General features: G+C 43.9%; 50 protein-coding genes and 1 other RNA gene (2 of these 51 cut by a window edge). 14 read left to right on the forward strand and 37 right to left on the reverse strand.

Features of this window, described 5'->3' with window-relative positions; all coding sequences use genetic code 11:
• Positions 1-2089, reverse strand: partial view of a preprotein translocase subunit SecA gene (secA, locus tag MHO82_RS14980; protein ID WP_239184837.1) — the 5' portion only. It extends 638 nt beyond the left edge of the window; only the first 2089 of its 2727 coding nucleotides appear in the window; the start codon lies at positions 2087-2089; its stop codon lies beyond the left edge, outside the window.
• 462 nt (positions 2090-2551) lie between these two features.
• Here secA and MHO82_RS14985 point away from each other — a divergent pair, with 462 nt between their 5' ends.
• Complete coding sequence (locus MHO82_RS14985) at positions 2552-3028, forward strand: DciA family protein (RefSeq protein WP_239184839.1); 477 nt, start codon at positions 2552-2554, stop codon at positions 3026-3028.
• A 56-nt stretch (positions 3029-3084) separates the two neighbouring features.
• Here MHO82_RS14985 and lpxC read toward each other — a convergent pair whose 3' ends face one another.
• From lpxC to rsmI, 16 genes are all read right to left on the reverse strand, one after another.
• Complete coding sequence (gene lpxC, locus MHO82_RS14990; RefSeq protein ID WP_239184841.1) at positions 3085-4002, reverse strand: UDP-3-O-acyl-N-acetylglucosamine deacetylase; 918 nt, start codon at positions 4000-4002, stop codon at positions 3085-3087.
• A 108-nt stretch (positions 4003-4110) separates the two neighbouring features.
• Positions 4111-5328, reverse strand: coding sequence for a cell division protein FtsZ (gene ftsZ / locus MHO82_RS14995; protein ID WP_239184843.1), 1218 nt, complete (start codon positions 5326-5328; stop codon positions 4111-4113).
• A 33-nt stretch (positions 5329-5361) separates the two neighbouring features.
• On the reverse strand, positions 5362-6621 hold the full coding sequence (gene ftsA, locus MHO82_RS15000) for a cell division protein FtsA (protein ID WP_239184845.1): 1260 nt from the start codon (positions 6619-6621) through the stop codon (positions 5362-5364).
• Positions 6614-7390 (reverse strand): cell division protein FtsQ/DivIB, encoded by a 777-nt coding sequence (locus tag MHO82_RS15005; protein WP_239184847.1) that lies wholly within the window; start codon positions 7388-7390, stop codon positions 6614-6616. The genes ftsA and MHO82_RS15005 overlap by 8 nt, the downstream gene beginning before the upstream one ends.
• 234 nt (positions 7391-7624) lie before the next feature.
• Complete coding sequence (gene murC / locus MHO82_RS15010) at positions 7625-9085, reverse strand: UDP-N-acetylmuramate--L-alanine ligase (protein ID WP_239184849.1); 1461 nt, start codon at positions 9083-9085, stop codon at positions 7625-7627.
• 12 nt (positions 9086-9097) lie between these two features.
• Positions 9098-10180 (reverse strand): undecaprenyldiphospho-muramoylpentapeptide beta-N-acetylglucosaminyltransferase, encoded by a 1083-nt coding sequence (murG, locus tag MHO82_RS15015; protein WP_239184851.1) that lies wholly within the window; start codon positions 10178-10180, stop codon positions 9098-9100.
• On the reverse strand, positions 10155-11366 hold the full coding sequence (gene ftsW, locus MHO82_RS15020) for a cell division protein FtsW (RefSeq protein ID WP_239184853.1): 1212 nt from the start codon (positions 11364-11366) through the stop codon (positions 10155-10157). The genes murG and ftsW overlap by 26 nt, the downstream gene beginning before the upstream one ends.
• Positions 11363-12694: a UDP-N-acetylmuramoyl-L-alanine--D-glutamate ligase gene (murD, locus tag MHO82_RS15025; RefSeq protein ID WP_239184855.1), complete on the reverse strand. Its 1332-nt coding sequence runs from the start codon at positions 12692-12694 to the stop codon at positions 11363-11365. Before murD ends, ftsW begins: the two co-directional genes overlap by 4 nt.
• Positions 12695-12696: 2 nt before the next feature.
• Positions 12697-13779 carry a phospho-N-acetylmuramoyl-pentapeptide-transferase gene (gene mraY, locus MHO82_RS15030; protein WP_239184857.1) on the reverse strand — a complete coding sequence of 361 codons (1083 nt, stop codon included), beginning with the start codon at positions 13777-13779 and terminating at the stop codon, positions 12697-12699.
• Entirely contained in the window at positions 13779-15137 is a 1359-nt protein-coding gene (murF, locus tag MHO82_RS15035) for a UDP-N-acetylmuramoyl-tripeptide--D-alanyl-D-alanine ligase (protein ID WP_239184859.1), read from the reverse strand. Before murF ends, mraY begins: the two co-directional genes overlap by 1 nt.
• Complete coding sequence (murE, locus tag MHO82_RS15040) at positions 15134-16633, reverse strand: UDP-N-acetylmuramoyl-L-alanyl-D-glutamate--2,6-diaminopimelate ligase (protein WP_239184861.1); 1500 nt, start codon at positions 16631-16633, stop codon at positions 15134-15136. Before murE ends, murF begins: the two co-directional genes overlap by 4 nt.
• Complete coding sequence (locus tag MHO82_RS15045) at positions 16620-18389, reverse strand: penicillin-binding transpeptidase domain-containing protein (RefSeq protein ID WP_239184863.1); 1770 nt, start codon at positions 18387-18389, stop codon at positions 16620-16622. Before MHO82_RS15045 ends, murE begins: the two co-directional genes overlap by 14 nt.
• A complete protein-coding gene (gene ftsL / locus MHO82_RS15050; RefSeq protein WP_239184865.1) occupies positions 18386-18712 on the reverse strand; it encodes a cell division protein FtsL in 327 nt (108 codons plus the stop codon). Before ftsL ends, MHO82_RS15045 begins: the two co-directional genes overlap by 4 nt.
• Entirely contained in the window at positions 18709-19659 is a 951-nt protein-coding gene (rsmH, locus tag MHO82_RS15055; RefSeq protein ID WP_239184867.1) for a 16S rRNA (cytosine(1402)-N(4))-methyltransferase RsmH, read from the reverse strand. The genes ftsL and rsmH overlap by 4 nt, the downstream gene beginning before the upstream one ends.
• 287 nt (positions 19660-19946) lie before the next feature.
• Positions 19947-20337: RNase P RNA component class A (rnpB, locus tag MHO82_RS15060), an RNA gene on the reverse strand.
• Between the two features lie 87 nt (positions 20338-20424).
• On the reverse strand, positions 20425-21288 hold the full coding sequence (gene rsmI / locus MHO82_RS15065) for a 16S rRNA (cytidine(1402)-2'-O)-methyltransferase (RefSeq protein ID WP_239184869.1): 864 nt from the start codon (positions 21286-21288) through the stop codon (positions 20425-20427).
• Positions 21289-21349: 61 nt separating this feature from the next.
• Here rsmI and MHO82_RS15070 point away from each other — a divergent pair, with 61 nt between their 5' ends.
• Genes MHO82_RS15070 through MHO82_RS15085 form a run of 4 tightly spaced genes read left to right on the forward strand, consistent with a single transcriptional unit; the run spans position 21350 to position 24679 of the window.
• Entirely contained in the window at positions 21350-23161 is a 1812-nt protein-coding gene (locus MHO82_RS15070; RefSeq protein ID WP_239184871.1) for a penicillin-binding protein activator, read from the forward strand.
• Complete coding sequence (locus MHO82_RS15075; RefSeq protein ID WP_239184873.1) at positions 23136-23516, forward strand: YraN family protein; 381 nt, start codon at positions 23136-23138, stop codon at positions 23514-23516. The genes MHO82_RS15070 and MHO82_RS15075 overlap by 26 nt, the downstream gene beginning before the upstream one ends.
• Positions 23517-23519: 3 nt before the next feature.
• Positions 23520-24113, forward strand: coding sequence for a phosphoheptose isomerase (locus tag MHO82_RS15080; RefSeq protein ID WP_239184875.1), 594 nt, complete (start codon positions 23520-23522; stop codon positions 24111-24113).
• A complete protein-coding gene (locus tag MHO82_RS15085) occupies positions 24113-24679 on the forward strand; it encodes a BON domain-containing protein (RefSeq protein ID WP_239184877.1) in 567 nt (188 codons plus the stop codon). Before MHO82_RS15080 ends, MHO82_RS15085 begins: the two co-directional genes overlap by 1 nt.
• A gap of 55 nt (positions 24680-24734) precedes the next feature.
• Here MHO82_RS15085 and sspB read toward each other — a convergent pair whose 3' ends face one another.
• The 8 genes from sspB to zapE form a co-directional block, all read right to left on the reverse strand.
• Positions 24735-25235, reverse strand: coding sequence for a ClpXP protease specificity-enhancing factor (sspB, locus tag MHO82_RS15090; protein WP_239184879.1), 501 nt, complete (start codon positions 25233-25235; stop codon positions 24735-24737).
• Positions 25235-25873 carry a stringent starvation protein SspA gene (gene sspA, locus MHO82_RS15095; RefSeq protein ID WP_239184881.1) on the reverse strand — a complete coding sequence of 213 codons (639 nt, stop codon included), beginning with the start codon at positions 25871-25873 and terminating at the stop codon, positions 25235-25237. The genes sspB and sspA overlap by 1 nt, the downstream gene beginning before the upstream one ends.
• Before the next feature lie 86 nt (positions 25874-25959).
• Positions 25960-26697 (reverse strand): cytochrome c1, encoded by a 738-nt coding sequence (locus MHO82_RS15100; RefSeq protein WP_239184883.1) that lies wholly within the window; start codon positions 26695-26697, stop codon positions 25960-25962.
• Complete coding sequence (locus MHO82_RS15105; protein ID WP_239184885.1) at positions 26694-27959, reverse strand: cytochrome bc complex cytochrome b subunit; 1266 nt, start codon at positions 27957-27959, stop codon at positions 26694-26696. Before MHO82_RS15105 ends, MHO82_RS15100 begins: the two co-directional genes overlap by 4 nt.
• Positions 27959-28549: a ubiquinol-cytochrome c reductase iron-sulfur subunit gene (petA, locus tag MHO82_RS15110; protein WP_239184887.1), complete on the reverse strand. Its 591-nt coding sequence runs from the start codon at positions 28547-28549 to the stop codon at positions 27959-27961. The genes MHO82_RS15105 and petA overlap by 1 nt, the downstream gene beginning before the upstream one ends.
• Positions 28550-28884: 335 nt before the next feature.
• A complete protein-coding gene (gene rpsI / locus MHO82_RS15115; protein WP_239184889.1) occupies positions 28885-29277 on the reverse strand; it encodes a 30S ribosomal protein S9 in 393 nt (130 codons plus the stop codon).
• Positions 29278-29292: 15 nt separating this feature from the next.
• A complete protein-coding gene (rplM, locus tag MHO82_RS15120) occupies positions 29293-29721 on the reverse strand; it encodes a 50S ribosomal protein L13 (RefSeq protein ID WP_239184891.1) in 429 nt (142 codons plus the stop codon).
• 255 nt (positions 29722-29976) lie between these two features.
• Positions 29977-31092: a cell division protein ZapE gene (gene zapE / locus MHO82_RS15125; RefSeq protein WP_239184893.1), complete on the reverse strand. Its 1116-nt coding sequence runs from the start codon at positions 31090-31092 to the stop codon at positions 29977-29979.
• A 124-nt stretch (positions 31093-31216) separates the two neighbouring features.
• On the opposite strand from zapE, the gene zapG reads away from it, so the two are divergent.
• The 3 genes from zapG to degS all read left to right on the forward strand — a co-directional run bounded on the left by zapG (position 31217) and on the right by degS (position 34305).
• Positions 31217-31660, forward strand: coding sequence for a Z-ring associated protein ZapG (zapG, locus tag MHO82_RS15130; protein WP_239184895.1), 444 nt, complete (start codon positions 31217-31219; stop codon positions 31658-31660).
• A gap of 75 nt (positions 31661-31735) precedes the next feature.
• A complete protein-coding gene (locus MHO82_RS15135; protein ID WP_239184959.1) occupies positions 31736-33103 on the forward strand; it encodes a Do family serine endopeptidase in 1368 nt (455 codons plus the stop codon).
• Positions 33104-33240: 137 nt separating this feature from the next.
• On the forward strand, positions 33241-34305 hold the full coding sequence (gene degS / locus MHO82_RS15140; protein ID WP_239184897.1) for an outer membrane-stress sensor serine endopeptidase DegS: 1065 nt from the start codon (positions 33241-33243) through the stop codon (positions 34303-34305).
• A gap of 70 nt (positions 34306-34375) precedes the next feature.
• Here the strand turns inward: degS and parC are convergent, their stop codons facing one another.
• From parC to nudF, 6 genes are all read right to left on the reverse strand, one after another.
• Complete coding sequence (gene parC, locus MHO82_RS15145; protein ID WP_239184899.1) at positions 34376-36640, reverse strand: DNA topoisomerase IV subunit A; 2265 nt, start codon at positions 36638-36640, stop codon at positions 34376-34378.
• A 108-nt stretch (positions 36641-36748) separates the two neighbouring features.
• Positions 36749-38629, reverse strand: a complete 1881-nt coding sequence (gene parE, locus MHO82_RS15150; RefSeq protein ID WP_239184901.1) for a DNA topoisomerase IV subunit B — start codon at positions 38627-38629, stop codon at positions 36749-36751.
• A 91-nt stretch (positions 38630-38720) separates the two neighbouring features.
• Complete coding sequence (yqiA, locus tag MHO82_RS15155; RefSeq protein WP_239184903.1) at positions 38721-39308, reverse strand: esterase YqiA; 588 nt, start codon at positions 39306-39308, stop codon at positions 38721-38723.
• Positions 39309-39310: 2 nt separating this feature from the next.
• The gene (gene cpdA / locus MHO82_RS15160) at positions 39311-40135 is read right to left on the reverse strand and encodes a 3',5'-cyclic-AMP phosphodiesterase (protein WP_239184906.1); all 825 of its coding nucleotides are present in this window, start codon (positions 40133-40135) and stop codon (positions 39311-39313) included.
• A gap of 43 nt (positions 40136-40178) precedes the next feature.
• Entirely contained in the window at positions 40179-40604 is a 426-nt protein-coding gene (locus MHO82_RS15165; RefSeq protein WP_239184908.1) for a DUF1249 family protein, read from the reverse strand.
• Positions 40594-41244 carry an ADP-ribose diphosphatase gene (nudF, locus tag MHO82_RS15170; protein WP_239184910.1) on the reverse strand — a complete coding sequence of 217 codons (651 nt, stop codon included), beginning with the start codon at positions 41242-41244 and terminating at the stop codon, positions 40594-40596. Before nudF ends, MHO82_RS15165 begins: the two co-directional genes overlap by 11 nt.
• A 226-nt stretch (positions 41245-41470) precedes the next feature.
• Here nudF and tolC point away from each other — a divergent pair, with 226 nt between their 5' ends.
• Positions 41471-42781, forward strand: coding sequence for an outer membrane channel protein TolC (tolC, locus tag MHO82_RS15175; RefSeq protein WP_239184913.1), 1311 nt, complete (start codon positions 41471-41473; stop codon positions 42779-42781).
• Positions 42782-42858: 77 nt separating this feature from the next.
• On the opposite strand, the gene hldE is transcribed toward tolC, so the two are convergent.
• From hldE to MHO82_RS15190, 3 genes are all read right to left on the reverse strand, one after another.
• Positions 42859-44289, reverse strand: coding sequence for a bifunctional D-glycero-beta-D-manno-heptose-7-phosphate kinase/D-glycero-beta-D-manno-heptose 1-phosphate adenylyltransferase HldE (hldE, locus tag MHO82_RS15180; RefSeq protein WP_239184915.1), 1431 nt, complete (start codon positions 44287-44289; stop codon positions 42859-42861).
• 176 nt (positions 44290-44465) lie between these two features.
• Positions 44466-47321, reverse strand: coding sequence for a bifunctional [glutamate--ammonia ligase]-adenylyl-L-tyrosine phosphorylase/[glutamate--ammonia-ligase] adenylyltransferase (gene glnE, locus MHO82_RS15185; protein WP_239184917.1), 2856 nt, complete (start codon positions 47319-47321; stop codon positions 44466-44468).
• Positions 47322-47444: 123 nt separating this feature from the next.
• Positions 47445-49046 (reverse strand): methyl-accepting chemotaxis protein, encoded by a 1602-nt coding sequence (locus MHO82_RS15190; RefSeq protein WP_239184919.1) that lies wholly within the window; start codon positions 49044-49046, stop codon positions 47445-47447.
• 105 nt (positions 49047-49151) lie between these two features.
• Here MHO82_RS15190 and MHO82_RS15195 point away from each other — a divergent pair, with 105 nt between their 5' ends.
• Positions 49152-49940: a potassium channel family protein gene (locus MHO82_RS15195; RefSeq protein WP_239184921.1), complete on the forward strand. Its 789-nt coding sequence runs from the start codon at positions 49152-49154 to the stop codon at positions 49938-49940.
• Positions 49941-49975: 35 nt separating this feature from the next.
• Here MHO82_RS15195 and MHO82_RS15200 read toward each other — a convergent pair whose 3' ends face one another.
• A complete protein-coding gene (locus MHO82_RS15200) occupies positions 49976-51490 on the reverse strand; it encodes an inorganic triphosphatase (protein ID WP_239184923.1) in 1515 nt (504 codons plus the stop codon).
• A 201-nt stretch (positions 51491-51691) separates the two neighbouring features.
• On the opposite strand from MHO82_RS15200, the gene MHO82_RS15205 reads away from it, so the two are divergent.
• The 3 genes from MHO82_RS15205 to MHO82_RS15215 all read left to right on the forward strand — a co-directional run bounded on the left by MHO82_RS15205 (position 51692) and on the right by MHO82_RS15215 (position 54411).
• Positions 51692-52372: a TIGR00153 family protein gene (locus MHO82_RS15205; protein ID WP_239184926.1), complete on the forward strand. Its 681-nt coding sequence runs from the start codon at positions 51692-51694 to the stop codon at positions 52370-52372.
• Positions 52373-52408: 36 nt separating this feature from the next.
• Positions 52409-53677 (forward strand): inorganic phosphate transporter, encoded by a 1269-nt coding sequence (locus MHO82_RS15210; RefSeq protein ID WP_239184928.1) that lies wholly within the window; start codon positions 52409-52411, stop codon positions 53675-53677.
• 119 nt (positions 53678-53796) lie between these two features.
• A complete protein-coding gene (locus MHO82_RS15215) occupies positions 53797-54411 on the forward strand; it encodes a TIGR04211 family SH3 domain-containing protein (RefSeq protein ID WP_239184931.1) in 615 nt (204 codons plus the stop codon).
• A 106-nt stretch (positions 54412-54517) separates the two neighbouring features.
• On the opposite strand, the gene MHO82_RS15220 is transcribed toward MHO82_RS15215, so the two are convergent.
• Together MHO82_RS15220 and MHO82_RS15225 are read right to left on the reverse strand one after the other, a co-directional pair.
• Positions 54518-55351, reverse strand: coding sequence for a general secretion pathway protein GspB (locus MHO82_RS15220; protein WP_239184933.1), 834 nt, complete (start codon positions 55349-55351; stop codon positions 54518-54520).
• A complete protein-coding gene (locus MHO82_RS15225; protein WP_239184935.1) occupies positions 55351-56982 on the reverse strand; it encodes an AAA family ATPase in 1632 nt (543 codons plus the stop codon). The genes MHO82_RS15220 and MHO82_RS15225 overlap by 1 nt, the downstream gene beginning before the upstream one ends.
• A gap of 152 nt (positions 56983-57134) precedes the next feature.
• Between MHO82_RS15225 and MHO82_RS15230 the strand changes: the two genes are divergently transcribed.
• A protein-coding gene (locus MHO82_RS15230; RefSeq protein WP_239184937.1) for a multifunctional CCA addition/repair protein crosses the window boundary here: on the forward strand, positions 57135-57671 show its 5' end (the start). The gene runs 687 nt beyond the window's last position; the window shows 537 of its 1224 coding nt (coding positions 1-537); its start codon is at positions 57135-57137; the stop codon falls past the right edge of the window.

The raw sequence follows: 57671 nt of genomic DNA on the forward strand, positions 1-57671 counted from the left end.
GAGATTGAGGAGGGATATATTGGTCTAGGATATCTTCAAGCACATCTTGACGGTTAAGTTCTATCATTTCGCTGATATCGTCAACGTTCATAAGCTCATCACGCAGCTCATAAACCACTTTACGCTGATCGTTCGCTACATCATCGTATTCCAATAGCTGCTTACGAATATCAAAGTTACGGCCTTCTACTTTACGCTGAGCATTTTCAATCGCCTTAGTTACCCAAGGGTGCTCAATCGCTTCGCCTTCTTCCATACCTAACTTTTTCATCATGTTAGATACGCGGTCTGAAGCAAAAATGCGCATTAAGGCATCTTCCATCGACAGATAGAAACGCGATGAACCAGCATCACCCTGACGACCAGAACGACCACGAAGCTGGTTATCAATACGACGGGACTCATGACGCTCAGTACCAATAATATGCAAACCACCTGCGGCAAGCACTTTATCGTGAACTTCTTTCCAATCTGCTTTGATCTTAGTGATTTGATCTTCTGTTGGGTTATCTAGTTTAGCAACTTCATTTTGCCAGCTACCACCCAACACAATATCAGTACCACGACCTGCCATGTTTGTCGCAATAGTTACCGCACCTGGCGTACCAGCTTGAGCAACAATTTCAGCTTCTTTTTCATGGAATTTCGCATTAAGAACATTATGCTTAATACCCGCTTTCTTTAAAGCTTGCGAAAGCAGTTCAGACTTTTCAATTGAAACGGTACCAACTAGGCTTGGTTGCCCTTTCGCGGAACGCTCTTTAATGTCGTCGATGATGGCAGCAAATTTTTCTCGCTCCGTCATGTAAACCAAATCACCCATATCATCACGGATCATTGGTTTGTTCGTCGGCATTACCACTGTTTCAAGGTTATAAATAGACTGGAATTCAAATGCTTCTGTATCAGCTGTACCTGTCATGCCTGACAGTTTTTCATACAAACGGAAGAAGTTCTGGAAGGTAATTGATGCTAGCGTCTGATTCTCATTTTGAATCTTAACGCCTTCTTTTGCCTCTACCGCTTGGTGTAAACCTTCAGACCAGCGACGGCCAGGCATAGTACGGCCAGTATGCTCATCGACAATGATAACTTCATCATCTTTAACAATGTAGTCAACGTCTTTTTCAAACAGTACGTGTGCACGTAGAGCAGCATTAATGTGGTGCAGCAAGCTAATGTTAGCAGGAGAATACAACGTATCTTCTTGCTCCATTAAACCTTCGTCTTTTAATAACTGCTCAACAAACTCCTGACCAGTTTCTGTTAGCAGGGTTTGCTTCGCTTTTTCATCAACAGTGTAGTGCCCGTCACCACGGAACTCTTCACTGTCTTCCTGCTCTTGCTGCTGTAAGTGCGGGATCAAGGTGTTGATCTTCGTATACAGCTCTGAACTATCTTCAGCTGGACCAGAAATAATCAGTGGCGTACGAGCCTCATCAATTAAGATGGAATCCACCTCATCGACCACTGCGAAATAACGCTCACGTTGAACACGATCTTCAGCACGGAAAGCCATGTTGTCACGAAGGTAATCAAAGCCAAATTCATTATTTGTTCCGTAAAGAATATCCGCTTGATAGGCTTCTTTTTTCTCTTGAGGTGGCATATTCGGCACATTAACGCCAACCGTCATATCTAAGAATTCAAACAGCGCACGGTTCGTTTCAGCATCACGCTTTGCCAAGTAATCGTTCACTGTAACAATATGAACGCCTTTGCCAGTTAAACCATTAAGGTAAGCAGGTAGGGTTGCTGTTAATGTTTTACCCTCACCAGTACGCATTTCTGCAATCTGGCCATTATTCAATACCATGCCACCGATAAGCTGCACATCAAAATGACGCATACCATAAATACGCTTAGAGGCTTCTCGGACGGTAGCAAATGCTTCAGGTAATAAAGAGTCTAGTGACTCCCCTTGCTCTAGACGACCACGAAACTCTGCTGTTTTCGCTTTCAACTCTTCGTCTTGTAGAGATTCAAATTGAGGTTCAAGTTTATTGATCTGATCAACAACTTTACGTAGTTTGCGCAATGTACGATCATTACGGCTACCAATTACTTTAGTCAGTAGTTTCGATAACATGGTACTGTTATTTCTCTCTTCATTTGATCATTTACGATCAAAGTGTAAATGCTTAACTGCCGTTAATATTAATCGTATTTTTCTCGATTAAAATCATTGAGATTCAATATGATTGGTATCAACGTCAATTTCTTTATCTGTACAATATCAAACTTAGCGACAGTCTATAAATATATCTATCGTTTATCTTGAGTACATGGGGACAGAATCGTAAAAATTCAAGTTTAAATCACTGTTTAAACACCATTCACACTCATTAAGTGATTCTTATTTCGTGGTAAACTATACTTTATAATACTTATGAGCAATAAGTTAACGCTCCTTTTACTCGAATAGCCTACCGCGGCAACTCTATAATAAGCGATAAATAGCATCAGTCCCATTCCAATCAAAGATACTTTGATTTCAGTTATGAAATTTCAGACAAGGGCAGCATTTATCAAGGTACTAAGGCATCCATAAATGAGAGATCACCGACCAACACTCACCGAGGATTTACTGGCAGATAGCCGCTTTAAAGAGTTACAGGAAAAAGCAGCCTCTTTGGCTAAATTGAATAAAATCTTAAGCGATGTTCTGTCTGGAGATTCTTCACGTCATTGCCGAGTGGCAAATCATCGCCAAGGCTCGCTTGTTATTGAAACATCCAGCTCTGCTTGGAAAATGAGAATTAACTACGAGAGGCAACAAATTATATCGGCTTTCAGATTAAATGGATTACCTGGGGTGGCCACTATCGAAATAGTAATTAACCCTGGATTATTTCAACAACATAATCCAATAAAGCAAAAAGCACAGGCGTTTACAGATAAACCACCGATTACACCAGTGGCCGCCGAATATTTAAAAGCTACCGCAGAAATGGCACCGCCAAAATTAAAAGATCGCCTAGAGAAAATCGCAGCTCTTGCACACAAAAATAAGCAGCTAACTAACTAAATCGACGGGTACAAAAAAGCCAAGCATCACGCTTGGCTTTTTACAAAGAATCTTATTTAAGCTAAAACCATACCTGGCTGAGCAAATGTCACTGGAGACGACTGTTCATCTTCAAATGTGCTCCATTCCCAAGCTTCTTGATCAGCTAACACCGCACGCAATAGCTGATTGTTTAATGCATGCCCGGATTTATAAGCACGTAGCTCACCAAGAATACTATGGCCGCACATGTACAGATCGCCTACCGCATCAAGTACTTTATGTTTCACAAATTCATCATGAAAACGTAAGCCATCTTCATTAAGAATACGGTATTCATCTAGTACTATTGCACAATCAAAGCTACCACCTAAACATAGGTTTTGAGATTGTAAGTACTCGATATCACGCATAAAACCAAAAGTACGAGCGCGAGAAATATCTTTAATAAACGACTGACTAGAGAAGTCTAAAACGATGTTTTGCTCATCAGATTCAATAGCTGGATGGTTAAAATCAATCGTAAAATCTAAACGGAAACCATTATGAGGAACCAATTCAGCCCACTTATCACCATCTTCAATGCGTACAGGTTTCTTAATGCGTAAGAAACGCTTTGGCATATTTAAAGTTTCAATGCCTGCTGATTGTAATAAATAGACAAACGGACTTGCGCTGCCATCCATAATCGGGATCTCTGGTGCATCAACCTCGATAATAATGTTATCGATTCCCATACCTGCAAGTGCAGCATTTAAGTGCTCAACGGTAGAAATACGTATCCCATCATCATTAACTAAAGCCGTACATAGCATAGTATCGCGAACAGTACTTGGGTCTGCTGGAAAATCAACAGCTGGATCTAGATCAACTCGGCGATAAATAATACCAGTATTTGCCGCGGCTGGGCGCAAAGTAAGTGTAACTTTACGTCCAGAGTGAAGACCCACTCCAGTCGCTTTAACTATACTTTTCAATGTGCGCTGTCTGATCATCTGCTCATCTCAACTGTTAATTTATGCGAATCCGAACCAGCTCGACTTCGAACTGGCCGGACATCCTATCATGCAAAGACGCCTAACCCAAGAGAAGACGTTGATTATTTAGTCAGCTTGGCGACGTAAAAACGCTGGAATGTCTAAATAATCTTCTTTTTGCTCTGCAGGCTTCTTCACTGCTGTACTTTGACCTGATGTTGCTGCTTCACTAGAAACAGAAGAAGAAACGGCAGGTTGTACCTTTTTCTCTTGCAACGGCTGTGCCTGTTTTTCAACAGGAGCTGCCGCAACTTGCTGAGTGGCTGCTGGCTGAGCTGCTGGCTGAGCTGCCTTACTACCTGTCACTAATGTAATATCAGGCTTCTTCTCATTACCAATGCCTGTTGCCACAACAGTGACACGCAACTCGTCAGTCATATCAGGGTCAAGAGAAGTACCAATCACAACGGTTGCATTATCTGAAGCAAAGGCTTTAACGGTATTACCTACAGTCTCAAACTCATCAAGACGCATATCCATACCAGCTGTAATGTTTACCAATACGCCACGAGCACCCGCCAAGTCAATATCTTCTAATAACGGGCTTGAAATCGCCATTTCAGCAGCTTCTTCTGCACGCTCTTCACCCGTTGAAACACCGCTACCCATCATAGCGTGTCCCATTTCGGACATAACGGTTCGAACATCGGCAAAGTCGACGTTGATCATACCAGGGCGTGTAATAAGTTCAGCAATACCCTGAACCGCATTGCGAAGAACATCATTAGCTTTTGCAAACGCTTCTAGCAATGTGATGCCACGGCCTAATACTTTCAGCAATTTTTCATTCGGAATCGTAATTAATGAATCAACATGCTTAGAAAGCTCATCAATTCCTTGTTCCGCAAAAGCCATACGTTTACGGCCTTCAAAGCTAAATGGCTTAGTTACAACAGCAACGGTCAAGACACCAAGTTCTTTTGCCACTTCCGCAATAATTGGAGCGGCACCAGTACCAGTACCACCACCCATACCTGCTGCGATAAATACCATATCGGCACCAGTGAGAACATCTTTAATTGCATCTCGATCTTCAAGAGCTGCATCACGTCCTACTTGAGGGTTTGCACCGGCACCAAGACCTTTTGTGATCTCTCCACCAATTTGAATAACAGTACTGACGTTTGTTTTACGAAGAGCCTGCGCATCAGTATTCACACTGATGAACTCAACACCTTCGATTGATTCGCGTACCATATGCTCGACAGCGTTACCGCCGCCGCCACCAACACCAACGACCTTAATTACTGCATCGTCAGACATTTCCATCATCGGTTCAAACATGTGTTCTCTCCGTTTCTTCCTGTTCGCATCAGGTTAAAACTCTTTTTGTATCCAACTACGCATTTTATTAAAAAAGCCAGAGACAGTTGCTCGTTTTTGAACTTGCTCACCGTCATCATGTAGTTGGCTTTCTTTTCCATAATGTAAAAGCCCAACAGCTGTCGCATGATAAGGTTCTTTTACGTAATCTGTTAGTCCACTGACTTCTAGCGGCTTACCGACTCTCACTTGAGTTTGAAAAACACGCTCAGCACATTCAGTTAAACCATCCATCTGAGCAGCACCACCCGTTAAGACGATTCCCGCTGCCAAATGATGCTTAGTGCCACTTATTCGTAATTGCTCTTGTGTCGCAACAATTTTTTGGTGCACTAAGCCTAATAATTCTGAGTATCTAGGTTCAATCACTTCAGCTAATGTTTGACGCTGTAAGCTACGGGATGGTCTACCACCTACACTTGGTACATTGACCGTATCATCTTTGCTGACAAGCTCACTTAACGCACAACCATGTTTAACTTTGATTTCTTCCGCATCACCAGGGGGCGTACCAAAAGCATATGCAATATCACTAGTCACTGCATTTCCCGCATAAGGAACAACCTCTGCGTGGCGTAACGCTCCACCGGTCCAGATAGCAATATCCATGGTACCTGCGCCGATATCTACCACACAAACACCAAGCTCACGTTCGTCTTCAGTGATCACCGCATTACTGGCGGCTAAACCTGAAAAAATAATATGCTCAACTTTTAAGCCACATCGTTCAACAGCTTTAACAATATTACGAGCCATGTCGTTATGGCAAGTGATCAAATGAACGCTGGCTTCCATTCGCACCCCTGAAAGGCCCAATGGATTTTTGATTCCTTCTTGATAATCAATAGCAAACTCTTGCGGTATTACATGAAGAATTCGTTGTTCATCACCAATTTTGACCGATTTAGCCGTATGGATCACACTGTCCATATCATCTTGAGAAACTTCTTCATCGCTAATCGGGCCCATACCTTTTTCTATCATACTGGAAATATGCTTCCCAGATAATGATATATATACCGAGGTAATTTGACATTCAGCCATTAATTCAGCTTGATCAACTGCACGCTGAACAGATTTTACAACGGACTCTAAGTCATTTACGCCGCCTTTATCCATACCGCGAGCAGGGCAACTTCCCATACCAATAACATTAACTTGGCCATCAGGAAGAATTTCGCCAACTAAAGCAGATACTTTAGCGGTGCCGATATCAAGGCCAACAATAATTTTATCTTCTGCTGCCTTACTCATTTACACTCTCTTGCGCTATGTTTTGATCTGATTTCCATCCTACCGCAGCGCCAGTATCATATCGAAGATCAATATAATCTATTGGTCTATCGACGGTATCTAAACGCTGATATAACTCGATAAAACGAACTAACCGCTCTTCTCTTGCATCTCGTCCTAACTTTAGACGAACCCCATTACTTAACGTCATTTGCCAAGCTTGACGTTCACTCAGAGCAAGGCTTTCAATTTCGAGCTCTAAAGATGCTATTTGTTCTTGTGCTTGCCGCCAAAATGCTAACACCTCTTGGCTACTGCCTTCTGGACCATATAACGCCACTTTATTTTCAAGTAAATCAGAAACCTTAGCGTTAAAAACATCACCTGAAGGCGTTAAAAGGGCTTCATCATTCCAAATCGCCGAAGCGCTATGCTCAACAACAAAAATCTTTACCGTATCAGGCCACTGCTTTCTCACTGATACTTGAGCAATCCAAGGAGAAGACAACAGCGCAGCCTGAAGCTGATCGACATCTTGTGTCATGAATGTACCGACCGAATCTAATGTAAGTAAAGCGTCCCTAACATCATGGCTCGATACATGAATTAGCTCCCCTTGAATAATCAATTTAGACAAGGGCAGCCGTTGTTCATCGGTCATCCAGCTTATTGTGGCCCACATTAACCACACCGTTAATGTGACAACAGTAAGTAAGAAAACATAGCCCGGTAATGCTTTCTTTATTTTTTCAGGTTCAATATTGGATACAAAATTTACCGCTTTATTCATCTTACCCAACGTATAACTGCACTTACTGCCACTTTAATTACCTAAATAAACATTAATTAAGTAATCATTCGACATTTGAGCAAGCATAAAGTTGACCGATTATACTGGTCAGAAGGCCAGTATCCAACCATTGTTCTCATATTAGTTATCAAGGGTGAGATCTACACCAAACTCGACCCCACTATGGACACATTTAACAATATTTTAAGACAACAAAACCTTTACTAAGGAAGATTAATGTTGCTTCATCGCTTCAATATTCAGTTCAAAGCCCGCAAGCTGCTTGGCAATTTTACCTATATCACCAGCGCCTTGTGTTAAAACCAAATCGCCATCTTGGATAACATTTGCCAACACAGACGGTAAATCAGCTATTGCTGGAACAAAAATTGGATCTAACTTACCACGACTACGGATAGTACGGCAAAGCGCACGGCCATCAGCTCCTGCAATTGGTGCCTCACCAGCTGAGTACACATCAAGCATAATCAACACATCTACGTTATCGAGAACGTGCGCAAAGTCATCATACAAATCACGTGTGCGACTATAACGATGAGGCTGAAATATCATCACCAACCGATTATCTTCCCATCCAGATCGAGCTGCTTGGATGGTTACATCAACTTCCGTTGGGTGATGACCATAATCATCAACCAGCATGACACTACCATTACCAGTATCAAACTTTCCTAAGTGCTCAAAACGACGACCAGTGCCTTCAAAACACGCCAGTGCACGTAAAATAGCATCATCACTTACGTCTTCTTCTGAAGCGACAGCAATGGCAGCAGCAGCATTTAGTGCATTATGTTTACCTGGGGTATTCAACGTAATCATCAAGTCCGCTTTATTTTTACGCTCAACCGTAAATTGACCTTGATGGCCTGTTTGTGAATAATCCACAATCCGGACATCAGCATCTTCAGAAAAACCATAAGTGATCACTTGGCGACTCACCTGAGGAATTAACTCACGTACAACAGGATCATCAACACACATTACTGCTTGACCGTAAAATGGTAAGTTATGTAGAAAATCAATGAAAGTCTGCTTGAGCGTTTCAAAATCTCCACCATAAGTATCCATATGATCAGCTTCAATGTTAGTAACAATACTCACCATAGGCTGAAGATGTAAAAAAGAAGCGTCACTTTCATCGGCTTCGGCAATAAGGAAGCGGCTAGAACCTAAACGAGCATTGGTTCCCGCACTTTTAACCAAACCACCATTGACAAAAGTTGGATCCAATCCGGCTTCTGAATAAATTTGAGTGACCAAAGCTGTCGTTGTGGTTTTACCGTGTGTTCCTGCCACCGCAATGCCGTGCCGGTAACGCATTAACTCAGCTAGCATCTCTGCTCGGCGAACCACCGGAATACGCTTTTCTTTTGCCGCTACAATTTCCGGGTTGTTTTGATCGATCGCTGTTGATACCACCACTACACTGGCTTTATCAATATTACTGGCTTGGTGACCAAAATGAATATCAGCCCCTTTAGCACTTAACCGTTCTGTTACCGCATTTTCGGCTAAATCAGAACCACTAATATGGTAGCCTTCATTCAGTAATACTTCGGCAATGCCGCACATTCCAGCACCACCAATACCAACAAAGTGAATGCACTCAACTCGGCGCATCTCAGGCACCATAGTTCTAATTTTTGCGAGTTGTTGATTGTCTAGTTTAGTCATCACTTTGTTCCATTAATTCTTTACTACAAGCGATTTTATCGCCTCGGCAACTCTAACATCGGCATCAATAACCGCAGCATTGCGTGCATTTTTAGCCATAGTAAGTAGTTGCTCACGATCTAAGTTCAACAGTGTATCAGCCAATAGCTGTGGGGTTAAATCCTGTTGCTCAATCATTTTAGCCGCTTCACACTGCACAAGATGATCAGCATTTAGTGCCTGCTGGCGATCTTTATGCATAAATGGAATAAAAATCGCGCCAACACCTGCTGCTGAAATTTCCGATACCGTCAGAGCGCCTGAACGGCACACGACAATATCAGCCCAGGCATATGCGGCTGCCACATCATCAATGAACTCAGTGACTTTAACACCCTTTATGCTCTTATTGGCATAATCTTGCTCAACTTTTTGTTGGTTATTTTTACCCGCTTGATGCCAAATAGCCACTTTACGCCCCAATAACGAGGCACTCTCAGGTAACGTGGCGTTTAAAATTTGGGCTCCTTGGCTGCCTCCCATCACAAGAATACGGAGTTCATCTTGTTGTTCATGATTAAAGCGCACTTCAGGATCGGCTAACTGACACACATCAGAACGTACTGGATTTCCAACAACCTCTGCATGAGGAAAAGCGCCAGGGAATGCCTGCATAACACGTTTGGCCAATTTAGATAACCACTGATTGGTTAACCCTGCTACTGCATTTTGCTCATGAAGTACCACTGGAATATTGGATAGCCAGGCAGCAACACCACCAGGACCACTCACATACCCCCCCATTCCCAAAACAACATCTGGCTGCCATGCTGAGATATGTTTTTTAGCTTGAAGTATGGCGCGTACAATTTGAAAAGGTGCAGCCACTAATTTTACTAAACCTTGCCCACGTAATCCTTTAACACGAATAAAATCGATTTCAATACCATGCTTGGGCACAAGATCCGCTTCCATTCGATCAGGAGTCCCTAACCAGCGAATTTCCCACCCCTGTTGTTGTAACTGTTTGGCAACAGCAAGCCCAGGGAATACATGTCCCCCAGTACCACCGGCCATTACTAATAATCGTTTATTCTTCTGATTCTGATGATTCATCACAACTCCGTTGATCATGGTGTAATTCAAACAAACGACGCTCATGATCAATACGTAACAATATAGCTACGGCCACTGACATAATAATCAAACTGGAACCACCGTAGCTGATTAAAGGTAACGTCAAACCTTTCGTCGGAACCATTCCAGAGGCAGCACCAACATTTACTAAAGTTTGAAAAGCAAACCACACACCAATGCCTGATGCTAAAAAACCACCAAACAATTGCTCTTTATCTAAACACTTTTGGCCGATAATTAATGCTTTAAACACCAAGCAAAAAATCATCAGCAAAATAAGGCTAACCCCAACCAACCCAAGCTCTTCCGCAATAACAGCAAAAACAAAGTCAGTATGAGCTTCTGGCAAGTAGGCCAACTTCTGAATCGAGTTACCCAGCCCTTGTCCAAACCACTCACCACGTCCAAAGGCCATTAACGACTGTGTTAACTGGTAACCATTACCAAATGGGTCCTGCCAAGGATCAAGAAACGCGGTGATTCGTCGCATTCGATATGGTTCAGCAATGATCAAAATAAGCACACCGCCACCGCCAGCAATCACCAACGCAATAAACTGCCACAACTTTGCACCAGCAATAAACAACATGCCAACCGTTGTGACAAACATAACAATAATAGATCCGAGATCTGGCTGAGCGATTAAGAAAAAAGCAAGCAAAAGAAAAACCACCAGCGGTTTTACAAAACCAATGAATGTTTCTCTCACTTCACCATGACGGCGAACCAGAAAGCCCGCTAAAAAGATGAACAGAGACAGCTTGGCCACCTCTGCGGGCTGCAAATTAAAAATACCAAGCGGCAACCAGCGAGTAGCACCGTTTACAGATTTACCTATCACTAGCACAGCCATTAACAGTACCAATGAGATCAATAACAAGTGCGAACTGTATTTTAACCACACCTCTAACTTGATCTGTAAAACAACTGCCGCTGCACTAATGGCTAAAACAATAAAAAATAAGTGTCTCAGCGCAAAGTGAAAAGGCTGATCCGTTAAGCGGCTACTAATTGGAAACGAGGCTGAGGACACCATCACAAGTCCCGTTAGCAGCAACCCCAATGACAACCAAATAAGCTGCCGATCGAACAACACTTGCGGAGAAGGCGACGTCAACCAGTCTCTTGTTTTGGACTCTAACGATCTAGCAGCTCTTACGATCACTGTACTTTCTCACCCGAGTAAAATTGCGCTAAACGAGTGAACTCTTCACCACGGGCCATAAAGTTTTTAAACTGATCAAAGCTCGCACAAGCTGGAGAAAGCATCACCATATCACCCGATTTTAATGTCGGTGTAATAGCAGCAATTGCCTCTTCCATTGAATTCCAACGAACAGATGTTTCATGCAAAGACATAAACGCATCACCATCCGCACCATAGCAATGAAGGTGAACGTTTAATGGCGCAAGCACCGCAGCTAACTCTGAGAAATCGGCACCTTTACCATCACCACCTACCAAGAGGTGTAAAGTACCATCAAGCACGAGTCCAGATAACGCCGCCATCGTACTGGCCACATTGGTTGCTTTTGAGTCGTTAACCCAACGAATTCCATCATTATCAGCGACAACTTGACATCGATGTGTCAGCCCAGTGTAAGACTTAATAGCCTCCAGCACTCGGGCCTGCTCGACCCCAGCAGCATCCGTTAATGCTAAAGCAGCTAAACAATTCGCAATATTATGTCGACCAACGACACCAATTTCCTGGCAAGGTAATACAGGTTTCCCATGTACTGAAAGCCACTCAGAGCCATCGTGCAGCATCACACCATATTGCTGCTCATCAAAGCCAAAACTCACTAGTTCTGAAGTATGTGCAGGGTGTGTTGCTGGATCATCACGATTAACAATGCACACTTCAGCGTGTTCAAAAATACGTAACTTAGCTTCTCGGTAATCAGACATGCCTTGATATCGATCCATATGATCTTCAGACAAATTCAAAAATGCCGCCGCTTTTAATTTCAAAGATGCTGTGGTTTCCAATTGAAAACTGGATAACTCAAGAACATAAAGTTCTGCATCTTGCTCTAAAAGATCCAAAGCGGCATAACCAATATTTCCACCGACAGCAACATTGACGCCTGCAGATGCAGCCATTTCGCCGACTAAGCTAGTCACCGTGCTTTTTCCATTTGAGCCTGTAATAGCAACAACGGGAGCAGCAACTGACCACGCAAACAGTTCAATGTCCCCGACAATGGGAATACCCGCTTTCGCCACCGCCTGAAGCTCTTTCGTCGCCAATGCAATACCTGGGTTCGCAACGACCAAATCAGCGCTTAGTAGCCACTCCAGATTCCAGCCACCAGAGTGAACCGGAATAGAAGCAGGCAGCTTGTCTAGACTAGGAGGAGCAACGCGAGTATCAATAACCTTAATACCCAACTCTTGAGGCTGACGTAGCAAGTGATTAACAACAGATAACCCTGTCATTCCTAGCCCAACGACAACAATATTTTTTACTCCGTCCAAGCCTAATTTCATTTTTAACGTACCTTCAGTGTTGCTAGAGCGATAAGAACTAAAACCATAGAGATGATCCAAAAGCGCACAATAACACGAGGCTCTGGCCACCCTTTTAATTCGTAGTGATGGTGAATTGGTGCCATACGGAAAATACGCTGGCCACGCAATTTATACGAACCAACTTGTAAAATAACGGACACGGTTTCCATCACAAAAACACCACCCATGATCACAAGCAGCAATTCTTGACGAACTAATACGGCAATCGTACCCAATGCACCACCTAGCGCTAATGAACCTACATCGCCCATAAATACTTGCGCAGGATATGTGTTAAACCATAAGAAGCCTAAACCCGCACCGACAATCGCAGTACAGACAATCACAAGTTCACTGCTTTCTGGAATGTAAGGAATATGCAAGTAAGCAGCAAAATTAACGTTACCTGTTGCCCAAGCAATAAACGCAAAGCCTGCTGCTACCAGTACCGTTGGCATAATTGCCAAACCATCAAGGCCATCCGTTAAGTTAACAGCATTACTTGTTCCCACAATTACAAAGTAAGTGAGTAGGATATAAAACAGCCCTAGTTGCGGCATGATGTCTTTGAAAAATGGCACCACAAGTTGAGTCGCTGCGGTGTCTTTCCCGTAAGCGTACAGCGCAAATGCCACACCAAGCGCAATGGTTGATTGCCAGAAAAACTTCCAACGAGCAACTAAACCATCCGTGTTCTTACGCACAACTTTACGGTAGTCATCAATGAAACCAACGGCCCCGTAACCCAACAATACCGTTAGCACCGCCCAAACATAAGGGTTAGACAGATCTGCCCACAAAAGCACGGTGATCGCAATGGCAGCTAAAATCATGATCCCGCCCATTGTCGGGGTGCCACGTTTACTAAAGTGGGATTCTGGGCCGTCATTACGCACAACTTGACCAATCTGCATTTTCTGCAAATACGCGATCAGACGTGGCCCCATCCATAATGAAATGGCAAGCGCCGTTAAAACGCTGATGATGGCGCGAAAAGATAAGTATTCAAACAAACGAAAAAAAGGATAAAACTGCTGTAAATAATCAGCTAGCCAAATAATCATTATTGGCTCTCCTTAAGAGCAGAAACCACTTCACTCATGCGCGCACTATTGGCACCTTTCACTAACACAGTAACCTCGTTGTTCTGTTGTAAATTTAATTGTTCATTTAAGTAGCTAATGAGAGCTTCTCGTGTCTCAAAATGCTGACCTTGGCATAATTCGCTGACTACCTTGGTATCATCACCAAATGTAATCACCTGTTCTAAGCCAAAACTGGCAGCGTGCTCACCAATTTGACGATGTAACGCCCCACTTTCTTCGCCAAGCTCAGCCATATAGCCTAAAACTAGCCAACGCTGGCCCTCAAAACTGCTTAACACTTCAGTAGCCGCTTTTACCGCAGGAACACTGGCATTGTACGAATCATCAATGACTTTTAAGCCCTCACGAACTTCCAACACTTCCACACGGCCTTTCACATTCTGTAAGCTTTCAAGACCCAATTTGATGTCTTGTAAATTCATACCAGAAGAGAGCGCCAATGCTGCAGCGGCAAGTGCATTGGCCACATTGTGCTTTCCGACCAAAGGCAAATGAACCTCGATATTGCCCTGTGGTGAATGCAGAATAAATTGAGCATTACCTTGAGAAGAGAGTTCAATATGAGACGCAAAGAAATCAGCTTGCGAATCCGTTAATGCAAACGTCCACAGCGCTTTGTCGCTCAACAACGAGCGCCACAGCCCTAAATCATTGCTATCAAGGTTAACAATGGCCGTTCCACCCGATTTCAACCCTTCAAATATCTCACCCTTAGCTTTAGCGACTCCTGCTAATGAACCAAACCCTTCAAGGTGTGCTGCTGCAATATTGTTAATCAACGCCACGTGAGGTTGGGCCAATTGGGTCGTGTAAGAGATTTCATTTTGATGATTGGCCCCAAGCTCAATCACTGCAAAGTCATCTTCAGGCGTTGAACGTAATAACGTAAGAGGAACACCAATTTCGTTGTTAAAGTTACCAGCGGTTGCCAATACCTGACCTTTTTGAGCCAAAATATTTGCCACCATTTCTTTAACCGTGGTTTTCCCACAGCTACCAGTTAAAGCCATAGTGAAGGTATCGCACTGCTGATGCACCCAAGCACTCAACTGGCCGAGAGCCAACTGAGTATCTTTTACCACTAACTGAGGAATATCCAGTGGAAGTGGCTTGTTGACCAATAACGCACTCGCGCCTTTTTCAACCGCATCCGCGCAGAAGTTATGGGCATCAAAGCGCTCTCCTACCAAAGCCACAAACAAGCAACCCGGCTCAATGGTGCGAGTATCAGTCGACACCAAATGAATATCCGCTTCCGAACCGATTAATTCAGCTTCTAACACTTCGATGAGCTGACTTAGTTTCACTGAGATCATGATTGTGCCTCTAATAACTGCAATGCGGATTCACGATCGGAATAATGGATCGTTTCTGTTGCCAGTACTTGATAGTCTTCATGACCTTTACCAGCCAATAAAATAATATCGTTAGGGTGAGCTTCCGATAATGCTAACTGACACGCTTTAAAGCGATTATGCTCAACTCGAACCACTTCCTTGTTTTGTACCCCAGTCAACATATCTTTAATTATCAACTCAGGGTTTTCACTGCGCGGGTTATCGTCGGTAAAAATCACTTCATCCGATAAACGTTCCGCGATTTCTGCCATCATTGGCCGTTTGCCAGTGTCTCTATCACCACCGCAGCCCACAATGCACCACAACTTACCTTGGCAGTGCACCTGAAGAGCAGATAACGCTTTTTCTAACGCATCTGGGGTATGGGCGTAATCCACCACAATCTTAGCTTTAGGCTTATTGGTATTAGAGGCTTGGAACAATTCCATACGCCCTATTACCGCCGTCAACTTCGGCGCTGTACTGACTAACCCCTCTAAGGAATAACCATTAACTAATAACGCAGCCATCGCCAACAACACATTGCTGGCGTTAAACGCTCCAATCAAAGGGGCTACGAACTGAGCTTTACCCCAACTTGAGTCAATAGCCAACTCAATGCCCTGTTCAGAGTATCGAACAGACTCTGCCCATAACTTTTGACCCGTGTGTTGAGTGATATTTTGTTTATCAATGGCCACAGCCACTGCTTCTGGCATGTCTGATAACCAAGTCTGCCCCACACCATCATCAGCATTTACCACAGCAGCTTGGCAATCATGATGAGTAAACAGCATTTTTTTAGCCAATGCGTAATTGGCCATATCACCATGGTAATCGAGATGATCGCGACTTAAGTTAGTAAAGATGCCGACGGCAAAGGAAAGCGCTTTAATACGCCCTTGCACTAAACCATGGGAAGAGATTTCTAAGGCGGCTAGCTGAGCATGTTGCTGCTCTAATTCACTCAACGTTTGCTGAATTTCAATAGCACTGCCTGTCGTGTTTAAAGCGGGTTTCAAATCATGAAGCAAACCATTACCGGTTGTTCCCATGACGGCAGAAGTGGTCCCCAGCAACTCAGCCCATTGAGCGATAATCTGAGAAATAGTGGTTTTACCATTTGTTCCTGTAATACCAAACAGCTTCATCTCTCTTTGTTCTGCACCATAAAAGCGGCCTGCTAATTCAGAAAGCTTGCTTGCAAGATCATCAAGATAAAGAACAGGCGCTTGACCACATACAGCCAGTTTCCCATGAGGGTGCTGTTCATCGGCATCGGCCAAAACGGCATTAGCACCAGACTGAATTGCCCCTTCAATAAACTGGCGACCATCTAAAGCATGGCCTTTTACTGCCACAAACAAAGAACCAGCCCGAACTTGTCGGCTGTCTAAAGTGATATGAGTAAAACGGGTAGGATTAGCAAGAGCAAACCATGGAGAAACCAGCTCTCCAAGATTAAGAGTCGCCATTGTTATCGCCTCTTAAGTTAACAACGTCCACTTGTTGAAGGGACTTTTCATCTGGCGCTACATTTAAAATTTGCAACGCACCCTTTAGTACTTCAGAAAATACCGGAGCAGCCACTTGACCACCGTAATACTGATCGCCTTGTGGCTCATTAATAACAACCACCAGCGCAATACGAGGATCACTTACAGGGGCAACCCCCGCAGTAATCGCAATATACTCATCACTGTAACCACCCGCACTGGCTTTACGTGAAGTACCTGTTTTGGCAGCCACCCGATAACCCGGCACGGCCGCACGTGTTGCTGAGCCACCTTTTTGAGTAACCGTTTCCATCATCTCTAATACCGCTCTGGCATTTTCAGGTTCAGTAACAGGTTGGCCTGGGATGTCGGCTTCTGTTTTTAAGATAGAAAGAGGACGATACAGCCCCATCGCCCCTAATGTTGAATAAGCATGGGCAAGTTGAATTGGCGTCACCGACAAACCATAACCAAACGATAATGTTGCGATCTCGAACTGAGACCAACGGCGGCGATCAGGAAAAATACCTGTTGCTTCACCAATTAGGTTCAGGCCAGATAACTCACCAAGCCCAACAGAGTTGTACAACCCCAGCAAAGCTTGCAACGGCATATCTAACGCCAGTTTTGCAACACCAATATTACTGGATTTTTTCAAAATTGTAGTCAGATCGGCCTTACCGACACGGCTAACATCACGCACTCGGCTACCACCAATACGCATGATGCCGTTGCCCGTATCAATCACGGTGTCTTTATCCGCAACACCGTTTTCCAAAGCAGCTAACACCACTAGCGGTTTCACTGTTGAACCCGGCTCCATAGCGTCCGTGATAATTCGGTTACGCATTCTGAAGCTTTGTAGCTGCTCGCGGTTATTCGGGTTATAGGAAGGCGCATTCACCATCGCCAATACTTCGCCAGTATGAATATCAATCATCACTACCGAACCTGATGCCGCACGATAATCTGCGACAGCTTGTTTGATGGCTCGATAAGAAATAGCCTGTAAACGCTGATCAATACTTAACGTTAAAGGTTGACCTGGTTCACGCTCTTCTAACGAAATATTTTCAACCACACGACCATAACGATCTTTACGTACTGTCCTGCGGCCAGGTTCTCCCGTTAACCAGCCATCGTAGCTACGTTCAATACCTTCAAGGCCATGACCATCAATCCCCGTAACACCAATAACATGGGCGCTTACTTCACCTGATGGATAATAACGGCGAGATTCATCTTTTAAGCCAATACCAGATAACTTTAGCTTTTTGATGTAAGCCGCCATCGCGGGGCTCACTTGACGCTGTAAGTACACAAAACGACGGTTTCTATTTCGCTCTATTTTGGTGATAAGATCTTTACGGTTAAGCCCGAGAACATCCGCAAGGGCATGCCAACGCGCAGGCTCTACAATACCGCCATTTTTATAAATGGTAACAGGATCAGCCCATACCGCCTGTACGGGCACACTGACAGCAAGCTGCTCATCATTACGATCAGAGACAATACCACGAGCTGAAGGCATAGCTTTAACGCGAATAGAGCGAGAATCACCTTCACGAATCAAACGATCAGGCTCGATCACTTGAATGTAGGCAGAACGACCAATTAGAGCCACTAAAGCCAATGTAATAAAGACAAATACAACGCGAAAGCGCCATCCAATTAATGCTGGAGGCGCCTTTGTTAACCGCTTATTACTGGGTGGTGATTTTTTGAAAAACTTCATGGCAGTTTGATGATCACTTCTTTATCTGGCTCAGGTCGTTTCATCTCTAATTCTTCCATCGCCAAACGCTGTACTCGACTGTGTTCAGCTAACGCATTTTCTTCTAAGATTAAATTTCGCCATTCACCATCCAGCAGATCTTTTTCCAACAATAAATTTTCTCGCTGATCAATCATCTGACGCGTATTGTGAGTCACAAGAACCACCCCAATTGCGCTAATAAAAATGAATATCAGCAAAATAAACTGCCACCGGCCAATGGAAAAAAGATCCAGACCGATAGTACGAGCTAAATTGCTTTCAGGTGAAGGTTGTTGGCTCATAGACGGGCAGCAACTCGCAAGACAGAGCTACGTGAGCGCGTATTGACTTCGACCTCTTGTGTAGAAGGCTTTAATGCTTTGCCGATGGTCTTCATTTTAGCGCTGCCTAGTTCTTTAATTTGAGCTTCAGTCAACGGTAAACCATGAGGTACTTCAGGGCCTTTGCTCTGTTTTCTCATGAAGCGCTTCACCATGCGATCTTCTAAAGAATGAAAGCTGATCACCGACAAACGGCCTTCAGGCGCTAAAACATCAAGGGCACCATGAAGTGCTGTATCAATTTCTTCTAATTCGCTGTTGATGTAAATTCGAAACGCTTGGAAAGCACGTGTCGCTGGGTGTTTTTTCTCTTTAAAGCTTTTTGGTGCCGCTTCTGAAATGAGTTTGGCCAGCTGGCTAGTGCGCGTAAGTGGTTCGTTTTCTTCATTATCACGATAAGCAACAATTGCCTTAGCAATGCGGCGGGCGTGTTTATCTTCGCCAAACTCACGAATAACCCAAGTAATATCATCAAGCTCTGCTTCTTCTAACCACTTAGAAACAGGCATGCCTGACGTTGGATCCATACGCATGTCTAGTGGACCGTCTTTCATAAAGCTAAAACCACGCTCAGCATCATCAAGCTGTGGTGAAGAAACCCCTAAATCCAGTAAAACACCATCAATTTTTCCAACTAAGTCTAACTCTTCAACATAACTGGCAATACCAGAAAATGGGCCATGTATGATGGTAAAGCGCGGGTCTGTGATTTTTTTCGCTTCTTCGATGGCTTGAGGATCGCGATCAATGCTGTATAAACGGCCATTTTCTCCTAGCTGAGACAAGATCGTTCGAGTATGTCCGCCACGGCCAAACGTACCGTCAATGTAGATACCATCAGGTTTAATAGCTAAGCCATCAATAGATTCGTGAAGTAAAACGGAAACGTGCTGGAATTGTTCAGACATAGTGATTATTTATCGCCATAAAAGCTTAATTAGGAGAATACATTGAATCTTTCCTCATTAGGTTCGGGTAAAACTCAATCAGAGGCAAATATTCAGTAAACCTTACATTCTACCTGATTGAGGGAAACTGGCTAGACCAAAGAGATAGATAATGGCAATCGTATTATTAAGTAGTTTGAAATAAGAAGAAAAAGAGAAGCAGTAGAAGGAGTCAATTCTTATAAAAAAGACAAAGCCCATCGTAAAACAGCCATATGGCAACTTTACGATGGGCTTTATCTATATGTAGGTGGAATTGGCCTATAAGCCGGGTTCTGTCCCGCTTGCGCGGTGGTAGCCATTCGTCTAGGCCAGTAATCGCTCACTGGCTCAAGCAACCTACCCGCTCCCTAACGCGAGTAACGCTATGTGGAAGCCTATTTGGTCTTGCTCCGGGTGGAGTTTACCTTGCCACGAACTATTACTAGCCGTGCGGTGCGCTCTTACCGCACCCTTTCACCCTTACCTGTGCACTACTTCGAAAAGCAGGCCATCGGCGGTTTCCTCTCTGCTGCACTTGTCGTAGGCTTGCGCCTCCCAGGCGTTACCTGGCACCCTACTCTATGGAGCCCGGACTTTCCTCCCCTCCGTCAGTCTCCCAAGGGACATCAACGAAGCAGCGACTACCTGGCCAACTCCGGCGACGGATTGTATAGGAGCCCATAACAAGTTACCAGTAAAAAGTCACAACAAGTGAAAAATAACGGCAAACAGAGCCAATACGCCTTACTCTAAGTGCTCTAAGCCCCATTTATAGAGCGCATTTTTCTTTAGACCATAGATTTCTGCAGCTAATGCTGCCGCTTTTTTCAAAGGCAATTCTTTTACTAAGATACCTAACGTACGCGTTGCATCCAGCGGCAAAGAGTCTTTTTCATCACTACGATAACCATGAATCAGTAGAACCATTTCACCACGAATACGGTTACTGTCTTCCTTTAGCCACTCAATCAGTTCACCCAATGGCGCACCATGAATTGTTTCATAAGTCTTCGTTAACTCACGAGCCAAAACAACTTCACGCTCCGCACCTAATACTACCAGCATATCTTCAAGTGAATCTGTAATACGATGCGGCGACTCATAAAAGATGCAAGTACGCTCAGCTTGAGCAATTTCTTCAAACTTATCACGACGACCTTTGCTTTTTGGAGGAAGAAAGCCTTCAAAACTAAACCGGTCAGACGGAAGACCAGCAGCACTTAATGCCGTGATCACTGCACATGCACCAGGCAATGGCACCACTTTCACTCCCGCTTGGCGACAACGATTAACAAGGTGATAACCTGGATCGCTGATCAGTGGTGTGCCAGCATCAGACACTAACGCAATACTTTGACCCTGCTGCAATTTTTCAATTAGGAAGTCTGCTTTTTGCTGTTCATTATGATCATGCAAAGCAAATGTGCGTGTAGAAATAGAAAAATGAGACAATAAACGTCCTGTATGTCTGGTATCTTCTGCAGCAATCAAATCGACTTGCCCTAAAACCTCTAAAGCTCTTTGGGTAATATCCCCCAAATTACCAATTGGAGTAGGCACTATGTACAAAGTTGCGACATCTACCACGGATGTATTGCTATCACTCATTTGTTTACGATCTCTTCAGCGATTAGTATAGGAGGTAACTTCATAACCTTGAACAGAACTCATGGCCAAGATTACCCATAAGCGAAAGAGTGTAACACGTCTTCTAGCCCCTGTAGCCCTTGCTATCGGGTTGGCTGCGTGTTCAGGAACACCAAACCAACAATTGAGCGCCGATATTACGGCACCTGCGACCGCCAGTTCGGCTGATTATATTCTTCAAGCAGAGAATCAAGAAGGAGCGCTAAAAAACGACTGGCTGATTTTAGCGTTAAAAGCCTCCATCAATGAAAATAATATCTCACAAGCCGATTTAATTTTACGACGCCTTGCCAACCAAAACTTATCTCCAGTACAAATGGCAGAGTGGCAACTCGCACGTGCAGAATTGCGCCATAAAAATCAACAAACAGGCTTAGCACTGCAAGGACTTAACTTCCAGCCTTGGTGGAAGTTAGCTGATGCCCAGTGGCAACACTATCATCAATTACGTGCCACACTGTTTTCTTTAGCCAACGACGAACTGAATGCCAGCCGCGAGTTAATCGAGCTCGCCAAATACAGCCAAGACCCTTCAGCTCAATGGCAACAGGTATGGCAAAAAATCACGGTATACAGTCAGTACGAATTACAATCTTTAAAGTTTGATGAGGAAGAAGACGTTTTACGAGGTTGGAGCCAGCTGGCGATTTATATAAAAACCCTTCAAAATCGTCCAAGTAATCTAAAAAAAGCTTTAGAAAACTGGCTAGCGACTAACCCCAACCATCCGGCGGCCACTTATACGCCATCAGTCATTACCGAAATTCTCGCGTTAGAGATTGTTCGCCCCGATAATGTTGCTTTGCTACTGCCGCTTTCTGGTAAATATGCACCTCAAGGCAGCCGAGTTCGAGACGGCTTCATCAATGCGATGCTTAGTGATGAAAACCGCAACGAAGCAACGAACTTAAAAGTCATTGATACCAACAGCCAATCAATGGAGCAAATCACTGCCCAGCTAGCCAATAACCACATTGAATTTGTGATCGGCCCACTAACAAAAAGTAACATTGAGAAGTTCCAAGCCGTCAACCATAATAACCTACCGCAGCTGGCCTTAAATATTCCAGAGCAAAGAAGTAGCACTGCTAATGCATGCTATTTTGCACTTTCCCCTGAGCAAGAAGCTCAGCAAGCGGCACAGCATTTATTTGCTAATGGCCATCAATACCCACTGGTTTTAGCGCCAAGTGGGAAATTTGGTATGCGAGTCGTAGAGGCTTTTAACCAGCAATGGAAGCAACTCACTAATCAAGCGCCCGAAAACCACTTCTTTGGTTCTAAATCTCAGCTTCAGCAGCAAGTCAATGATGTATTTGGCCTAAAAGACAGCCAGAACCGCATTGCTCAAATGAAGCAAATTCTTAACATTGAGTTAGAAACGCAAGCACGTAGCCGACGTGATATTGATGCGGTTTACATGATTGCTAACCGCTCGGAGCTCACGCTGCTTAAACCTTTTATTGAGGTTGCTATTAATCCAGATGCAAACCCTCCGAAGTTGTTCGCCAGCTCACGCAGCAACAATGGCAGCAGCAAACAGCTTAGTGAAATTAAGGGTATCGAATTCAGTGACATTCCACTTCTAACCGATGAGAACCATAGCTTTATGGTTAAATTTGAAACCTTATGGCCAAAAAGCAGTAATGGCCAAGTTCGCTTACATGCTTTAGGAATGGATGCATACCAGCTCATCACAGAGCTACCACAAATGAAAGCAGTGGAAAGCTATAGCACTCCAGGAAAGACAGGCGTCTTAAGCATCAATAAAGAATGTGTCATTCAGCGTCAGATCAGTTGGGCTACCCATGGCTTGGCTAAAACGCAACAATAGCACCAAAGTTCAAGGTGCTCACTACGAGCAAGTGGCTAAGCATTTTTTACTTAGCCACTCACTAACGTATGTCACCTGCAACTTTTCTTGTAAAATGGGCGAAATTGATCTCATTATGCAAGATAACGACACTCTGGTATTTGTAGAAGTAAAATACCGTCGCCACCGACAATACGGTGCAGCAGAAGAAATGGTGAATTACGCCAAACAAAAAAGGTTAATGAAAACGGCCTTTTATTGGCTGAAAAAACATAACTACGCCATTGATAACACCTCATTTAGATTTGATGTTATTGCTATTCATGAACAAGGTAATGACATTAATTGGATAAAAAACGCAATTGTTGAAGGGTAACCAATGCTAGAGAGCATTAGAGAAAGTTTTACAGAAAGTATTCAAATCCAAATTGCAGCGGCAGAAGCCTTACCAGATGCTATTACTCATGCCGCTCAAGCCATGGTGACAAGCCTACTGAATGGCAATAAAATTTTATGCTGCGGTAATGGCGGTTCAGCATCTAACTCTCAGCAATTTGTCTCCTGTCTTGTCAATCGCTTTGAAACAGAGCGACCAAGCCTACCGGCAATGGCTCTAACAGCAGAAACCACCACACTAACAGCAGTCGCCAATGACTATCACTACGATGAAATCTTTTCCAAGCAAGTACGAGCCTTTGGCCAAGCTGGTGATATTTTATTGGCAATTTCGACCAGCGGTAACAGTAAAAATATCATTAAAGCGATGGAGGCTGCCGTTTCACGTGACATGACTATCGTTGCACTAACAGGGAAAGATGGCGGCGAAATGGCAGGATTACTCGGTGAGTCAGATGTCGAAATTCGTATTCCTTCACAACGTACCGCTCGCATACAAGAAGTACATTTAGTGACATTACACTGTTTATGCGATCTTATTGATCAGGTTTTATTCCCACAGCATGAGGAATACTGATGAAACTGATTAAGATCCTATTGGTTGCGAGCTTGATCAGTTTACAAGGTTGTGCAGGTCTATTTGTAGCCGGGGCCGCAACAACGGCTGCTGTGGCTACCGATCCTCGTAGCACTCAAGAGCAGTGGCAAGACACACAATTAGAGCTAGAAGTCACAGGCATCGGAAATAAAGCCCCTTTTCCTGGTAAAGCACGTGTGTCGGCCATCGTGTATCAAGGAAAAGTACTTCTGGTTGGCCAAGCTGTTGACGAACAAACCAAAAGCCAGCTAGAACAGCAAGTGCGTTCATTAAACAATGTTAAAGTGCTGCACAATCAGATCAGGGTTCGCGAGCTCTTAACTCTATCAAACATAAGCAATGACAGCTGGATCACCACCAAAGTAAAGTCCGCACTTTTAACCAATAAAGAGCTCAATGGTGTAAAAGTGAAAGTCAACACAGAAGACAGCGAAGTTTTTCTCAGTGGATATGTAACTCGGGAATCTGCCGATATCGCAACAGATGTCGCACGTAATATATCAGGAGTAAAACAAGTGATTAGGGCGTTTGAATACGCTGAATAAAGTACACTAGCCACTATTCATTTATAAAAAAGCAGCGATGGTTCGCTGCTTTTTTCTATACCAAACGTAGCGTTGGGCGACCTGTTGGTCTTGGTGGCTCATTATCTGGATCTGGTTCAGACACAGATTCTGAAACCTCTGCTTCAGTCTCAACGACACTGCTTAAATGAGTCTGAGGCGCTTCTTCTGGAATGCTCTCATCCTGCTCTTCAATATGTTCTTCTAAGTAAGCATCTTCTGGCTCAAACACTGTGCCTGCACCGTTTTCACGGGCATAAATAGCTTGAACTGCATACATAGGAACAATAATCGCGTGTGGTCTACCACTAAAGCGAGCATTAAAGGTAATCGCTTCATTACCTAGCTCTAAATTACCAACAGCATGTGGAACGATGTTCAACACAATTTGGCCATCTTGCACAAACTCCATTGGAACTCGTACACCAGGCATCGTAGCATCAACAACTAGATGAGGGGTTAGCTCATTATCAACTAACCACTCATAAAATGCCCGCACCAAATAAGGACGACGCGGAGCCATTTTTTCCATATCCATTATCGACCAGCCAAACGCATCTCACGCTCAACTTCAGTCAAAGAGGCTAGGAATGAATCACGCTCAAATACGCGGTTCATGTATAGCTTCAACTCTTTTGAGCCAGGACCTGTTAACTCAATACCCATTGACGGTAGACGCCACAATAGAGGTGCTAAGTAGCAATCAACAACGCTGAATTCTTCACTCATGAAGTAAGGGTACTCAGCAAATACTGGTGCTAGGCTTAATAGATCATCACGAAGTTGGCGGCGAGCTGCATCAGCTTCATCCGTCGAGCCTTTTGTGATCTTTTTCGCTAATGAATACCAGTTATTCTCTACACGGTACATCATCAAACGACTATTACCACGAGCAACTGGGTATACTGGCATCAATGGTGGGTGAGGGAAACGCTCATCCAAGTATTCCATGATGATGTTTGAGTTATATAGTGCTAACTCACGATCGACCAGAGTTGGAACGGTTTTGTAAGGATTTAGTTCAGCCAGTTCAGAAGGTAAATTGGCCGGATCGACTAATTCAATTTCAACACTTACACCTTTCTCGGCTAGAACGATACGAACTTGATGACTATACATATCAGACGCGTCTGAGAACAAAGTCATCACCGAGCGTTTATTGGCAGCAACAGCCATTAAGCCCTCCAGTATATAAACGGATATAAAAACAATGGAGGCGATTTGCCCCCATTGCATACTATTAACGAGTTAGATTACCACGATTAGTGGACATCACGCCAATACTCTTTCTTCAATAGAATAGTCATAATCAGCAAGATAACCAAGAAACCCATCACCCACCAACCTAGTTGATGACGCTCAAGTTTCACCGGATCACCCGAGTATTCTAAGAAGTTAACTAAGTCACGTACTGCAGCATCGTATTCACTCGTACTTAACTCACCAGAACCGTCAGATTCAATGCCAACAAAAACTTCTTGCTCAACACCGTCGATAGGTCGAGTTTCGTACACTTTACGAGGGATGCCCTGAAGCTCTTCAAGAACATGCGGCATACCAACGCTTGGGAATACAACATTATTTACGCCAAACGGACGACTTGGATCCGCATAGAAAGAACGTAAGTAAGTATATAGCCAGTCAGTACCACGAACACGAGCAACCAACGTTAGATCTGGTGGTGGAGCACCGAACCAAGCAGCAGCTTGATCACTAGGAATAGCACTCACCATTAGCTCACCGATCTTTGTTTCAGGATCAAAAATCAGGTTCTCTTTCATGAGCTCTGGTGGAATACCTAAATCTGTTGCAACACGCTCATAACGCTGATATTGCGTTGAGTGACAAGCAAAACAATAGTTCATAAACAACTTCGCGCCGTTTTGAAGCGAAGCTTTATCACTGAGGTCATTATTTGCTTTATCTAGAGGTACGTTACTACCCGCTGCCATTGCAAGAGATGGCAATAAAGCAAAAAGTACTAAGATCCACTTTTTCATTTAAATGTCACCCTTTCTGGTAGCGGCTTCGTTGCCTCGTTTTTACTGTAGAAGTACAACAGAACGAAGAACATGAAATACATCAAGCTAAAGATTTGAGCCAGTAATGTGTAGGTTGGTGTCGCTGGTAACGCACCTAAAATACCTAGCGCAATGAAGCTGATAGTGAACTGCACAATGTTAAATAGGTGAATCTTACTACGGTAACGGTATGAACGAACTTTACAACGATCTAACCAAGGAAGTAAGAATAGCACGACAATTGACGCCCCCATTGCCACAACACCCAATAACTTATCTGGAACCGCACGTAAGATCGCGTAGAACGGTGTGAAATACCATACAGGAGCAATATGCTCAGGTGTTTTCAGCGGGTTCGCAGCTTCAAAGTTAGGTGGCTCAAGGAAGTAACCGCCCATCTCAGGGTTAAAGAACAGTACGTAGCAGAATAAGATCAAGAAACCAGCCACACCTACTAAATCTTTTACCGTACCGTATGGATGGAAAGGAATCGAATCAATGATGTCGTACTTCTTCGAGTAGTACTCATGGAATGGGAATTGAGTCTTGTAGCCTTCGCCTTTAGTACCTTTAGGCAACTTAGTTTCGATACCGTCTGGGTTATTTGAGCCCACTTCATGCAGCGCTAGAATGTGCAATACAATCAGCAGCAACAGCACGATAGGCAGAGCAATAACGTGTAGAGCAAAGAAACGGTTCAACGTTGCGCCCGAGATAACGTAGTCACCACGAATCCACAGCGTTAAATCATCACCAACAACCGGAATAGCACCAAACAGTGAAATAATTACCTGTGCACCCCAGTAAGACATTTGTCCCCATGGTAGTAGGTAACCCATGAATGCTTCAGCCATCAACACAAGGAAGATTAACATACCAAATAGCCACAATAGCTCACGAGGCTTTTGGTATGAGCCGTAGATCAAACCACGGAACATGTGCAGATAGATCACCACAAAGAAGGCAGAAGCCCCTGTGGAATGCATATAACGTAATAACCAGCCGTATTCCACATCACGCATGATGTATTCAACAGATGCAAAAGCGCCTTCACCAGATGGAACATAGTTCATGGTTAACCAAATACCAGTCAGTAGTTGGTTAACAAGTACTAGCATGGCTAACGAGCCAAACAGATACCAAAAGTTAAAGTTTTTTGGCATTGGGTATTCAGAAAGGTGCTTTTTGTAAGCATTCATCGCCGGCAGGCGTTTTTCAATCCAGCCGAGTAACGCGTCCATTATGCGTCTCCTTCATCTTTACCGACAAGAACCTTCGTGTCGCTTAAGAACATGTGTGGTGGCACCACTAAGTTCAATGGTGCAGGTACGCCTTGGAATACTCGACCAGCCATATCAAACTTAGAACCATGACACGGACAGAAAAAGCCAGAGCTAACACCTTGAACTTGTTCACTAAAACTGTCAGGTAAATACGTAGGTGAACAACCAAGGTGAGTACAGATACCCACGGCTAAAAATATTTCAGGCTTAACAGAACGATATTTATTCTGGGCATATTCAGGCTGCTGCGCTTCCCCTGATGCAGGGTCACGTAACTGACTGTCTAATTGGCCCAGTTCATTTAAAATTGCTTGGCTACGGCGGACGACCCAAACTGGTTTACCACGCCACTCGACGCGAACCATTTGGCCTTCTTCTAACTTACTGATATCAACTTCAACAGGTGCCCCGGCAGCCTTTGCTTTGGCGCTCGGGTTCCAAGATTTAATAAAAGGCACGGCTACAGCCACTGCACCCAGCCCTCCAACAACTGAAGTCGTTGCGGTCAGGAAGCGGCGTCGGCCATTACTCACTGGCGCATTGCTCATCCAACATTCTCCCATTTGCTCTCGCGTAGATTTTTTATTATGTCCTAAGCGTCTCAGAGCTACGGCTAACTTTCAACGGTTTGATTTTTAACAGAAAATAGTTTTACTTATTAGACTGTCATTTTTTAACCGTTAAATGATAAAGAAAACCCTACTTTTTGACAAGATAAAGCTACGTTTTTGCAACAAATGTGAACTGTGTTGGTTTTTTGAAAGAGAGGGGGGATAATTTGAAGTTTTCTACAATAAAAACAGTGATTTTAAGCAATAAAAAAGTCCGGCAGAACCGGACTTTTGTGCCACAATATGAACCAGTGAGACACTGGTGCGTAAAATTAACGCTTAGAGAATTGTGGACGACGACGTGCTTTACGTAGACCAACTTTCTTACGTTCAACGCAACGAGCGTCACGAGTAACGTAGCCAGCTGCACGTAGAACAGGACGTAGAGACTCATCGTATTCCATAAGAGCGCGTGTGATACCGTGACGGATCGCACCAGCTTGACCAGAAATACCACCACCTTTAACAGTGATGTGTAGGTCTAGTTTCTCAGTCATTTCAACTAGCTCAAGAGGTTGGTTAACAACCATGCGAGCAGTTTCACGACCGAAGTAAACGTCAAGGCTACGCTTGTTGATTACGATGTTACCAGTACCCGGCTTAATAAAAACACGAGCTGCTGAGCTTTTACGGCGACCAGTGCCGTAGTATTGATTCTCTGCCATTGCCATAATCCCCAATTAGATGTCTAGTACTTGTGGTTGTTGAGCAACATGGTTGTGCTCAGCGCCCGCGTAAACTTTAAGCTTACGGTACATTGCACGGCCTAGAGGACCACGTGGTAACATGCCTTTAACCGCTAATTCGATAACCATTTCTGGTTTACGTTGAATCAGTTTCTCGAAAGAAATTGATTTTAGGCCACCTGGGAACTCAGTGTGACGGTAGTAAGTTTTACCAGCCGCTTTGTTACCAGTTACAGTAACTTTATCAGCATTGACAACGATGATGTAATCACCAGTATCAACGTGAGGAGTGTATTCAGGCTTATGTTTGCCACGTAGGCGAGATGCAATTTCAGTTGCGATACGGCCAAGAGTTTTACCTTCAGCGTCCACAACATACCAGTCACGTTTTACAGTCTCTGGTTTAGCAACGAAAGTTTTCATGCTAAGTATTATCCGTTAAATAAAATTTACACTTTAGGAGCAGGTTATGCTCCCACTGTTTAGAGCCCAGTCATCACCCCTTCGAGTGGTTGGCACTCTCGGCGTTGTGCCGTCACAGTAACGGTGGGTCGCAGGATTATAGTGAAGGGTGTGGAAAAAATCACCTCTTTTTTGAAAAAAAACGTGATTTATCTCACTTAGAGTTAAAAAGAAAGAAATGGCTCTATTTTCTTATGTCATTTCTTTCAAAATCGACTATGGTAAATGTTCTTTTGCTAAATAATCGTGGCTTTGCATTTCAATCAAGCGGGACTGGCAACGCTTAAATTCAAACTCTAGTCGCCCATCTGTATATAGCTCTTCTAAAGCCACTTCAGCCGAAATAATCAACTTTACATTACGCTCATAAAACTCATCTACCATCGCAATAAAGCGACGTGCAGCGTCATCAATTTGGCTATTCATTTGCCTTACTTCTGACACTAACACCGTATGGTAGATTTTTGACATTTCAATATAATCACTTTGACTTCGAGCGGTTTCGCATAGCTCTGAAAAACTAAAATGCACAATACCATCAGCTTCGTGGCGAGTTTGCATTTGTCGGTGATTAATTTCGATAGCTTGATACTCTGTTCTTGGCTCTACAGACAATTTTTCAAAGTAGGATTCAATGTTTTTCTCTGCCACCGCATCCAGAGGGTAATGATAAATCTCGGCTTGCTCTAAAGTTCGTAAACGATAGTCCACCCCACTATCAACATTCACCACATCACAATACTTTTCAATTAACGCAATGGCAGGAAGAAAGCGAGCACGTTGTAAACCATTACGATACAGCTCAGGTGGTGGGATATTCGATGTGGCAACCAATGTGATCCCTCTTGCAAATAACGCCTCAAGCAACGTCGCTAAAATCATTGCATCAGTAATATCGGATACAAAGAATTCATCAAAGCAAATAATGTCCGTTTCTTGTTTGAAGCGATCCGCCACGATCTCCAAGGGATCCGACTGTTGATCCAAACTCGTCAGCTCATCATGCACCCGGTGCATGAAACGATGGAAATGGATCCGCATCTTTCGTGTTGTTGGCAAGGCTTCATAAAACGTATCCACTAAATACGTTTTACCTCGCCCAACCCCACCCCAAAAATAGAGCCCTTGTACAGGCTCAAGCTTCACAGATGCTGACTTTTTCTTAAAGAAGCTGGATAAGAAGCCTTTTTTATTCACTTCTTTTGGAGCCGCCTTCGGCGCTTGCATACGCTGATAAAGATCATCTAAATGATCCACCGCCTGCTCTTGAGCTTTATCGTGATGAAAGTCTACTTTCTGCAGATCTTGTTGATATTTTTCTTTTGGCGTCATGCCGTGTAACACCTTTTGTTTTGTCCGTTATGAAAAGCCATAGTACCATGCAGAGTGTAGAGCATGTATATTGTAAGTACTGGGAAACATTTCTCAGATCATATTTTAACCATAAGGAGTCAGTATGGCTTGGACTTATAGTTTAGTATTCTTAGTTGTTGGCATTGGGGTGGGCATTCTCATTTCCCGTTTAATGAACCCTCAAGTAAAACAGCAGAAAAACCTTCAACAAGAGTTGGATAAATCCAAATATGAACTAGAGCAATACCGCCAAGAGTTGGTTGATCATTTTGCTTCTAGTGCTTCTTTGCTTGATTCATTAGCAAAAGACTACAGTAAGTTATATCAACACATGGCAAAAACTTCCTCAGAATTAATGCCTAACTTGCCAGAGCAAGACAACCCATTTGCAGGGCGAATTACTAACTTAACTGAGGTAACAAAATCAACGGATGACAATACTCAACCCAAAGATTACGCAAATGGTGCAACTGGACTGCTAAAAGATGAACCATCTGCGGCACCAGAACCCGAAGAAGAAAAAGTCGCAGAACCAAAAGCGAGCTAACCAATATTTGAATTGAACTTTGCCTAAGGTTCTTTTGTCATACACTGTGATTCAAAACACTGGAGTCCATGAATGATGAAAAAACCTTTACTTGCTTTAACTGCGTTAACTTTAGGTATAAGTTCAATCATTACCCCTGTCACTGCAACGGCAGCGCTTCCTTTATCGGTTGAAGGGCAACAATTGCCTAGCCTTGCTCCTATGTTGGAACAAGTTACCCCTGCCGTTGTCAGTATCGCCGTCGAAGGCAAACAAGTATCTAAACAACAATTACCTGAAAACTTCCGCTTCTTTTTTGGCCCTGACTTCCCATCAGAGCAAATAAAAGAGAGACCATTTCGTGGCTTAGGCTCTGGTGTGGTCGTTGATGCGAAAAAAGGCTATATCGTCACAAACCACCACGTTATTAATGACGCAGACAAAATTCGCGTTCAACTGCACGACGGCCGTGAGTACGACGCAGAATTAATCGGCAGTGACAAGATGTCCGACATTGCCCTACTAAAATTAGAAGACGCTAAAAATCTGACTGAGATCAAACTGGCAGATTCTGACGCACTTCGTGTCGGCGACTTCACTGTAGCGATTGGTAACCCATTTGGTCTTGGGCAGACTGTCACATCAGGGATCATCTCTGCACTGGGGCGCAGTGGCTTAAACATCGAAAACTTTGAAAACTTCATCCAAACCGATGCAGCAATTAACAGCGGCAACTCAGGTGGTGCTCTAATTAACCTCAAGGGTGAGCTGATTGGTATTAATACCGCTATTTTAGGCCCCAATGGCGGCAATGTAGGTATCGGCTTTGCCATTCCTGCCAACATGGTGAAAAACTTATCGGATCAAATTTTAGAATTTGGTCAAGTCAAACGCGGCATTTTAGGTGTTCAAGGCGGCGAGTTAACTTCCGAGCTAGCTGAAGCTTTCGGTTATAAAACAAACCATGGTGCCTTTGTCAGCCAAGTCATTCCAGACAGTGCAGCTTCAGAAGCAGGCCTACAAGCCGGTGATATTATTATCTCTGTGAACGGCAAAAAAATCCGTACTTTTGGTGAACTACGGGCAAAAATTGCCACACTTGGCGCAGGTAAAAAAGTCGATATCAGCGTAATACGTGACGGTAGTGAAAAAGACTTTACGGTGACTCTACGTGAAGCCAAAGAAAATAAAACCAAAGCAGAATCATTACATGCTGGCCTTGCTGGTGCAGAGCTGACCAACAGCACTGACAGTGATCATGTCGCTGGTGTAAAAGTTTCGGAAGTTACCAAAGGCTCAACAGCCCAACGCTACGGGTTGAAAAAAGGTGATATTATCATTGGCTTAAACCGAACTAGAGTGAAAAATTTAGGCCAACTACGTACCTTACTAGAAGACAAACCTAATGTATTAGCTCTTAACATTCAGCGTGGCGAACAATCACTTTACCTTGTTATCCGCTAATTTATCGAACTCTAGATACGCATTCACAGGAAGGCATCTCTCGCCTTCCTGCTTCTTTGCTATTTTTTCCTCAGGTTCAATGCTATTCTCTTTCCTCAACAATTAATGACCTACATAGCATACGATTTGAGGTAGAAATGCTGGCATTTTTATTACGTTCAGTTGTATTGGGCATAGTAACCGCCGCCATTTTACTTGCCGCACTACCCGAACTCCGTACCAAAATAATACCGACAGAGTCTCTCTCTTCCCCTGTGGTGACCAAAGGCTCCCAGCTCTCTTTTACCTATGCAGTGCGCAGAGCTGCACCTGCTGTGGTCAATATTTACAGCAGACAGTACAGCAGTAGTGACCGCTTAAAGCTCAATACAGAGGTACTCGGCTCAGGGGTTATTGTCAGTGAGAAAGGCTACATTATTACTAATTACCATGTTGTTGCTGAAGCCGATCAAGTCATCGCCGCCTTACAAGATGGTCGTTTATTTAATGCTCAACTGGTTGGTAAAGATAAACGCACCGATATCGCCGTGCTCAAAATTCAAGAAGGCAATCTTCCTGTTATTCCTCTCAATAGTAATTACGACGCTGAGATTGGCGATGTCGTGCTTGCTATTGGTAACCCCTACAATATCGGCCAAACAACAACATTTGGTATTATTTCAGCCACAGGACGGGCTGGAGTCAGCGGATATGGTCCTCAAAGCTTTATTCAAACCGATGCTGCAATCAACCGAGGTAACTCCGGCGGCGCGTTAGTCAATACGCGTGGTGAGCTTGTTGGTATCAATACCGCTTCTTTCCAACAAACAACTGACTTAGAAACCTACGGTATCTCCTTTGCTATCCCCTACGCTCTTGCTGACAAAATTATGAGAAAGCTCATTTCCGATGGTCGAGTTATTCGGGGCTATATCGGTATCGATGGTCGTGACATCAACCCTGTCATGGCAAGGTTGATGGATGTTGAGCTTATCAAAGGAATTTTAGTCTATGCTGTTTTTGAAAACAGCCCAGCCCAAAAAGCGGGAGTACAAAGCCAAGACTTATTAGTCGCCATTAATAATAAGAAAATCGATGATAGGCAAAGTGTCCTAGACATTATTACCGACCTACGACCTGGTACCCCTGCTGAACTTCATATTATCCGCCGAGGAAAACCAATCACCTTAACGGTCATTATCGGTGAAGATTTAAGCGAATAATCACTAATATATTCAGTCCAATAAAAAACGCCTTCATGTGAAGGCGTTTTACTTTTAAAGATCGAAAGCTTTATTCGTCCACATCTGCTTTAACAGACTCAACTTCAATACTGGTTACTCGCTGTAAGCCCCTTGGTAACAAGCTACCACGACGCCCTCTTTCTCCGCGGAAATTATCCAAATCCGCAGGTTTTAAACCGAGTTTACGTTTACCAGCATAAAGCGTCAGCGATGCACCTTTTGGTATCGACATCAAATGAGACAAAAACTCCTCTCGTGCTTTAGAGCGCGCAGCTGGAATATTAATGATCTTATTCCCTTTACCTTTACTTAACTGAGGTAAGTCTTTAATCGGGAACAATAGCATTCGACCTTCATTGGTGATGGCTAGAATCTCATCATCATCAAAATTATCGACAACTTCAGGCATCATAACTTCTGAGTTTTCAGGTAACGTAAGCAGAGCTTTACCGCTTTTGTTTTTAGACAGCATATCACTGCCTTTACATACAAAGCCGTAACCTGCATCAGAGCCTACCAACCAAATTTGCTCTTCTTCCCCCATCACAACATGGCGGATTTGGCTACCAGCCGTTACGTTCAAACGACCAGTAATTGGCTCACCTTGGCTACGAGCAGATGGCAGAGTGTGAGACTCTAAAGCATAACTACGCCCATTGGAGCCCATAAACACCGCTGGTAAATTACTCTTTCCTCGCGCATGAGCAAGGTAGCTGTCACCAGATTTATAATTGAGGCTTGAAGGATCAACATCATGACCTTTCGCGTGACGAATCCAACCTTTATCAGACAATACAACTGTGATTGCTTCGCTTGGCACTAAGTCACGTTCAGTTAATGCTTTAGCTTCCGCACGCTCTACCAACGGAGAACGACGATCATCGCCATATTTCTCAGCATCGGCCTGAATTTCTTTTTTGATCAGCGTATTTAATCGACGTTCAGAACCAAGCAGTTTCTCAAGATGATCACGCTCTTTTGCTAATTCATCCTGTTCGCCACGGATCTTAATTTCTTCCAGTTTGGCTAACTGTCGAAGCTTGATCTCTAAAATTGCTTCCGCTTGCTTTTCCGACAGTTCAAAGCGAGTGATTAGCTCATGCTTTGGATCATCTTCAGTACGGATAATTTCAATAACTTCATCAATATTCAGGTAAGCAGCCAATAAACCATCAAGAATATGTAAACGAGCTAATACTTTATCGAGGCGATGCTGTAGGCGTCTACGAACGGTTTCACGACGATATTCAATCCACTCTTTTAGGATCGACACCAAGCCTTTTACTTGTGGGCGCTGATCCAAGCCAATCATGTTTAAATTTACACGGTAGCTTTTCTCTAAATCAGTAGACGCGAACAGATGGTTCATTAACTGCTCACTATCAATGCGATTTGAACGTGGCACGATCACAATACGGGTTGGGTTTTCATGATCCGATTCATCACGTAGATCATCCACCATTGGCAGCTTTTTCGCTCGCATTTGATTTGCGATTTGCTCTAATAACTTGCTGCCCGATACTTGATGCGGAAGCGCGGTAACAATGATATCACTGCCTTCTTTGTGCCACACAGCACGCATCTTAATACTGCCTTTACCTGTGCGGTAAATCTTTTTGATATCGCTGCTCGCAGAAATAATTTCCGCTTCTGTTGGGTAATCCGGCCCTTTTACGAACTCCATGACTTCATCAAGTTCGGCTTTAGGGTTCTCTAGTAAATGAACGGTCGCATTGGCCACTTCGCGCACATTATGAGGAGGAATATCCGTTGCCATACCAACCGCGATGCCCGTAATACCATTCAATAGAATATGAGGTAAACGAGCTGGCAAGATCTTTGGCTCTTTCATCGTACCATCGAAGTTAGGTTGCCACTCAACCGTACCTTGGCCTAATTCCCCTAACAGGATTTCAGCAAATTTAGATAACTTCGATTCCGTATAACGCATTGCTGCAAATGATTTAGGATCATCCGGAGCACCCCAGTTACCTTGGCCATCAACCAATGGGTAGCGGTATGAAAACGGTTGAGCCATCAATACCATGGCTTCATAACACGCTGAGTCACCATGTGGGTGGTATTTACCTAATACATCACCGACGGTACGAGCTGACTTTTTATATTTTGCAGAGGCGGATAAACCCAGCTCTGACATCGCATAAATGATACGGCGTTGTACTGGCTTTAGACCATCACCAATGTATGGCAGGGCACGATCCATGATCACGTACATGGAATAATTTAGATAGGCGTCTTCGGTAAACTTACGCAGCGGCAGCTGTTCTACGCCATCTAATGAAAGATCTGTCATTGACTTAATCCATTCGATTCTTTAAGGCCTTCGCACTGTTCGCCAAGGCTTAAATTCTTAATTATAAAGCTAAGGTGGTACTCCACATTTAAGGAGAAAGTGCCGTCATTACACTTCGGCAAGATCACCTTTCGATTGCAACCATGAACGACGGTCATCGGCACGCTTTTTACCTAATAACATGTCCATCACTTCGTTGGTTTGCTCATCATCATCAATAGTGAGCTGAACTAAACGACGTGTGTTTGGATCCATGGTCGTTTCACGCAATTGCAGTGGGTTCATTTCACCCAACCCTTTAAAGCGCTGTACGTTAATTTTCGCACGCTTGTTGCTCAAACGATCTAGTACGCCTTCTTTTTCATCATCATCAAGGGCATAGAAGACTTCTTTACCACAGTCGATTCTAAATAGAGGCGGCATCGCAACATAAACATGACCAGCACGAACCAAGGCTTTGAAATGTTTCAAATATAACGCACATAATAAGGTGGCAATATGCAGTCCATCTGAATCAGCATCGGCCAAAATACATATTTTACCGTAGCGTAATCCACTCAGATCATCTGAATCGGGATCAATACCAAGTGCAACTGAAATATCATGAACTTCCTGAGAAGCCAGTACCTGATCGGCAGACACTTCCCATGTATTTAAGATCTTACCGCGCAATGGCATAACAGCTTGAAACTCACGATCACGCGCTTGTTTTGCAGAGCCCCCTGCCGAGTCACCCTCCACGAGGAATAACTCAGTACGGTTTAAATCTTGAACAGAGCAATCGGTTAATTTGCCTGGTAGCGCAGGGCCTGACGCCACTTTCTTACGAACAACTTTTTTGCTGGCGCGCATACGACGGTGCGCATTCGCAATACACACTTCAGCCAGCTGTTCAGCCAGTTGGGGCTTTTCGTTTAGCCATAGACTAAAGGCATCTTTAACCACACCGGATACAAAAGCGGCACACTGACGAGAAGAAAGACGCTCTTTGGTTTGGCCTGCAAACTGTGGGTCTTGCATCTTAACAGAGAGCACGTAAGCACAACGCTCCCAAATATCATCCGCAGTTAACTTAACGCCACGAGGCAATAAGTTTCTAAACTCACAAAACTCTCGCATGGCATCCAGTAAGCCTTGGCGCATACCATTAACGTGTGTACCACCTTGCGCGGTTGGGATCAGGTTAACGTAGCTTTCCGCCACTAACTCGCCACCTTCAGGCAACCAAATAACGGCCCAGTCAGCCGCTTCAGTTTGACCTGAGAATACGCCAGTAAACGGTTCTTCAGGCAATAATGTGTAACCTTTAACCCCTTCTGATAAATAATCTTTTAAACCGTCTTGGTAACACCAGTTATAAACTTTGTCATTCACCTTATCGGTAAACACAATCTCTAAGCCTGGGCATAAAACCGCTTTGGCTTTTAGATTATTCACAAGACGAGAAACTGAGAACTTAGCAGAATCAAAATAGCTCGCATCTGGCCAGAAATGAACAGTCGTACCTTTGCTACGACGACCACACGTTCCCGTTACTTGAAGATCAGAAACTTTATCGCCATTTTCAAAAGCAATCTCATACACTTCTCCGCCACGGCGAACTGTCACTTCAACACGCTTAGAAAGGGCATTAACAACCGAGATACCTACACCATGTAGACCACCGGAAAATTGGTAGTTTTTACCCGAAAACTTACCACCCGCATGCAGCTTACATAGAATAAGTTCAACCCCAGACACTTTCTCTTCTGGGTGAATATCTACAGGCATACCTCGGCCATCATCGATCACTTCCAGTGATTGATCGGCATGTAAAATTACCTGTACTTTACTTGCGTGTCCGGCGAGTGCTTCATCGACACTGTTATCAATAACTTCTTGCCCGAGATGGTTTGGGCGAACGGTATCGGTATACATGCCTGGTCGGCGGCGAACTGGCTCTAAGCCATTAAGAACCTCAATGGCTCCAGCGTTATATTGCTCTGTCATATCTCGGAAGGTATCTGAAATTTTGTCATATAGTCGGGAAGGAGCCTTCTCTTGTCAAGCAAGGCCCCACATAGAAAAGTGAAACTACGAGCTAAAGTTCTAAAAACTCAATAATTTTGGCAGGATAACGTTCAAAGTTAATGAAACTATGATCACCGCCTTCTTCTACGGTCTGTTTACTGGCTTGGTACTTATCAACGGCTTGTCGATAATCTAAGACTTCGTCGTCTTTTTGCTGTAGCAACCAAAAATCATCTGGATTTTGTATGCTAGCTACATCTAACTCAATCAACTCGCCAATGTGCTGCTCAGTTAGTATATATTCTTCGCTCGTATAAGGGTTAGTTTGTGGGCCTAAATAGTCTTTCAACAGCTCGTATGGCTTTACGGCTGGATTGACGAGTACCACTGGTAGCTGATAATGAGAATTCAGCCAAGTCGATAAATACCCTCCCAGCGAACTGCCTATCAAACCTATCTTATAGTCTGCTTTATGTTGCTCTACGATCGAACGTAATAATTCGGCCGCCGCAGCAGGAAAACAGGGTAAACGCGGTACTTCAACTCGAATATCAGGCCGATGCTGTTCACAATAATCTTTCATCACCTGAGCTTTGTAAGACAAAGGAGAGCTATTGAAGCCGTGGATGTACAACAGCATAGTTGGTTGTGATGGCATGTTTAGTATCCAGTCGAAGTGAAGTTAGGTTGGAACGAGTTATCTTTCAACCTGTATACTTTTGTCACAATTTCACCTGACGGCGTCAATTCTAATAAACGCCAGCCCGGCCCTTGTTGATCAAGAGCAAAGTCATCGGAATCAGGCAAAAACTGAATACATGTCGAAGGCGTTGCTAGTAAACGAATGCCCTTGCTCATTCGATCAAGCTCTTGGTGAATATGACCACACAAAATACCTTGAACATTCTTGTGTGACGCTAGGGTATCCCAAAAATCCGCATTATTGTGCAATTGATGCTGATCCAACCACGCGCTGCCCGCTGGCATAGGGTGGTGATGTAACAAAATCAAGCTATGGCGATCTGCATATTGCCCTAACATCTTATCTAATAAGTTCAGCTGAGCCTCGCTAAGCTCACCGTGCGGCACTCCTTGGACCTGACTGTCTAATAAGATAACCTGCCAATGTTCACCCACTAAAACATGTTCACATGCTTTAATTTGATCTGATGGTAAAACACTTTGCATGCTTGGCTGGTAATCATGATTTCCGGGTAGCCAATAACAAGGCTGAACTAATGGTGCAATGCCATCTGCAAAACGTTGATAAGATTCTTTTGTATGATCTTGAGAAATATCACCAGTAGCCAAAATCGCATCAAACGTCGGTGTTTGATGGTTGATAGCATCGACTATGGCATGAAAGCTATCTAGAGTTTGTACGCCTAACAAGGCCCCCTCAGGATTAGCAAACAGGTGGGTATCAGTCACCTGTAATAAAACCACATTTTCTGATCGCTCTACTGGCAATATATCGGACTGCAAAACGTCAAAATCCTGTTGTAATTGTTCAATGAATATTAATCGTCTATATAATTGGAGTGTGGCTCACCCCATTTTTAATACAAAAAGTAAGCCAATCACTTAAAAATTGATTTACTTGATGTTTCTCATCTTTTTGTAACATCCGCGAATTCGGATAATCATACCTTGGCTTGATTTGCGAGATCTGCTGGCTAGCACACACTTCTGCGACTCTAGCATCGTGATACAACCTAACCGTTAACTTCGGTAACGGCAAACTTGGGTTAGCGTCAGTCTGACAAATATCAACGATGGTCGTGTACTTAGTGACTTCAACGATTTTCACACAATAGACATGATCAAAAACCTGATAACCGCACTCGTCTCCTACCCGATTTGAACGAGGTAGCAAAGGGCACAATTTTGCGTAATTACTTTCATAAGAGCGCATCATTGCCGTAAAGTCGAGCCTGTATCTTCTATCCGTCATCTCTCGTCAGCCAACATGATCTTAATCGCTGATGATTTAATTCTAACCATTGCAGCGCAATTATTGAGGCACCATTCTCAATTTTGCCACTTTCGACCCAAGAATACGCCTGTTGACGGCTCACAACGTGAACTCGAATGTCTTCTCCCTCTTCTTCGAGGCCATGAATGCCAGAAGCGAGTTTACTATTTACCTCACCGACAAACACATCCAACCGCTCAGAGCAACCACCCGAAGAAGGCAGGTAACTGGTGACTTTTTCAATACGCTGAATGTCGACGCCGGCCTCTTCTTCAGCCTCACGAACAACCACTTGCTCAGCCGTTTCACCAGGGTCAATAATCCCGGCAACAATTTCTATTTGCCATGGGGAATGGTCTTCCAATGAGCCTACTCGAATTTGCTCAATCAGTACAACCGAGTCTGAGTTGGGGTCATAAGGCAGTAAAGCTGCTGCATGGCCACGTTCAAACATTTCACGTTCGACGGGCTCACTCCACCCCCCTGCAAACAACTTATGGCAAAAGGTGTACTTGATCATTTTAAAAAAGCCATTATATAACGGCAGCTTTGACATGATCTTCACATCATTTTTGTTATAACAGAGTGGTTCAGAGTGGGAACGGTTTGTTTTTGTCATGGTCTACTTCCGTGTTTGTGGCATTCTTATCATTCTCTTGGACTGTCGACAATCATTTAATTCAACTTTTTTGACAAAACTTGTGAATTTATTTAAGTCCAAATTTAGAACTGAATAGATTACACTCAGATTCAAACGTAAAACATCGTAATCTTAAAGTACTTAGCGACTGAGTTAAGTTACACTTACCCATTGAATTATGTTCATTATTGCAGGAATCACAACTATGAAAAAGCTGCTTCCACTCGTGATCAGCGTAGCGCTAGGTAGTTTTAGTCAGCTAGCAATGGCCGATAACCTTGCCCAGATCTATGACCAAGCAAAACAAAATGACCCTCAGCTTCTTAAAGCTGCAGCTCAAAAAGACGCCGCGTTTGAAGCAGTGAATTCGAGCAGAAGTACCTTTCTGCCTCAAATTAACTTAACAGCGGGCTATAACATGTACCGTGGTGATGAAGGTGTTGCCAACGAGAGAAACGTCTTAAACGGTAACGTAGGCCTAAAACAAGAGTTATACCAACGTTCTAGCTGGGTAAGCCTAGATATTGCAGAGCAAACCGCTCGCCAATCAGATGCGGCCTATGCAGCAGAGCAACAAGGCTTGATTTTACGAGTTTCTCAGGCTTATTTTGACGTACTAAAAGCCATGGATGATTTAGAGTTTGTCCGTGCAGAAAAAGCAGCCGTTGCCCGCCAACTAGAACAAATCAAACAACGCTTTGAAGTGGGCCTATCAGCCATCACTGATGTGCACGATGCACAAGCACAATACGATACCGTTCTGGCAAGTGAAGTGTTAAGTGAAAACTCACTGGTCAACAGCTATGAAGGGCTTCGTGAAATCACAGGTCAAGAGCACACAGAGCTAAGCCTGCTAGATACCACTCGTTTCTCTGCAAGTCGCCCGGCGGATTCCAGCCTGACATTAATCGAACAAGCTCAAACTGAAAACTTAAGCTTACTGGCTGCTCGTATCACAGCGGATATTTCCAAGAACAATATCAAACTGGCAGAATCAGGACACTTACCATCATTAACCTTTGATGCCGCTTATGGCTACAGTGATACTGGCTATGAATATGCGAAACCGGATGATTCAGGTTCTGCTTGGAATGCGGGCATTAATTTAGCAGTGCCTCTGTACACGGGTGGTGACTTGTCATCAAAAGTGAAACAGGCTCAGTTTGACTACATTGCTAGCAGTGAAGAGCTTGAAGCCACTTACCGCTCAGTAGTAAAGGAAGTTCGAGCACAGCACAACAACATCAATGCTTCAATTGGTGCACTGCGCGCTTACGAACAATCAGTGATCTCTGCAAAAGCGGCACTCGAAGCAGCTGAAGCTGGCTTTGATGTAGGTACTCGTACCATTGTTGATGTACTTGATAATACACGTCGTCTGTACGATGCAAACCGTAACTTAGCCAATGCGCGTTACGATTATGTATTAAGTGTACTTCAGCTAAAACAAGCGGTTGGCACATTAAGCGAACAAGATATTCTTGATATTAATGCGGGCCTTATCGCTAAAAACTAATCATTTTAGTTAGCCTAAAAGCATAAAAGCCCTGAACACTCAGGGCTTTTTTATTTCCTAATCAGATGGCTAATTGCTTAACCGCGTCCACCACGAATGGACTCGATGATTTCCGTTGTTGAACAACCATCTTCAAAGTTCAATACGCGAACTTCACCACCAGCGGCAATCACTTCTTTACCACCCGCAATCTCTTCCGGTTTATAATCACCACCTTTTACTAACAATGTCGGCAGTACTTCAGAAATCAGACGCTGCGGGGTTTCTTCTGTAAATGGAACCACCCAATCAACCGCTCCTAACCCCGCAAGTACAGCCATTCGGCGATCTTCTGGGTTTACAGGGCGACCAGGGCCTTTTAAACCTTGCACAGAGCTGTCTGAATTCACCGCAACAATTAAATGATCACCCAACTTGGCCGCTTCGTTTAAGTAAGAAACATGGCCTGCATGCAGAATATCGAAGCAACCGTTGGTCATTACAACCTTCTTACCACGCGCTCGGGCTTCTTTCACAGCTTGAACCAGTTGCGCTTCGCCAATCACACCAAAACCAGTGTCTTGGCTACCGTGAATAGCTTCTGTTAATTCAATGGTCGATAGTGTCGATGTACCTAACTTTGCAACCACCACACCAGCGGCAGCATTCGCTAATGCACACGCTTCATCTAATGGTTTACCAGCAGCGACTGATGCCGCTAATACAGAAATAACCGTATCGCCCGCGCCTGTTACATCAAACACTTCTTTTGCCAATGTCGGCAAATGGAACGGTTCTTGGCCTTTACGCAGTAGACTCATACCGTGCTCGCTGCGAGTCACTAATAGCGCATCAAGGTCAAATTTTTCAATCACCTCTAAGCCTTTTGCTACCAAATCTTCTTCATCTTTCACTTTACCGACAACCGCTTCAAACTCAGACATGTTTGGCGTCAGTAACGTCGCACCGCGATAACGTTCAAAGTCAGCACCTTTTGGATCAATGAATACAGGTACGTTTGATTTACGCGCTTCTTGAATCATCACTTGCACATGTTCTAACGCGCCTTTTGCGTAATCAGACAAGATCACCGCTTTTACATGAGGAAGTGCGTGCTCCATACGAGACATGATTGGCTCTGGATCCACATCGTGGAAACCTTCTTCGAAATCCAAACGCATCATTTGTTGGCCACGGCTCATTACGCGTAACTTCGTAATGGTTGGGTAATCAGGCAAGGAAACAAAATCACAACGCACTTTTAATGACGTTAATTTTTCTGTTAGCGCTTTGGCTGGCTCATCGATCCCGGTTAAACCAACCAAACGTGCAGTACCACCCAGTGCTGCAATGTTCATCGCTACGTTTGCAGCACCGCCAGGACGCTCTTCATTGTGCTCGACTTTAACAACAGGCACAGGAGCTTCTGGTGAAATACGACCGGTTGGCCCATGCCAATAACGGTCTAACATCACATCACCAATAATAAGTACACCTGATTGTTCGTAGTCAGGAAGCGTCGGTTTCATATTTATCTCCGGGATCAGAAAAACAGCATGTAATACTATTGCCACTCAATATTGTTATTTATTTCACTCTATATTTAGTGGCGTTAGCATCTTAACATAGCCCTTATCGGCAAACATCCAACAAAATGAAGCCAATCGTACATCGCACGATTGAAGCTCTTCATTCCACGTTTTTATTACTCTTCTTTTAACCACTGGTGCCATGCTTGGTTCACCACTGAACGCTCGTTGACGAAATACACATCTTCAACATCAGCATCTAAGCCTATTAAGTTTAAGCGATGAATTTCATTTCTCATGGAACAATACGCATCCACCAGCTGTTGCGCCTGCTCTACTGACATAATTTGATGCTTAGCCAGTAACTCAAAAATACGCACATTGTCAGACCAGCGCGTCAATGCCGATACCTGAGGACAATACTGCAACATTAAATATTGTGCTAAAAACTCAATATCGGTGATCCCTCCTTTATCCTGTTTCAGCATAAAGCGGCCTGCCTTTTTACTGCCTAGATGGCCACGCATTTTATGCCTCATGGCAATCACATCTTCCATCAGCTTATTGTTATCCCGCTCGGTGCACAAAATATCATGGCGGATCTGGTTAAAGCGCGCTGTTAATTGCTGATCACCATAAATAATACGAGTGCGTACTAAAGCTTGATGCTCCCATGTCCAGGCATCTTTTTGTTGGTACTCTTCAAACGCATCCATCGTACTCACCAATAAACCCGACGCACCCGATGGCCTTAAGCGCGTGTCCACGTCATACAAAATGCCAGAAGCCGTGCGAGTAGAGAAAATATGGATTATCCGTTGAGCTAAGCGTAAATAGAACTGGCGACCATCAATCTCTTTTTTACCATCGGTATAGACATTAACAGGGCAATCATGAAGGAACACTATATCTAAATCGGAGTTGTAACCAAGCTCCCAACCACCCACTTTACCGTAACCAATCACACCAAAACCACGACCATCACGGTTTTGTAAATGTGTTGGTTCCCCATATTTGGCCGATACTTGTAACCAGGCTTGGTTTACTACCGCTTCGATGATAGCTTCCGATAAATAGGTTAAGTGATCACTCACTTTCATTAATGGCAATGCGCCCGCAATATCGGCGGCAGCAATCCGTAATAAGCAGGTTTGCTTAAACTGACGCAGAGCCTCCATCTGTTGCTCCATATCCTCTTCTGGGATACGAGCCAGATATTCATGAAGCTCATTTTTATATTGATTTAATTCAATTGGTTGATAAAGCTGCTGACGATCTAACAGCTCATCAAGCAAAATGGGGTAACGCGCTAATTGCTCTGCCACCATAGGGCTCGCTGCACACAAGCGCACCAAATGTTCAAGGGCAACGGAATGCTCATCCAATAACTCTAAATAAGTCGTACGTGTAGAAATCTTATTCAGTAATGCCATGACTCTTGGCAAACTGTACTGAGCGCCTTTTTGGGCAAAAGTGGCATGAAAGACTTTTGGCATTAAACGATTTAACACTTCGCGCCCACGCGGACCTAGGGTCTTTTTAGCTAAATCGGCTTTAAAACTCAGGAGCTGGGAACACAAACCACTCGCTTTTTCTTCCCCCACAAGCTCAGACAAAATTTGCTGAACGACTTCTTCGTCATAAGCAAGATCCCACAATTCACTAAAGTGGCTGGCAATCTTATCTTCAGGCTCTTGGTTTTCATCACCAATAAGTTGCTCAAATACACGATGAACTTGACTCATGTGTTTATCTGTCGCAGTACGTAACTGCTGCCAATCTTCAAACTCCATCGCGTGAGCCAAACGCAACTGATGCAGAGGCTGATCTGGTAAGGTCTGAGTCTGTTTATCGTCTATGGCTTGTAGCAAGTTTTCTAATCGACGCAGAAAATGATAGGCCTCAGTCAAGTGAACAACTTCACTATCCTCTAACAAGCGCAGCTCATCAATAGCGGTTAAGGTTTCTAGTAACCCCCGCCCTCGTAAAGATGGCTCTCTGCCACCTCGGATCAACTGAAACACTTGAGCGATAAACTCAATTTCACGAATTCCACCAGCCCCTAATTTAATGTTGTCATTCAACCTTCGGCGACGAACTTCACTTCCAATCATAGACTTCATACGGCGCAGAGATTGAATAGCACTAAAATCGATATAACGGCGGAACACAAAAGGCCGTAGCATCTGACGCAGCTCTTGATACTGGCTGTACATTTCTCTGCCCATCACGCGAGCTTTGATCATGGCGTAGCGTTCCCAATCTCGCCCTTGCTCTTGGTAATAATCCTCTAATGCAGCGTAGCTCATGACAAGCGGGCCGCTCTCTCCAAACGGGCGTAAGCGCATATCGACTCGATAACAAAAGCCATCAAACGTTTGCTGATCAAGTGCTTTGATTAAACGCTGGCCTAAACGGGTAAAAAACTGCGCGTTAGCAATACTGCGGCGGGCACCTTGGGTTTCACCATTTTCTGGATAAGTAAAAATCAGATCGATGTCAGAAGAAAAGTTCAGCTCACCACCGCCTAACTTTCCCATCCCTATAATCAGCATAGGTTGCGGTACTCCTTCAGCATTCACTGGCGTCCCCCAATCTTGGCAACATTGACGGTAAAGCCACGCATACGCTTCAAAAATCAAGGCTTCTGCCAATAACGATAAGTGAGACAGGCTCTCTGTCAGTGACCAGCCATGAGTAAAATCGCGCCACGCAATACACACCATCTCTTGGCGACGGAACTTGCGCAGCTCTCTCATAAAGCTGGCTTCATCCGTACACAGATTAAGCTGTTCCTCTAACTGGCTTCGATAATTGTCACTGCGATTTTGTACCGCTAAAAGCTCGGGCAGTTTCTGGCATAGCATGTCATCTCGCTGCAACGCATCAGCCACAAAGTCACTGGAGGCCAACACCACATGTAACTGTTGTTGATAAGATTCAGGCCAATGAGCAAAAAGCTCGGGCGTATGTTCGGTCAATTCTGACAAATATTTCGAGGCGGTGGCTTCTAGCAATGGTGGCAATGACATGATAATTCCTTCTGAAGGTTCCTAACCAATAACTTACCTTGATTTAAATGCAAACAACACCCATCACGATCAAAAACGCCCACGGAACCTTCGTGGGCGTTACTCACATTTTTCAACCAAAAATCAAACGCTAAAAGCTCTAATCTTTTGATCTAACTCTTCTGCATTTCCTTGCATGGTTTCGGAAGTTTCCGTTAGCTCAGTGATCACAGTAACAGACCCTTCAACCAATTCACGTACATTAGTAAGGTTCTGGTTCATCTCATCAGCCACAGAGCTTTGTTGCTCGGCAGCCGTAGCAATGTGAAAGTTCATGTCATTAATTTCACTCACTTGAACCACAATACCATCTAATTCACTGCCTGCATTCGTCACAAGCTCCACCCCATCGGCAGCTTCTACCACGCTTTTTTCCATCAGCTCCACCGCTTGTTGCGCGCTACTTTGCAGCTGAGAAATCATTTCTTGGATTTCAACGGTGGCTTGTTGGGTACGCTGTGCCAAACTACGGACCTCATCAGCCACAACCGCGAAGCCTCGACCAGCCTCTCCCGCGCGAGCGGCTTCAATGGCGGCGTTTAAAGCAAGTAAATTCGTTTGCTCAGAAATCCCCTGAATGGTCACAACCACACTGCCGATGGACTCTACTCGCTCCTCGACCTGATTCACGGCTTGAGCAGATTCAGCGATATCCCCTGATAAATCGCTCATTTTCACTATGGTGTCTTGAACAAATGCTTGGCCTGTTTGAGCTTGACCTGAAGCTTGCTCAGTCACAGAAGAGGCATTACGTGCATGCTCTGCCACCGTCTGTACTGTAGACGACATTTCACTCATGGCAGAAGCTAACTGATCTATTTCATTAAACTCTTCTTTCGCCGCTTCTTGAGTTTCTTGCATGCTGATGGTCATCACTTCAGAGAGCTCAGATAACTCCTCTGAGGCTGTGACTTGCATACTGATCACTTCTTGCAGTTGAACACGCGTTTTTTCTAGCTCACGAGCCAAATCACCGTACTCATCTTTACAGTCCATCTCAATCGGTTCGGCAAGGTTTTTATTGGCCATGACCTTAATACGGTCACTTAAGTAACGAGTCTGACGCAGCATAATATGCGATGCTCCTAATAAAAGGACCATGAAAGCAATAATCATCAAAAAGGTTTGCCAGGCGACTTGAACCAAGTAACCACTGTAATACTTCTCGGCCTCTTCGCCAGCTTGTGACGCGACGACTACCCAATCGTGGTTTGGTACTTTCGTCGCAAACTCGTATCTCTCACCCTCGTTCACAGAATAAGGCACGTTCGAAGATACGCGACCAAGCAATTGTGATAACGAGCTGCCTTGTGACGTCATACCTGACAAGCTTGAAATACCACTGGTACGTGGGTGTCCCAATACGGCTCCGGTGTCACGTTCAACCAAATAAACATACGCCCCTTTTTGCCAACTGCCCGCTTGTGCTTTGATGGCTTGTTCTGCCAATTCACGGCCCTGTTGACTCGATCCAAGTACACTTCCCACAAGCTGAGCATTCGCCGTCGCCAGCTCTTTTGCTCTGTCTTGTTGAATTTGAACCACCGATTGATAGAAAGTATTGGCATCCCACAACTGCTTCGCCACCAGCAGCACGGTACTGAATACCATCAATAAGATCAGCTTAGGTACTAAGCGAATGTCAGTAACCAGTTTTTCCCATGGTTTAAAGCTCAATGTCGACATTCCGCACCTCCAACTCGTAATTTACGTATAAACCCATTTCTTATTACCGTTACATCCATGCTATTTGTTATCTTAAAGTGATATTTCAGACCAAAAAGGCAAACAATGGCGTTGTATAATAATAGAACCGATTTAAAACCAATGGGCTTGATGTCGTTAATACTGTCTTTTATATCCATCATCATTATCACTGGCTTACTATTTGCCCCTTTAAGCTCAGCAAGTCGCCAGCTATTAATTAGTATTGATACCTTTATCTGTCTTCTTTTTCTACTGCAACTATTCATAGATTTGATGCGTAGCTCAAATAAAGTGGCCTATTTTAAACAGCATTGGATCGACATTTTGGCCAGTATTCCTATTATTGAACCCCTTCGTTATGCTCGGATTTTCCATATTCTGCGCCTTTTACGCCTAATCCGTTCTGGTACTTTGTTGGTGCAACAGATCCAACATAACCGTAGAGAAGCGACCATCGCCTCAATTTTTCTCTTACTCATTTTACTCCTTACCACAGGATCTGGCTTGATGCTCATCATTGAAGGCAATGTTCCCGAAGCAAATATTCAATCCGCAGGTGATGCGTTGTGGTGGTCGTTTGTCACAATTTCAACGGTAGGTTATGGCGATCATTACCCAGTGACGAGTGCAGGAAAAATACTCGCTGCCGTGATTATTATTTGTGGTGTAGGTATGTTTGGTATGATTTCAGGGCTGATCAGCTCTTTGATCACAGAGCCAAGCCGAAAAGAAAAATCACACCAGGAAGCACAACTTCACCAAGAAAAAGAACAACAGTGGAAGCTGCTACTAACCCAGCAACAGCTTTTATTGGATCGCATTGCTAGCCTTGAAGAAAAACTGGAGCAACAAAAAAAGCCTGATAGTCAGTAGTATCAGGCTTTCTGTTTTTCAATTCAGATTTGGCATTATGCCCAGTAAGGCGGGATCTCTATGCCCATCTGACGAGTTTGATCCATGGCGTGCAAAATCGAATGCTCTTGACGCTCTAACCAACGCTCCAGTTGCTTTTGATCATCCCCTTCAAGCTGAGTCACTAACACACGCAGTGGCTCCAACATTTTCAGATCATCAATGCCCTGAACGAGATCTTCCCATGGCAGTCGGAAACTGTGACGTTTCGTTTCATCGTATAACGACGCAAAACAAATTCCCGTCATGAGGCTACGGTTTAAGCGAGGTTGCTGATCAAAATAATCCTGTCGACTTAACTGACGCTCAGCAGGAAAAGCTTCCATTAATTCAGCCCAAGTTTTATCGAGCAATTTGATGGAATAATCATTAATGGAGCCTGCCATTTTACTGCGTGATTTGTCATCCAAAAATGGCTGCCAACCGCGCGCTAAAATCCAGCGGCTTAAATCCAACAGTAACCCACAATAACGGGAAGATTGAAGCAGCATTAATGAGTCTTCTCGCTCTGGAAGCCCATCGTATTTTGCTTTCAATTCATTCAACAGTACTTTACGCGCATTCAGTTTTCGTAACACTTGGCCTTTGTCAGCGGTCAGTGCTTCAATGTATTTAGCGTCATTTAACCAATTCAGCTCTTGTGCTAACCATTTCAATTCCTGACGAATAATGGCGCTTGCTCGGCGAGGGATCACGCCACCAAATACCGTTAGGATCTGACGAATGAAAGAGATTGCGTTACAAATTTCTTTAAGGGCAAGAGGCTCAGGACGCTCAACATAAATTTGCTCATGGTAGTGCCAGTGCGCCAGCGCGTGTTCTAAAGAACGGATAAAGCAGTGTTCTACCGAATCACCATCGTGGGTTTTAACGATGCTGAGCGGTTTGATCTGATCACCTTGATAACCAGTGGCTAAACGGTAACCTTTTGCGGCTTTGCTTAAATTACCCAGTCGCATTCCACCTTCTTCGGCTAAAGTGCGAGCAAGTGAAAACAGCGCTTCAGTTTGACCCGATTTTAGCTCCAGTTCTACTTCACAAATTGGATCTCGGTTATCGCCAGCTACCACTTCCCCTTGATCAAACGCCAGTTCGACTTGACTGCCATCAGGCATGCCAATTAACCATTGTTCACGGGTGAAGTTGGTGGAGAAAAGCGGTTGAAGCGTATTTTGAACCTGCTCAATATCAAGGCCTTCTGGCCACGCATCAATGGGGTGCAATGCTAAGTTAGGGTTATTGCTGTCATGCTCTGCATTATATTCTGGACGTTGGTGCAATCCGGCAACCACTCGTCCTGCGGTTTTGAGTGTTTGAACAAACACATCATCAAAACGGCGAATACGTAACCCAATATCATGCTGGCGTAGCTGCTGATCTGGGGTATCAAAGTAGATGTTACCAAGATGACGACAGCCATGCTGAAGTACCTTGGAATCAGCAATTTTTGCTTTTAAAATGTCTGAAAAATCAGACGATACGAAAAACTTAAGTTCTATCTCAGTTTCCATAGTAGACCTTATAATCAGTGGCTCATCAAGGATATGGTCTTATCTCTCATCGAGCAAGCCTGAAATATCGTCCATTTCATGATCTAAAGTAGTTTTAATGACTCTGTGATTAAGTTAACATGCGCGCCTTTATGACCATCGTTCAACATTTCACCATCTTGGTATATGTTTATTAGGTTATATTAATTAGGTTGAATAACCATGCCAGTAAATACAATTATGGGGTTATTTGCAAAGTCCCCTATTAAGCCTTTGCAACGCCACGTTGTGTGCGTAAATGAATGCTGCTCGTTTCTTGTTCCGTTCTTTGACGCGTGTGCTCAAGGTGACTGGGAGAAAGCAAATGAAATGCGTGCTCAAATCTCTCACTTGGAGAAAGAAGCTGACGTATTAAAACGTGAGATTCGTTTAAAGCTACCTCGTGGGTTGTTCATGCCAGTCGACCGTACTGACATGTTAGAGCTTCTTACCCAGCAGGATAAACTTGCGAACTTAGCAAAAGACATTGCTGGCCGTGTTGTTGGCCGTCAGTTACAAGTTCCTGTCTCTATGAATGATGACTTCATTGCTTACGTAAAGCGCTGTTTAGACGCAGCTAATCAAGCTCAGCGTGTAATTAACGAGCTAGATGAGCTACTAGAAACAGGCTTTAAAGGGCGCGAAGTTACACTTGTCGCAGAAATGATCCATCAACTAGACGTTATCGAAGACGATACCGACGCTATGCAGATCAATTTACGCCAGCAACTCATGGCCATTGAATCTGAGTTAAGCCCAGTTGATATCATGTTCTTATACAAAATCCTTGAATGGGTTGGCGGAATCGCAGATCAGGCACAACGTGTCGGCGCGCGACTTGAAGTCATGCTTTCTCGTTCATAAGCAATATTTGTTTTTCTAAAATAACAAGGTAATACGATGGATATCCTTGCGAATTACGGCACCATGCTTATTGTGGTTGCCGCTGCATTTGGTTTCTTGATGGCAATCGGTATTGGTGCGAATGATGTCGCCAATGCAATGGGTACTTCTGTTGGTTCAAAAGCACTAACAGTAAAACAAGCGATCATCATTGCGATGATTTTTGAGTTTGCAGGCGCTTACTTAGCCGGCGGTGAAGTAACCGATACGATCCGAAAAGGCGTTATCGAAACATCACTGTTTGCAGACCAACCAGAAGTATTAGTGTATGGCATGATGTCAGCATTACTTGCTGCGGGTACTTGGTTACTGCTTGCTTCTTACATGGGTTGGCCTGTATCCACTACACACTCCATTATTGGTGCCATTATTGGTTTTGCTTGTGTCTCTGTTGGTACCGAAGCGGTTGACTGGAGCTCTGTGCAAGGCATCGTAGGTAGCTGGCTAATTACACCGCTTATTTCTGGTTTCTTTGCCTATGTTATTTTCATCAGTGCACAGCGTTTAATCTTTGATACGGATAATCCCCTAGTCAATGCAAAACGTTTTGTTCCTGTTTACATGTTTATCACCACAATTGTTATCGCTTTAGTAACGATCAAAAAAGGCCTGAAACACGTTGGTCTTCACCTCTCTGGTGGTGAAGCATGGGCTGCGGCGATTGCGGTATCGACTATCGTCATGATCGGTGGTTACATGTACATCAACCGTAAGTTTGCTGACAACAACGATGATCAAGATGACCGTGGTTTTGCCGGTGTAGAGCGTATTTTCAGTACTCTAATGGTCATCACAGCTTGTGCAATGGCATTTGCTCACGGCTCTAACGATGTAGCAAATGCGATTGGTCCTCTATCTGCTGTTGTTTCAACCGTAGAGCACATGGGTGAAATCGCAACGAAAAGCACCATTGCTTGGTGGATTTTACCATTAGGTGGTATCGGTATTGTTGTTGGTCTGGCGACCATGGGCCATAAAGTAATGGCAACCGTTGGTACTGGTATTACTGAATTAACCCCAAGCCGTGGTTTTGCCGCTCAGCTAGCAACCGCAACAACTGTTGTACTGGCTTCTGGTACTGGTTTGCCAATCTCAACCACTCAAACTTTGGTTGGTGCGGTATTAGGTGTAGGTTTTGCTCGAGGCATCGCCGCACTAAACTTAGGTGTTGTTCGTAATATCGTCGCATCTTGGGTTGTTACCCTACCAGCTGGTGCACTACTGGCAGTTATCTTCTTCTACTTAATGCAAGCCTCCTTCGGCTAAGTTTTGTAAGCAGTGCACAAAGAGGGAGGCAAAGCCTCCCTCTTTTCTTGCACCCAGCCAAGAAAGTTTTTAGTATCTGTTTAATTTTCTATTAAAACTCCAACTAAAGGACTCTTGCCGTGAAGCGACTTCTTTGCCTTTTCATGCTTTCTTGGGTGTTTATTACACCAGCTAAGGCAGAACAGGCTCGATACATTTCAGATAACTTATTCACTTATATCCATTCAGGCCCAAGTAATGAGTACCGTATTGTTGGTAGTATCAATGCCGGCGATCAAGTAACCCTAACCAATACCAATAAAAAAACGGGTTATAGCAAAATTGTTGACTCTCGTGGCCGTACAGGCTGGGTAGAAACACGTTTTATTTCGAATCAACCAGGTATTGCTGAACGTCTACCAAAAGTAGAAGAAGAGTTAATTGAAGTTAAAGCGCTACTAGATACAGCTCGCCAAACAGCAAATGAAGAAAAATCAGGTCTTGCGGATTCCCTTGCTCAACGTAATGAACAAATCAAAGATTTAGAGAAAAATTACTCTAAAATGAATCAACAGCTCACTGCGTCTCAAACTGAAGTAAGGGAGCTAAGAGCAAAACTGGACACCCAAAAAGAAGATCTTCTTCTTCGTTATTTCATGTACGGCGGTGGTGTTGCTGGTGGTGGCCTTATTCTTGGTTTAATTTTGCCTCACCTGATCCCGCGTCGTCAGAAGAAACCAAACGGCTGGGCATAATACTCCTAAATGTGTAAACACATTTCAGGACAAGATAATACAAAATGAAAAGGGGTAGCACTGATGGCTAACCCTTTTTTATTACCTCTGTTTTATGATCACAACATCATGGCTGCCATTCATACAAAGCAGGAATGGAGAGTTGTTGCCCTAAAAACGAAATCACGACATGACGAGGCTGGATATCTTCTACTATCACTCCCGCCATGATCTCATCTCCCTCTACAACTTCCGCATCATTTACTTTAATCCAACGACGACTCGGCTCAGAAGCGTAAATATGTGTCTGAAAGTTAAGTGCAGGCAACTTACTTTTGATCATCGAGCTTGCTTGCGACAAAGCAATCACTTCACTTGATGTTGTCTCTTCAGGCTCTGGCGTCAAAAAATCACCCTCTTGTGTGCCTAACGCATTTTGTAAACGCGCTGCAATATCAGGAGATAGCTGTGATAAGTCAAATTGGTCAAGCTGCAATTCATTATCCCCACTGACCTTAGGTGATACTTGGGGCTTATCTGCTACCTGCGTTGGAGCAACTGATGCTACAGGTACCGACTTTTTAATAGCACGAGCAGGCAAAGGCTCTGTGACAAACTCAGGGTAACTTAACAACGTTAAAGATGACGTAGCTTGTGTATCTTCAAAAACAACGGTTTGCTCTTCGCCTAATGACAACTCTTCAGCAACAGTGCTCTGTTGGACTGGTTGCTCTCTGGCATTCAAAATAGTGGCTTCATGTAGTAAGTCTTGTTGACCATGTTGATACCAATAGTATCCAGTGACACTCGTTGCAGGAGTGATAACCACAGCCATAAAAATCAACCATTCCAATGTTTTTTTACGGCGCTCTTGCTTCAGGGGAGACAAGCTATGTTGTCCAAAAGATTGCTGCTGATAGCTTTGCTCGGACTGCTCCAATGCACTTAATATATTCGACATTACAATTCTTCCGTTAAAGTAGGTGCATCGCTATTTGTAGAGCTATCAAGTGCCATTAAGGTTCGAGGTCCCACAATACCGTCATCAGTAAGGCCTTGCCAACGCTGGAATAATTGCACTTTCTCTTTCACTTTCTGATCAAAAACTCCAGTGGATGAGGTTGCCCCACCAACAACGGAAGATAAGAGTGTATCCAATACAAGAACATCCTCACTGCGCGCCCCAGTACGCAATATCCGCTGCTCTGATAACGGAGAACGCCATAATAGCTGATATTCACCAATCCAACGCTCTTCCAACCAACTTAATGGCACTTCGATACGCTGCTCAGCCAATAACAACTCGACCGACTCATCATTCACGGCATACAGCACGGCAAAGAATGGCTTATGCTCTTCGTACAACGTTAATACCGCTGGACGATTTAACACCTGAAGTTCCAGCAGATCACCCTGCCCTTGATAACAATACAGTTGCGCCCTAGAACTATTTTCACAATTAGCTTCTAATAAACTGGCCTCAAAGCCCCATACTTTCAGAAGAGTTTGCATTGCTAGAACCGATCGCCGACTCGACTGAATATAAGACGCCATAGGGATCTCAGGCTCAGATAAAATTTCCGGAGAAATACCATCATCAATGCCGTCCTTCAGCACTAACTCTGTAGGTACTTCCAGCGCAGGCAAAGTCTCTTGAGGTTGAACGCTATGTGCAGTTGGAGGAGTGCTGAGATAAAAATGGCTCGTTCCCATCAAGCTCAACCCAAGTACACTTGCCACTGCATATCGCCAATAAGGTTTACGAGCTACCACTGGAGCAGAAGACTGCCACCCTAAAACGTCATGGCACGCTTGCTCTGCAATGTTTCTGTCCACTTCATGACTACCTCGGTGGTAGCTATAAAGCATCGCTTTGTCACACACTAAATTAATTAAACGTGGAATACCGCCAGTTTGTAGGGCTATCCACTTAATAGCAGGAGGGGTAAACACAGGGTTCATTTGCCCAGCCATGCTTAAACGATAACTAATGTAGCTTTCGACCTCACCGACAGACAATGGTAACAAGTGATAGCGAGCCGTTATTCTCTGTGCGAGCTGACGTAGGTTTTCCTGCTGAAGCCTTTGCTGCAATTCAGGCTGGCCGATAAGAAGGACTTTTAATAACTTACGACTGTCCGTCTCTAAATTGGTTAATAAACGCAACTGCTCTAACACATCTGGCGTTAGGTGTTGTGCTTCATCGATAATGACTAATGTTTGAATTCCCTTAGCGTAGTTTGAGAGCAAATACTGATAAATCGCATCAGTAAATTGCTTTAAGCTCGCTTGCTCAGGATAAGGGATTTTAAATTCATCACAGATGGCCCCTAATAGATCTGATACTGTGAACGTCGGATTTAAGATCAATCCCGGTTTCACATTATCATCCAGCTGCGATAATAACGCGCGTGATACCGTGGTTTTCCCTGTCCCCACTTCACCAGTCAATAAAGCAAAACCGCCACCGTCACCAAGCCCTGCTTGCAAATGAGCCAGCGCTTCTTTATGCCGCCCACTTAAAAATAAAAAGCGAGCGCTAGGCACAATAGAAAAAGGCAGATCCGTCAATCCAAAAAAATCTTTATACATGCCTTACTCTCTGGGGATTATTCGATAAATATTTCACGGTGATCACAACTGTCATTATTTAGCCGAACAACTTATCATTGCCAACCAGAATGTAAAGTTTGATCCTATTTTGTTGAGAATATCTCTCATAATATGACACTAAGGAGTTGTAGTTGGATATCTATTTGGTGGGTGGTGCAGTGAGAGATGCTCAACTTGGCATCACTGTAAAAGATCAAGATTGGGTGGTAGTCGGCGCAACACCAGAACAAATGACCGCGCAAGGCTACCAAACAGTAGGACAAGACTTCCCCGTATTCCTTCACCCTAAAACCAAACAAGAATACGCTTTAGCTCGAACAGAACGAAAAGCAGGAAAAGGCTACAAAGGCTTCACCTGTTATTCCGCCCCAGATGTAACATTAGAACAAGATTTACTGCGCCGTGATTTAACCATCAATGCAATTGCACAAGCACCGAACGGCGATCTTATTGATCCTTTTAATGGGCTGGATGATCTCAATAACAAAGTGCTTCGTCATGTTTCAGACGCTTTCATAGAAGATCCATTGCGTGTGTTAAGAGTCGCTCGGTTTGCCGCTCGCTTTCACTCACTAGGATTCGCCATTGCACATGAAACCATGAACTTAATGACACAAATCGTAGAGAGCGGTGAAGTAAACGCGCTAACGCCAGAGCGAGTATGGATG

Source organism: Vibrio sp. Of7-15, assembly GCF_022347565.1.
Lineage (GTDB): Bacteria > Pseudomonadota > Gammaproteobacteria > Enterobacterales > Vibrionaceae > NORP241.

Excerpts from the sequence above, each read along its gene's own strand:
- nudF (WP_239184910.1), bottom strand. The coding sequence starts at position 41,244 with ATGACAAAAACAAACCGTTCCCACTCTGAACCACTCTGTTATAACAAA.
- ftsL (WP_239184865.1), bottom strand. The coding sequence starts at position 18,712 with ATGAGCCAACAACCTTCACCTGAAAGCAATTTAGCTCGTACTATCGGT.
- murE (WP_239184861.1), bottom strand. The coding sequence starts at position 16,633 with ATGGCGACTCTTAATCTTGGAGAGCTGGTTTCTCCATGGTTTGCTCTT.
- hldE (WP_239184915.1), bottom strand. The coding sequence starts at position 44,289 with ATGAAACCGACGCTTCCTGACTACGAACAATCAGGTGTACTTATTATT.
- MHO82_RS15210 (WP_239184928.1), top strand. The coding sequence starts at position 52,409 with ATGGATATCCTTGCGAATTACGGCACCATGCTTATTGTGGTTGCCGCT.
- ftsZ (WP_239184843.1), bottom strand. The coding sequence starts at position 5,328 with ATGTTTGAACCGATGATGGAAATGTCTGACGATGCAGTAATTAAGGTC.
- MHO82_RS15200 (WP_239184923.1), bottom strand. The coding sequence starts at position 51,490 with ATGGAAACTGAGATAGAACTTAAGTTTTTCGTATCGTCTGATTTTTCA.
- sspB (WP_239184879.1), bottom strand. The coding sequence starts at position 25,235 with ATGGATATGGAAAAAATGGCTCCGCGTCGTCCTTATTTGGTGCGGGCA.
- murD (WP_239184855.1), bottom strand. The coding sequence starts at position 12,694 with ATGAAATTAGGCTTGGACGGAGTAAAAAATATTGTTGTCGTTGGGCTA.
- glnE (WP_239184917.1), bottom strand. The coding sequence starts at position 47,321 with ATGTCATTGCCACCATTGCTAGAAGCCACCGCCTCGAAATATTTGTCA.
- lpxC (WP_239184841.1), bottom strand. The coding sequence starts at position 4,002 with ATGATCAGACAGCGCACATTGAAAAGTATAGTTAAAGCGACTGGAGTG.
- MHO82_RS15005 (WP_239184847.1), bottom strand. The coding sequence starts at position 7,390 with ATGAATAAAGCGGTAAATTTTGTATCCAATATTGAACCTGAAAAAATA.
- zapG (WP_239184895.1), top strand. The coding sequence starts at position 31,217 with ATGGCTTGGACTTATAGTTTAGTATTCTTAGTTGTTGGCATTGGGGTG.
- MHO82_RS15225 (WP_239184935.1), bottom strand. The coding sequence starts at position 56,982 with ATGTATAAAGATTTTTTTGGATTGACGGATCTGCCTTTTTCTATTGTG.
- MHO82_RS15075 (WP_239184873.1), top strand. The coding sequence starts at position 23,136 with ATGGCTTGGCTAAAACGCAACAATAGCACCAAAGTTCAAGGTGCTCAC.
- MHO82_RS15080 (WP_239184875.1), top strand. The coding sequence starts at position 23,520 with ATGCTAGAGAGCATTAGAGAAAGTTTTACAGAAAGTATTCAAATCCAA.
- MHO82_RS15070 (WP_239184871.1), top strand. The coding sequence starts at position 21,350 with ATGGCCAAGATTACCCATAAGCGAAAGAGTGTAACACGTCTTCTAGCC.
- MHO82_RS15205 (WP_239184926.1), top strand. The coding sequence starts at position 51,692 with ATGCCAGTAAATACAATTATGGGGTTATTTGCAAAGTCCCCTATTAAG.
- yqiA (WP_239184903.1), bottom strand. The coding sequence starts at position 39,308 with ATGCCATCACAACCAACTATGCTGTTGTACATCCACGGCTTCAATAGC.
- MHO82_RS15220 (WP_239184933.1), bottom strand. The coding sequence starts at position 55,351 with ATGTCGAATATATTAAGTGCATTGGAGCAGTCCGAGCAAAGCTATCAG.
- MHO82_RS15135 (WP_239184959.1), top strand. The coding sequence starts at position 31,736 with ATGAAAAAACCTTTACTTGCTTTAACTGCGTTAACTTTAGGTATAAGT.
- MHO82_RS15165 (WP_239184908.1), bottom strand. The coding sequence starts at position 40,604 with ATGACGGATAGAAGATACAGGCTCGACTTTACGGCAATGATGCGCTCT.
- rplM (WP_239184891.1), bottom strand. The coding sequence starts at position 29,721 with ATGAAAACTTTCGTTGCTAAACCAGAGACTGTAAAACGTGACTGGTAT.
- MHO82_RS15105 (WP_239184885.1), bottom strand. The coding sequence starts at position 27,959 with ATGGACGCGTTACTCGGCTGGATTGAAAAACGCCTGCCGGCGATGAAT.
- ftsA (WP_239184845.1), bottom strand. The coding sequence starts at position 6,621 with ATGAGTAAGGCAGCAGAAGATAAAATTATTGTTGGCCTTGATATCGGC.
- degS (WP_239184897.1), top strand. The coding sequence starts at position 33,241 with ATGCTGGCATTTTTATTACGTTCAGTTGTATTGGGCATAGTAACCGCC.
- mraY (WP_239184857.1), bottom strand. The coding sequence starts at position 13,779 with ATGATTATTTGGCTAGCTGATTATTTACAGCAGTTTTATCCTTTTTTT.
- MHO82_RS15190 (WP_239184919.1), bottom strand. The coding sequence starts at position 49,046 with ATGTCGACATTGAGCTTTAAACCATGGGAAAAACTGGTTACTGACATT.
- MHO82_RS15100 (WP_239184883.1), bottom strand. The coding sequence starts at position 26,697 with ATGAAAAAGTGGATCTTAGTACTTTTTGCTTTATTGCCATCTCTTGCA.
- murF (WP_239184859.1), bottom strand. The coding sequence starts at position 15,137 with ATGATCTCAGTGAAACTAAGTCAGCTCATCGAAGTGTTAGAAGCTGAA.
- rpsI (WP_239184889.1), bottom strand. The coding sequence starts at position 29,277 with ATGGCAGAGAATCAATACTACGGCACTGGTCGCCGTAAAAGCTCAGCA.
- rsmI (WP_239184869.1), bottom strand. The coding sequence starts at position 21,288 with ATGAGTGATAGCAATACATCCGTGGTAGATGTCGCAACTTTGTACATA.
- parC (WP_239184899.1), bottom strand. The coding sequence starts at position 36,640 with ATGACAGATCTTTCATTAGATGGCGTAGAACAGCTGCCGCTGCGTAAG.
- MHO82_RS15195 (WP_239184921.1), top strand. The coding sequence starts at position 49,152 with ATGGCGTTGTATAATAATAGAACCGATTTAAAACCAATGGGCTTGATG.
- rsmH (WP_239184867.1), bottom strand. The coding sequence starts at position 19,659 with ATGTCTGAACAATTCCAGCACGTTTCCGTTTTACTTCACGAATCTATT.
- MHO82_RS15085 (WP_239184877.1), top strand. The coding sequence starts at position 24,113 with ATGAAACTGATTAAGATCCTATTGGTTGCGAGCTTGATCAGTTTACAA.
- sspA (WP_239184881.1), bottom strand. The coding sequence starts at position 25,873 with ATGGCTGTTGCTGCCAATAAACGCTCGGTGATGACTTTGTTCTCAGAC.
- MHO82_RS15045 (WP_239184863.1), bottom strand. The coding sequence starts at position 18,389 with ATGAAGTTTTTCAAAAAATCACCACCCAGTAATAAGCGGTTAACAAAG.
- MHO82_RS14985 (WP_239184839.1), top strand. The coding sequence starts at position 2,552 with ATGAGAGATCACCGACCAACACTCACCGAGGATTTACTGGCAGATAGC.
- murC (WP_239184849.1), bottom strand. The coding sequence starts at position 9,085 with ATGACTAAACTAGACAATCAACAACTCGCAAAAATTAGAACTATGGTG.
- murG (WP_239184851.1), bottom strand. The coding sequence starts at position 10,180 with ATGAATCATCAGAATCAGAAGAATAAACGATTATTAGTAATGGCCGGT.
- zapE (WP_239184893.1), bottom strand. The coding sequence starts at position 31,092 with ATGACGCCAAAAGAAAAATATCAACAAGATCTGCAGAAAGTAGACTTT.
- petA (WP_239184887.1), bottom strand. The coding sequence starts at position 28,549 with ATGAGCAATGCGCCAGTGAGTAATGGCCGACGCCGCTTCCTGACCGCA.
- parE (WP_239184901.1), bottom strand. The coding sequence starts at position 38,629 with ATGACAGAGCAATATAACGCTGGAGCCATTGAGGTTCTTAATGGCTTA.
- tolC (WP_239184913.1), top strand. The coding sequence starts at position 41,471 with ATGAAAAAGCTGCTTCCACTCGTGATCAGCGTAGCGCTAGGTAGTTTT.